Annotated in this window: 36 protein-coding genes, 3 tRNA genes and 2 pseudogenes; 26 read left to right on the forward strand and 15 right to left on the reverse strand. The window is 42.6% G+C overall.

Annotation, left to right across the window (positions count from 1 at the left end; all coding sequences use genetic code 11):
• Positions 1 to 126: 126 nt before the first annotated feature.
• Positions 127 to 537, forward strand: a pseudogene (gene miaE / locus ACROAE_RS18910) (tRNA isopentenyl-2-thiomethyl-A-37 hydroxylase MiaE); the annotation flags it as partial.
• Between the two features lie 32 nt (positions 538 to 569).
• On the opposite strand, the gene ACROAE_RS18915 reads toward miaE, so the two are convergent.
• Both ACROAE_RS18915 and ACROAE_RS18920 read right to left on the reverse strand, forming a co-directional pair.
• Positions 570 to 1,292 carry a UDP-2,3-diacylglucosamine diphosphatase gene (locus ACROAE_RS18915; RefSeq protein ID WP_432405191.1) on the reverse strand — a complete coding sequence of 241 codons (723 nt, stop codon included), beginning with the start codon at positions 1,290 to 1,292 and terminating at the stop codon, positions 570 to 572.
• A 2-nt stretch (positions 1,293 to 1,294) separates the two neighbouring features.
• Positions 1,295 to 1,789, reverse strand: coding sequence for a peptidylprolyl isomerase (locus ACROAE_RS18920; RefSeq protein WP_432405194.1), 495 nt, complete (start codon positions 1,787 to 1,789; stop codon positions 1,295 to 1,297).
• Between the two features lie 143 nt (positions 1,790 to 1,932).
• On the opposite strand from ACROAE_RS18920, the gene cysS reads away from it, so the two are divergent.
• The gene (cysS, locus tag ACROAE_RS18925; RefSeq protein ID WP_432405197.1) at positions 1,933 to 3,312 is read left to right on the forward strand and encodes a cysteine--tRNA ligase; all 1,380 of its coding nucleotides are present in this window, start codon (positions 1,933 to 1,935) and stop codon (positions 3,310 to 3,312) included.
• A gap of 88 nt (positions 3,313 to 3,400) precedes the next feature.
• Here cysS and folD read toward each other — a convergent pair whose 3' ends face one another.
• Positions 3,401 to 4,255 carry a bifunctional methylenetetrahydrofolate dehydrogenase/methenyltetrahydrofolate cyclohydrolase FolD gene (gene folD, locus ACROAE_RS18930; protein WP_432405200.1) on the reverse strand — a complete coding sequence of 285 codons (855 nt, stop codon included), beginning with the start codon at positions 4,253 to 4,255 and terminating at the stop codon, positions 3,401 to 3,403.
• 276 nt (positions 4,256 to 4,531) lie between these two features.
• Here folD and ACROAE_RS18935 point away from each other — a divergent pair.
• The 10 genes from ACROAE_RS18935 (at position 4,532) to ACROAE_RS18980 (ending at position 14,967) form a co-directional block, all read left to right on the forward strand.
• Positions 4,532 to 4,608, forward strand: a tRNA-Pro gene (locus ACROAE_RS18935).
• Positions 4,609 to 4,702: 94 nt separating this feature from the next.
• Positions 4,703 to 4,779 (forward strand) — tRNA-Arg (locus ACROAE_RS18940).
• Positions 4,780 to 4,787: 8 nt separating this feature from the next.
• Positions 4,788 to 4,863, forward strand: a tRNA-His gene (locus ACROAE_RS18945).
• Positions 4,864 to 5,250: 387 nt separating this feature from the next.
• Positions 5,251 to 6,555 carry a trigger factor gene (tig, locus tag ACROAE_RS18950; RefSeq protein WP_432405204.1) on the forward strand — a complete coding sequence of 435 codons (1,305 nt, stop codon included), beginning with the start codon at positions 5,251 to 5,253 and terminating at the stop codon, positions 6,553 to 6,555.
• Positions 6,556 to 6,647: 92 nt separating this feature from the next.
• A complete protein-coding gene (clpP, locus tag ACROAE_RS18955; RefSeq protein WP_432405208.1) occupies positions 6,648 to 7,259 on the forward strand; it encodes an ATP-dependent Clp endopeptidase proteolytic subunit ClpP in 612 nt (203 codons plus the stop codon).
• Positions 7,260 to 7,391: 132 nt separating this feature from the next.
• Entirely contained in the window at positions 7,392 to 8,672 is a 1,281-nt protein-coding gene (clpX, locus tag ACROAE_RS18960) for an ATP-dependent protease ATP-binding subunit ClpX (RefSeq protein ID WP_432405211.1), read from the forward strand.
• A 131-nt stretch (positions 8,673 to 8,803) separates the two neighbouring features.
• Positions 8,804 to 11,155 (forward strand): endopeptidase La, encoded by a 2,352-nt coding sequence (gene lon / locus ACROAE_RS18965; RefSeq protein ID WP_432405214.1) that lies wholly within the window; start codon positions 8,804 to 8,806, stop codon positions 11,153 to 11,155.
• Between the two features lie 263 nt (positions 11,156 to 11,418).
• Positions 11,419 to 11,691 (forward strand): nucleoid-associated protein HU-beta, encoded by a 273-nt coding sequence (gene hupB, locus ACROAE_RS18970; RefSeq protein WP_160053351.1) that lies wholly within the window; start codon positions 11,419 to 11,421, stop codon positions 11,689 to 11,691.
• Positions 11,692 to 11,911: 220 nt separating this feature from the next.
• Positions 11,912 to 13,789 carry a SurA N-terminal domain-containing protein gene (locus ACROAE_RS18975; RefSeq protein WP_432405219.1) on the forward strand — a complete coding sequence of 626 codons (1,878 nt, stop codon included), beginning with the start codon at positions 11,912 to 11,914 and terminating at the stop codon, positions 13,787 to 13,789.
• A gap of 284 nt (positions 13,790 to 14,073) precedes the next feature.
• The gene (locus tag ACROAE_RS18980; RefSeq protein WP_432405223.1) at positions 14,074 to 14,967 is read left to right on the forward strand and encodes an AraC family transcriptional regulator; all 894 of its coding nucleotides are present in this window, start codon (positions 14,074 to 14,076) and stop codon (positions 14,965 to 14,967) included.
• A gap of 348 nt (positions 14,968 to 15,315) precedes the next feature.
• Here ACROAE_RS18980 and fabV read toward each other — a convergent pair whose 3' ends face one another.
• The 7 genes from fabV to pspF all read right to left on the reverse strand — a co-directional run bounded on the left by fabV (position 15,316) and on the right by pspF (position 23,089).
• The gene (gene fabV, locus ACROAE_RS18985; protein ID WP_432405226.1) at positions 15,316 to 16,518 is read right to left on the reverse strand and encodes an enoyl-ACP reductase FabV; all 1,203 of its coding nucleotides are present in this window, start codon (positions 16,516 to 16,518) and stop codon (positions 15,316 to 15,318) included.
• Positions 16,519 to 16,623: 105 nt separating this feature from the next.
• Positions 16,624 to 17,409 carry a peptide ABC transporter ATP-binding protein gene (locus tag ACROAE_RS18990; RefSeq protein WP_432405231.1) on the reverse strand — a complete coding sequence of 262 codons (786 nt, stop codon included), beginning with the start codon at positions 17,407 to 17,409 and terminating at the stop codon, positions 16,624 to 16,626.
• Entirely contained in the window at positions 17,390 to 18,397 is a 1,008-nt protein-coding gene (locus ACROAE_RS18995; protein ID WP_432405235.1) for an oligopeptide/dipeptide ABC transporter ATP-binding protein, read from the reverse strand. Before ACROAE_RS18995 ends, ACROAE_RS18990 begins: the two co-directional genes overlap by 20 nt.
• Before the next feature lie 3 nt (positions 18,398 to 18,400).
• On the reverse strand, positions 18,401 to 19,291 hold the full coding sequence (locus ACROAE_RS19000) for an ABC transporter permease subunit (RefSeq protein ID WP_432405238.1): 891 nt from the start codon (positions 19,289 to 19,291) through the stop codon (positions 18,401 to 18,403).
• A complete protein-coding gene (locus ACROAE_RS19005; RefSeq protein WP_432405241.1) occupies positions 19,278 to 20,309 on the reverse strand; it encodes an ABC transporter permease subunit in 1,032 nt (343 codons plus the stop codon). Before ACROAE_RS19005 ends, ACROAE_RS19000 begins: the two co-directional genes overlap by 14 nt.
• A complete protein-coding gene (locus tag ACROAE_RS19010) occupies positions 20,310 to 21,935 on the reverse strand; it encodes an ABC transporter substrate-binding protein (protein ID WP_432405245.1) in 1,626 nt (541 codons plus the stop codon). It abuts the gene before it with no gap.
• Between the two features lie 83 nt (positions 21,936 to 22,018).
• Positions 22,019 to 23,089, reverse strand: coding sequence for a phage shock protein operon transcriptional activator (gene pspF, locus ACROAE_RS19015; RefSeq protein ID WP_432405249.1), 1,071 nt, complete (start codon positions 23,087 to 23,089; stop codon positions 22,019 to 22,021).
• A gap of 193 nt (positions 23,090 to 23,282) precedes the next feature.
• Here pspF and pspA point away from each other — a divergent pair, with 193 nt between their 5' ends.
• From pspA to ACROAE_RS19045, 6 genes are all read left to right on the forward strand, one after another.
• Entirely contained in the window at positions 23,283 to 23,966 is a 684-nt protein-coding gene (gene pspA / locus ACROAE_RS19020) for a phage shock protein PspA (protein WP_432405252.1), read from the forward strand.
• Between the two features lie 20 nt (positions 23,967 to 23,986).
• Entirely contained in the window at positions 23,987 to 24,226 is a 240-nt protein-coding gene (pspB, locus tag ACROAE_RS19025; protein WP_188954824.1) for an envelope stress response membrane protein PspB, read from the forward strand.
• The gene (pspC, locus tag ACROAE_RS19030; protein ID WP_432405256.1) at positions 24,213 to 24,608 is read left to right on the forward strand and encodes an envelope stress response membrane protein PspC; all 396 of its coding nucleotides are present in this window, start codon (positions 24,213 to 24,215) and stop codon (positions 24,606 to 24,608) included. The genes pspB and pspC overlap by 14 nt, the downstream gene beginning before the upstream one ends.
• A 69-nt stretch (positions 24,609 to 24,677) precedes the next feature.
• Complete coding sequence (locus ACROAE_RS19035) at positions 24,678 to 26,120, forward strand: YcjX family protein (protein WP_432405259.1); 1,443 nt, start codon at positions 24,678 to 24,680, stop codon at positions 26,118 to 26,120.
• A 22-nt stretch (positions 26,121 to 26,142) separates the two neighbouring features.
• Positions 26,143 to 27,231: a TIGR01620 family protein gene (locus ACROAE_RS19040; protein ID WP_432405262.1), complete on the forward strand. Its 1,089-nt coding sequence runs from the start codon at positions 26,143 to 26,145 to the stop codon at positions 27,229 to 27,231.
• A 143-nt stretch (positions 27,232 to 27,374) separates the two neighbouring features.
• Complete coding sequence (locus ACROAE_RS19045) at positions 27,375 to 27,719, forward strand: ComEA family DNA-binding protein (protein WP_432405266.1); 345 nt, start codon at positions 27,375 to 27,377, stop codon at positions 27,717 to 27,719.
• Positions 27,720 to 27,879: 160 nt separating this feature from the next.
• Here the strand turns inward: ACROAE_RS19045 and ACROAE_RS19050 are convergent, their stop codons facing one another.
• Positions 27,880 to 28,617 (reverse strand): YciK family oxidoreductase, encoded by a 738-nt coding sequence (locus ACROAE_RS19050; RefSeq protein ID WP_432405269.1) that lies wholly within the window; start codon positions 28,615 to 28,617, stop codon positions 27,880 to 27,882.
• A 259-nt stretch (positions 28,618 to 28,876) separates the two neighbouring features.
• Between ACROAE_RS19050 and ACROAE_RS19055 the strand changes: the two genes are divergently transcribed.
• Together ACROAE_RS19055 and sohB are read left to right on the forward strand one after the other, a co-directional pair.
• The gene (locus ACROAE_RS19055; protein ID WP_432405272.1) at positions 28,877 to 31,366 is read left to right on the forward strand and encodes a VolA/Pla-1 family phospholipase; all 2,490 of its coding nucleotides are present in this window, start codon (positions 28,877 to 28,879) and stop codon (positions 31,364 to 31,366) included.
• A 122-nt stretch (positions 31,367 to 31,488) separates the two neighbouring features.
• Positions 31,489 to 32,499 (forward strand): protease SohB, encoded by a 1,011-nt coding sequence (gene sohB / locus ACROAE_RS19060; RefSeq protein ID WP_432405276.1) that lies wholly within the window; start codon positions 31,489 to 31,491, stop codon positions 32,497 to 32,499.
• Between the two features lie 79 nt (positions 32,500 to 32,578).
• On the opposite strand, the gene ACROAE_RS19065 is transcribed toward sohB, so the two are convergent.
• Both ACROAE_RS19065 and ACROAE_RS19070 read right to left on the reverse strand, forming a co-directional pair.
• Positions 32,579 to 33,649, reverse strand: a complete 1,071-nt coding sequence (locus ACROAE_RS19065; RefSeq protein ID WP_432405279.1) for a DUF3083 family protein — start codon at positions 33,647 to 33,649, stop codon at positions 32,579 to 32,581.
• 157 nt (positions 33,650 to 33,806) lie between these two features.
• The gene (locus tag ACROAE_RS19070) at positions 33,807 to 34,364 is read right to left on the reverse strand and encodes an arylesterase (RefSeq protein ID WP_432405307.1); all 558 of its coding nucleotides are present in this window, start codon (positions 34,362 to 34,364) and stop codon (positions 33,807 to 33,809) included.
• 61 nt (positions 34,365 to 34,425) lie between these two features.
• Here ACROAE_RS19070 and ACROAE_RS19075 point away from each other — a divergent pair, with 61 nt between their 5' ends.
• From ACROAE_RS19075 to ACROAE_RS19085, 3 genes are all read left to right on the forward strand, one after another.
• Positions 34,426 to 35,175 (forward strand): ABC transporter ATP-binding protein, encoded by a 750-nt coding sequence (locus tag ACROAE_RS19075; protein ID WP_432405283.1) that lies wholly within the window; start codon positions 34,426 to 34,428, stop codon positions 35,173 to 35,175.
• The gene (locus tag ACROAE_RS19080; protein ID WP_432405289.1) at positions 35,175 to 37,658 is read left to right on the forward strand and encodes an ABC transporter permease; all 2,484 of its coding nucleotides are present in this window, start codon (positions 35,175 to 35,177) and stop codon (positions 37,656 to 37,658) included. Before ACROAE_RS19075 ends, ACROAE_RS19080 begins: the two co-directional genes overlap by 1 nt.
• A 201-nt stretch (positions 37,659 to 37,859) precedes the next feature.
• Positions 37,860 to 38,747, forward strand: coding sequence for an IS982 family transposase (locus tag ACROAE_RS19085; protein ID WP_432405293.1), 888 nt, complete (start codon positions 37,860 to 37,862; stop codon positions 38,745 to 38,747).
• A gap of 212 nt (positions 38,748 to 38,959) precedes the next feature.
• Here ACROAE_RS19085 and ACROAE_RS19090 read toward each other — a convergent pair whose 3' ends face one another.
• The gene (locus ACROAE_RS19090) at positions 38,960 to 39,214 is read right to left on the reverse strand and encodes a TIGR03643 family protein (protein WP_432405295.1); all 255 of its coding nucleotides are present in this window, start codon (positions 39,212 to 39,214) and stop codon (positions 38,960 to 38,962) included.
• A 120-nt stretch (positions 39,215 to 39,334) separates the two neighbouring features.
• Here ACROAE_RS19090 and ACROAE_RS19095 point away from each other — a divergent pair, with 120 nt between their 5' ends.
• From ACROAE_RS19095 to ACROAE_RS19105, 3 genes are all read left to right on the forward strand, one after another.
• Positions 39,335 to 40,054 carry a pseudouridine synthase gene (locus ACROAE_RS19095; RefSeq protein WP_432405297.1) on the forward strand — a complete coding sequence of 240 codons (720 nt, stop codon included), beginning with the start codon at positions 39,335 to 39,337 and terminating at the stop codon, positions 40,052 to 40,054.
• 155 nt (positions 40,055 to 40,209) lie between these two features.
• Positions 40,210 to 41,106 carry a LysR family transcriptional regulator gene (locus ACROAE_RS19100; protein WP_432405300.1) on the forward strand — a complete coding sequence of 299 codons (897 nt, stop codon included), beginning with the start codon at positions 40,210 to 40,212 and terminating at the stop codon, positions 41,104 to 41,106.
• 598 nt (positions 41,107 to 41,704) lie between these two features.
• Entirely contained in the window at positions 41,705 to 42,094 is a 390-nt protein-coding gene (locus ACROAE_RS19105) for a hypothetical protein (protein WP_432405304.1), read from the forward strand.
• Between the two features lie 7 nt (positions 42,095 to 42,101).
• Here the strand turns inward: ACROAE_RS19105 and ACROAE_RS19110 are convergent.
• A pseudogene (locus tag ACROAE_RS19110) lies at positions 42,102 to 42,216 on the reverse strand (IS110 family transposase); the annotation flags it as partial.

Consider the following 42,216-nt stretch of genomic DNA (forward strand, 5'->3'; position numbering starts at 1 on the left):
ACCTGCTGATCAGTGATTCGTGTTCCCGGCACAGTGAACTCCTCCGTTCTGCTGTACCGAACCTTATCAGATCAACCGGCCAAGATAATTGTCGCTAGACCGGCCACCGTAATTGTCGCTTAATACAAAGAAGAGTTTCATCATTTTGAACAAGTTTTGCAAATTATGACGGCCAGAAATATTGAATACAGCAACATTCGTGCAGGCACATACGCAAAACAGCTTATTAGCCATGTTCGTACTCATGAACCGTTAAAAATTGTCGATAAATTAATTGTTGGCGCTTTTATTGAGGCTAGATCTTGTGAACGCTTTGCTAAGCTGGCACCGCATTTGGATGATGAGTTGGCTAGGTTTTATGTGTCGTTATTACGCTCAGAAGCACGACATTTTCAAGACTACTTGGTATTGGCGCAAAACATTGCAGGTAAAGATATTAGTGAGCGGGTTGCCTATTTTAGAGCGCAAGAAGCAGCATTGATTTTATCCGAAGATAGCGAATTTCGCTTTCACAGTGGCGTTCCTGTATCTCACTAAATCCCAGTATCTTATAAACTAGGATCAAAGCGCTAGGCTGAGAAGGGCCTTTGTTGCAACTCGCAGCCTTGTGAGCTAACGGATAACACACTGCCTTGCGTATACCAATCGCCAACAACTACACGTTGTTTATTATCGGCTAAGTGATGAATGTCAGGTCTGTGAGTATGACCGTGTATCATGCGTTGACAGTCAGTAGCCGATAAGAGCGCATCGACAGCTGTTGGTTCAACATCCATTATCTCGTAATGCTTTTGTTGATTACCTTTAATACTTTTTTGACGAATTTTCGCCGCAATATTCAAGCGAGTTTGCTTTGGCAAGATATTGGCATAAATCCACCGAACGAGCGCAATGCTGCGAAAACGTCTAAAGCGTTGATAAGCTTCATCAAGCGTACAAAGACTGTCACCGTGAAGAATAACCGTTCGAGTGCCATACAAGTCAATGCAATGCACTTCAGGCAGAATTTTCATGCCGGCCTGTTGGCAAAATGCACGTCCAACCATAAAGTCACGATTACCATGAATAAAATAGACTGGCATTAGGGTCGAAACTGACTTTATCGCTTTAGCGATATCTTGAGAAAATGGCTCAGCAATATCGTCACCCATCCATACTTCAAACAAATCGCCAATGATATATAGCGCCTCGGCGTCTTTTAAGCCGTGGGTTAAAAAGTCTAAAAATGCGTGAGTAATATCGGAACGATCAGCACTTAAGTGCAAATCGCCCACAAAGACAGTGCGCTTCAAAATTACGCTTTTACGCTGACGTTGTTGATCACAACGGCTTCTAAAGGCACATCTTGATGCATACCACGGTTACCAGTGGCTACCGCTTTGATTTTTTCAACAACATCTAAACCTTCAACCACTTCACCAAATACACAGTAGCCCCAACCTTGAGAGGTTTCTGATTTAAAATCCAGGAAGGTGTTGTCATTGATGTTAACGAAAAATTGAGCCGTAGCAGAGTGCGGATCTGAAGTACGCGCCATTGCGACAGTGCCTTTACGGTTTGATAAACCATTGCTAGCTTCGTTTTTCACCGTTTCATTGCAACGCTTTTGGCCCATATCTTCGGTAAAACCACCACCTTGGATCATAAAACCATCAATAACACGGTGGAATATGGTGTTGTCATAAAAGCCTTCTTCGACATACTTCATGAAGTTAGCTACTGTTAAAGGTGCTTTTTCGGCATCAAGTTGTAGAGTAATGTCGCCGTAATTTGTGTGTAAAGTAACCATTAATATTCACCTAGAAAAAATAATTTGCGCGATTCTAACTTATCTTGGTTGCAGCATAAAGTGCAGTGTTCAAAACCAGTGACATCATGATAGACTCATCAATAACATTTACCGTTATGAATTAGTGTAAAAGAGAACTTTTGATGTTGAAAATTTACAATAGTATCAGTCGTGAAAAACAAGAATTTAAACCAATAAACCCTGGCAAAATTGGCATGTATGTTTGTGGCGTGACAATTTATGATTTGTGTCACATTGGTCACGGGCGTACTTTTGTTTCATTTGACATGATCGTACGCTATTTACGTTACATTGGTTATGAGGTGAATTTTCAGCGCAATATTACCGATGTTGATGACAAAATCATTAAACGTGCCGCTGAGAACAATGAATCTTGCGATGCATTAACAGAACGTTTAACGGTAGAAATGCACCGTGATTTTGATTCGTTAAATATGTTACGTCCAGACTTTGAGCCTCGTGCAACGCTGCACATGCCTGAAATTATCGACATGGTACAATTACTTCTCGACCGTGGTCATGCATATGTTGCCCCAGACGGTGATGTGTTGTTCAGTGTGGCGTCATACAAAGACTATGGCCGCTTATCTGGCCAAAACCTCGATCAATTACAAGCCGGTGCGCGAGTTGAAGTCGATCAAAGCAAGCAAAACCCAATGGATTTTGTATTGTGGAAAATGTCTAAACCTGGCGAGCCTACTTGGGCATCGCCATGGGGTGAAGGTCGTCCAGGCTGGCATATTGAGTGTTCTGCCATGAACAGCAAGCATTTAGGTGTGCATTTTGATATTCATGGTGGAGGCAGTGATTTACAGTTCCCCCATCACGAAAATGAAATCGCTCAGTCTTGCTGTGCTCATGATACGCCATATGTTAACTACTGGATGCATTCTGGTATGGTGATGGTTGATCGCGAGAAAATGTCTAAGTCGTTAGGTAACTTCTTTACTATTCGCGATGTACTTGAACATTATGATCCAGAAACAGTACGTTACTTTTTATTGTCTGGCCATTATCGCAGCCAGTTAAATTATTCAGAAGATAATTTAAAACAAGCCCGTGCAGCGTTAGAGCGTTTATACACAGCGCTTAAAGATTTAGATTTAACTGTTGCAGCAGCGGATGCTGAGCAATATGTCGCTAAATTTAAGCATGCAATGGATGATGACTTTAATACCCCAGAAGCCTATTCAGTGTTGTTTGACATGGTGCGTGAAATCAACCGTCTCAAAACAACAGACATGGCAGCGGCTTCTGCACTAGGCGTGAGCCTTAAGCAGTTAACCGATGTGTTAGGGTTGATTAGCCAAACGCCAGAAGCTTTTTTCAAAGGCGAGGGCACAGATGATGAAGTGGCAGAGATAGAACCCCTAATTGTTGAACGTAACCGCGCTAGAACAGAAAAAGATTGGCCAGCAGCCGATATAGCACGTGATCGTTTAAACGAGCTTGGGGTGATTTTAGAAGACGGCCCAAGTGGCACGACTTGGCGTAAAAAGTAGCTCTGTCATGTATTAAGCAAAAAGCCTGCAAATTGCAGGCTTTTTAATGTCTCACCGTTACTCATGGTCGGTGTAATAACACGATAAGTTAGCTGTGATATTGCTCACAAGCATAAAGCGTGTTTTCTAAAAGACTGGCAATGGTCATTGGCCCAACACCGCCAGGTACCGGGGTGATAAAGGCCGCGTTTTCAACTGCAACATCAAACTCCACATCCCCGACTAATGAGCCATTTTCTAGACGATTAATGCCAACATCAATCACAATGGCACCAGGCTTAATCCATTCACCAGGAATAAACCCGGGTTTACCGACCGCAACCACTAATAAATCCGCCTGACGAACTTTTTGTTCTAAGTTTTTAGTAAAACGGTGACAAGTCGTCGTAGTACAACCGGCTAACAAAAGCTCTAATGTCATTGGACGCCCAACAATGTTCGAAGCGCCAACAACAGTTGCATCTAATCCGTAAGTATCGATCCCTGTCGATTTGATTAACGTCATAATGCCCATGGGTGTGCACGAGCGCAGCACGGGAATACGCTGAGCTAAACGGCCAACGTTATAAGGGTGGAAACCATCAACGTCTTTATCAGGACGAATACGCTCAATCACTTTAGAGTCATCTATATGCTCAGGCAGCGGCAGTTGCACTAAAATGCCGTCTATTTGGGGATTATCGTTACACTGGTCAATTAATGCCAATAACTCCGCTTCTGATGTGCTTGTGTCAAGGTCAAATGATTGCGATTCAAAACCGACTTCTTCACAGGCTCGGCGTTTACTGCCTACGTAAACTTGTGAGGCCGCATCGCTGCCGACTAAAATAACAGCCAGTCCGGGAACTCTTTGGCCAGCGTCTTTGCGTGCGGTGACTTTTTGTTTAAGAGTATTGCGGATAGATTGTGCAATGGCTTTACCGTCAATAAGTTGAGCAGTCATGGCTGTAGAGTTTCCTTTGAATGGCGCGGCTTGAGGCTGATGAATAAATCGGGGTGTATTCTAACAGGCGATTAAAAGAGTGTCATTTGTAAGACAGGGAAATACAGTGAATAAACTATTCGCGCTATGATGCTAATCACTCTTTTTGCTGTTAAATTCAACATATAGACAATTAGCTCAAAAAAATCGTTGACGATAACAAAGTGACTCGTTAAGATGCGCTCCGTTCTAGAGACAACATGGTTACACTGCATGTGTTAAAGAACACAGTAAATTCGGTGATTAGCGCAGCCCGGTAGCGCATCTCGTTTGGGACGAGAGGGTCAGAGGTTCGAATCCTCTATCACCGACCAAATTTCATTATTTGTTTATGTGTTAACTAAGCAAATAATAAAACAAGTGTTAAGCTTGTTTAGCCAGACAGGATACAGCAAATTGCTGTGCCATGCGCCCGTAGCTCAGTTGGATAGAGCACCCGCCTTCTAAGCGGGTGGTCGCAGGTTCGAGCCCTGCCGGGCGTACCATTTCAGTGGTGATTGTAGCTCAGTTGGTAGAGTCCCGGATTGTGATTCCGGTTGTCGTGGGTTCGAGCCCCATCAGTCACCCCATTTTTTCTTTGATTAATCAAAACGACAGCGTAGTAAAATACGTATCCTGCATTTTGATACTTAATTAAAGTCTTCAGCCAAATCACTCCTTGGCAACTCAATAAAATCAATTCGCACATTAAACGTGCAAACACGTCAAAAATGACTAAAAGTCAGTCCTTTTATCGCGTAAATCGACCTTTTCAGGCTCGACTATGCTAAAAACGGTGGCTATAATGTCGCGTCTTGATAAATATCAAAAATAAGCTACCTGAACCAACAGCGTCTTCAGCATCATAATATCGCTGTGCTGGAGGCTTTAGCTAAACACACGGTCAAGAAACGAATATCGAATAGTTGAGTTGTCGACTATTAAAAAGAACGTTAGACATATTTCGAGGTAAAACAATGCAAGTTTCTGTTGAAACAACTCAAGGCCTAGAGCGTCGCCTAACTATTTCTGTACCTGCTGAGCAAATCGAGAAATTGGTTAAAGACAATGTACTTCGCGAAGCAAAGCGTGCACGTCTTCCTGGTTTCCGTCCTGGTAAAGTACCGGTCACTGAAATCAACAAGCGTTATGGTAAAGCCATTCGCCAAGACATCACTGGTGAAGTGATGCAACGTAACTTTATTGAAGCAATCGTAGCTGAAAAATTAAACCCAGCAGGCGCACCAGTATTTACTCCTGGTACTACTGACGGTGATACTTTCCAGTTTGTTGCTACATTTGAAATCTATCCAGAAGTTGCATTAACCGGTTTAGACACGATTGCCGTTGAACAGCCTAAAGCTGAAGTAAACGATGCAGACGTTGACACCATGATTGAAACGCTACGTAAGCAACATGCTACTTATGCTGCTGTTGAGCGTGAAGCTGCTGATAGCGACAAAGTTAAAATGAACTTTGTAGGGTCTATCGACGGTGAAGAATTTGAAGGCGGAAAAGCTGACGATTTCGAACTACAAATCGGTTCAAACCGTATGATCCCTGGTTTTGAAACTGGCGTTGTTGGCCATAAAGCTGGTGACGAATTCGAAATCGAAGTGTCTTTCCCTGAAGATTACCATGCTGAAAACTTAAAAGGTAAAGCGGCTAAATTCGCAATTACCTTAACTGAAGTTCAAGGCGCAAGCTTGCCAGAAGTGAATGACGAATTTGCTTCACTATTTGGTATTGCAGATGGTGGTTTAGAAGCACTTAAAGCTGAAATCCGTAAAAACATGACTCGTGAGCTAGAGCAAGCGCTTAAAGCTAACGTTAAAGAGCAAGTGATTACAGGTTTATTAGCGGCTAACGATATCGTTATCCCTAAAGCATTAGTTGATGGTGAAGTTAACGTATTACGTCAGCAAGCTATGCAACGTTTTGGTGGTCAAACTGAAAATATGCCTGAGCTTCCAGCTGAATTATTCACTGAGCAAGCTGAGCGTCGTGTGAAGATTGGTTTGCTATTAGGCGAAGTCATCAAAACAAACGAGCTTAAAGCTGAAGACGATCGCGTTAATGCATTGATCGAATCTATGGCTTCTGCGTATGAAGATCCATCTGAAGTTGTCACTTACTACAACTCAAACAAAGAACTCATGCAAAACATGCGCAACGTAGCGCTTGAAGAACAAGCTGTTGAAGCCCTACTAAAATCGGCTAAAGTGACGACTAAAGACGTCGCTTTTGAAGAATTTATGAACAAGGCTACAGGCAAAGCGTAAGCTAAGCTTGACTTAACAAGGCGTTCGCCATTTATAATGGCTCGTATGAGGTTCCTCATGCGGGCCATTTTTATTTTTTAGGGAAATGAATAATGCATAAAGCACCAGAATCAGTACTCAATGCGCTTGTACCTATGGTTGTTGAACAAACAGCGAAAGGCGAACGTTCTTACGATATCTACTCTCGTTTATTAAAAGAGCGTGTTATTTTTTTAGTTGGCCAGGTTGAAGAACATATGGCTAACCTCATTGTTGCTCAGTTATTATTCCTTGAGTCAGAAAGCCCAGACAAAGACATCTACCTATATATTAACTCTCCAGGTGGTTCGGTCACTGCGGGTATGGCTATTTATGACACCATGCAATTTATCAAACCTAACGTCAGTACAGTATGTATGGGCCAAGCTGCAAGCATGGGCGCATTTTTACTTGCCGGCGGAGCCAAAGGTAAGCGTCACTGTTTACCTAACTCACGTGTCATGATCCATCAGCCATTAGGCGGTTTCCAAGGTCAGGCGTCAGATATTGCTATCCACGCTCAGGAAATCCTAGGCATTAAGAATAAATTAAACCAAATGCTAGCCGATCACACCGGTCAACCGCTAGAAGTGGTAGAGCGTGATACCGACCGCGATAACTTTATGAGTGCAACTCAAGCGGTTGAATACGGTTTAGTGGATTCGCTTTTAACCACTCGCGGTTAATACAGGCTGATTTTTTGCTGCGACTGGGTTATTCTTCATCTTAGATAACGAATAATCCAGATATGCAGACGGTAAACATATCGACAAGCAGAGCTCAGATGTAACGTCTAGGCTGCAAGCAGAGGTAGAATAATGGGCGATAACAAAAATAACGGTGACAGTGGCAAACTGCTGTACTGCTCTTTTTGCGGAAAAAGCCAACATGAAGTCAGAAAGCTAATTGCTGGCCCATCGGTTTATGTGTGTGACGAATGTGTTGATTTGTGCAATGACATCATCCGTGAAGAAATCAAAGAGATTTCTCCAAAGCGCGATGAAGACAAATTACCGACACCACATGAGTTACGCGAGCATCTTGATGACTATGTCATCGGTCAAGACAAAGCAAAAAAAGTGTTGGCGGTTGCGGTTTATAACCACTACAAGCGGTTACGTAATGGTTCCATTAAAGGCGGTGTTGAGCTCGGTAAAAGTAACATTTTACTTATTGGTCCAACCGGTAGCGGTAAAACCTTATTAGCAGAAACGCTAGCCCGTTCACTCAATGTCCCTTTTGCAATGGCTGATGCCACCACGCTAACCGAAGCCGGTTATGTGGGTGAAGATGTTGAAAACATCATTCAAAAGCTACTGCAAAAATGCGATTACGATGTTGAAAAAGCTGAGCGTGGTATTGTTTATATCGATGAAATCGACAAAATTAGCCGTAAGTCTGACAATCCATCAATCACCCGTGACGTATCGGGCGAAGGTGTTCAGCAAGCATTGCTTAAACTCATTGAAGGTACTGTTGCTTCTGTTCCGCCACAAGGCGGTCGTAAACACCCACAACAAGAGTTTTTGCAGGTAGATACCTCAAAGATTCTGTTTATTTGTGGCGGTGCATTTGCTGGGCTTGAAAAAGTCATCGAGCAACGCGCACATACCGGTACTGGCATTGGTTTTGGTGCTGAAGTGAAAGGCGAAGCTGACAAAGCGACTATTTCACAGATTTTAGGCCAAGTTGAACCAGGCGATTTAATTAAATTTGGTTTAATACCTGAATTTATTGGTCGCTTACCGGTTGTCGCTACGCTAACTGAGTTAGATGAAGCTGCACTAGTGCAGATTTTATCTGAGCCTAAAAATGCATTGACCAAGCAATATGGTGCATTATTTGAAATGGAAAACGTGGAACTTGAATTCCGCGAAGATGCCTTACTCGCCATTGCCAATAAAGCGATGTCTCGTAAAACCGGTGCGCGTGGATTACGTTCAATTGTTGAAGGCATCTTGCTAGACACTATGTACGATATTCCATCAACGGACGGCGTAATTAAAGCCGTGATTGATGAGTCTGTGGTTAAAGGCGAGTCTGCACCTATTTTAATTTACGAAAATACCGACACTCAGGCCGCTTCAGGCGAACAATAATTACCCTGATAGTCAGTAAATTGAAAAATAAGGAGTCCATAGGGCTCCTTTTTTCGTATTAACCATTGAAACTGACAACATCACCCCAATATACTCAATATTAAGTCTATTTCATTAAACGGAATCGAGCCATGACCCAAGAGCGTGAAGCGCATATCGAACTCCCCGTATTGCCACTGCGAGATGTGGTGGTTTACCCGCATATGGTAATTCCGCTATTCGTAGGACGGGAAAAATCCATTCGTTGCCTAGAATCGGCAATGGAACAAGACAAACAAATTTTACTGGTCGCTCAGCGTGATGCTGATCTTGACGAGCCAACCAAAGACGATATTTTTGATATTGGTACTGTAGCCTCGATTTTACAGCTGCTCAAACTGCCTGACGGCACCGTAAAGGTGTTAGTTGAAGGTGGCCAACGCGCTAAAATCACTCGCTACACTCAAGAAGAAGAATTCTTTGTTGCGACTGCTGAGTACCTTGAATCTCAAGCGTTGAGCGACAAAGAAGAAGAAGTACTGGTTCGCAGTGCTATCGGTCAATTTGAAGGCTACATCAAGTTAAATAAAAAAATCCCTCCTGAAGTATTAACTTCATTGTCGGGAATTGATGAAGCCGCGCGTTTAGCCGATACCATGGCGGCGCACATGCCGTTAAAGCTTGAAGACAAGCAATCGGTATTAGAAATGATCAACGTCGGCGAACGTCTTGAATATTTAATGGCGATGATGGAATCGGAAATCGACTTGCTACAAGTTGAAAAACGTATCCGTACTCGTGTTAAAAAACAGATGGAAAAAAGTCAGCGCGAATACTATTTGAATGAGCAAATGAAAGCCATCCAAAAAGAATTAGGCGATATAGACGAAACCCATGACGAATTTGAAGTGCTGGCGCGCAAGATTGAAGAAGCTGGCATGCCAAGTGACGCTAAAGAGAAAGCCTCTGCAGAGTTAAATAAACTCAAAATGATGTCGCCAATGTCAGCCGAAGCCACTGTTGTGCGCAGTTACGTTGACTGGATGACATCAGTGCCATGGAAACAACGCTCTAAAATTAAGCGTGATTTAGCCAAGGCCCAAGAAGTACTCGATGCTGACCATTACGGACTTGAAAAAGTCAAAGAGCGTATTCTTGAATATTTAGCCGTGCAAAGTCGCGTGAAACAACTTAAAGGCCCTATCTTGTGTTTAGTCGGACCTCCAGGTGTGGGTAAAACGTCACTGGGTCAATCTATCGCGAGAGCGACGGGGCGTAAGTACGTGCGCGTTGCATTAGGTGGCGTTCGTGATGAAGCTGAAATTCGTGGTCATCGCCGTACTTATATTGGCTCAATGCCAGGTAAAGTCATTCAAAAAATGGCCAAAGTGGGTGTTAAAAACCCATTGTTCTTACTCGATGAAATCGACAAGATGAGCTCAGATATGCGTGGCGATCCATCGTCAGCATTATTAGAAGTGCTCGATCCTGAACAGAATGCAACGTTCAACGATCATTACCTCGAAGTCGATTATGACTTATCTGATGTGATGTTTGTCGCTACGTCAAACTCAATGGATATACCAGGTCCGTTACTTGACCGTATGGAAGTTATTCGTTTAGCGGGTTATACCGAAGATGAGAAACTTAATATTGCTAAACAACATCTATTGACTAAGCAAATTGAACGTAACGGTCTTAAAGCAAAAGAAATTAAGGTTGATGACAGCGCCATTTTAGGGATTATTCGTTATTACACTCGTGAAGCGGGTGTGCGTTCATTAGAGCGTGAATTATCGAAGATTTGTCGTAAAGTGGTTAAGCACATTTTGCTTGATAAAACCGTCAAAGTTGTTGAAGTTAATCAAGAGAATTTAAAGTCATTCCTAGGTGTACAACGTTTTGATTTTGGTAAAGCTGAATCGAACAACCAAATCGGTCAAGTAACCGGGCTGGCATGGACACAGGTTGGTGGTGACTTATTAACAATTGAAGCCACTTCAGTTGCCGGTAAAGGTAAACTCACTTATACCGGTTCGCTGGGCGATGTCATGAAAGAGTCGATTCAAGCGGCGATGACCGTCGTTCGTGCTCGTGCTGAAAACCTCGGTATTAACGGCGACTTTTATGAAAAACGTGATATTCATGTGCACGTACCTGAAGGTGCTACACCAAAAGACGGTCCTTCAGCGGGTGCGGCAATGTGTACTGCGTTAGTGTCTAGCTTAACGGGTAATCCAGTGCGCAGTGATGTTGCTATGACAGGTGAAATAACCTTGCGTGGTGAAGTGCTACCGATTGGTGGATTGAAAGAAAAATTACTTGCAGCACATCGCGGCGGGATCAAACACGTGTTGATTCCTAAAGAAAATGAGCGCGACTTGGAAGAAATTCCAGCAAATGTGATTGCAGATTTAATCATTCATCCAGTGCGTTGGATTGACGAAGTATTGAAATTGGCGCTTGAGCGACCAGTTGAAGGCTTTGAAGTGGTTAAAAAATAGCTTATCAGTTAAAAAATTGCTGTAGAGCATAAAAAAAATGAAAAAAGGGGCTTAACAAAACGCTGACCTGTGGTAGCCTAGGTCTGTGGAGAGTCAGACGCACCAAGCCCTTGGGGCATCTGACTTTGAGCTGTATCCAATTTTATTTTTTTGGTTTTCATACTAGGTTTGATGTGTTATCAAACTTATTACAATAAAGCCTCCGCAGACCGCTCTAAACACGGATTTGGTTGCGGCGCGACAATAACATTCAAGGGGATGACATGAACAAATCTGAACTAATCGAGAAAATCGCATCTGGTGCTGATATTTCTAAAGCTGCTGCTGGCCGCGCACTAGACTCATTTATCGCTGCGGTAACTGAAGGTCTTAAAGAAGGCGATAAGATTTCTCTAGTTGGTTTTGGTACATTTGAAGTACGTCAACGTGCTGAACGTACTGGCCGTAACCCACAAACGGGTAAAGAAATTAAAATTGCTGCTGCGAACATTCCTGCGTTCAAAGCTGGCAAAGCGTTAAAAGACGCTGTTAACTAAATCGTTAGCAACGTAGCCTTTGTAAGGCATTCGTAATACAAGCACTGCTTAGGCGGTGCTTTTTACGAAAAGCAATATTGTTATGTATAGCATAACGAATATTGGGAGTATTGGGTCATACCCGTGGTAGCGTCTGATAACTCCATATAATTTACATTAAGGCGCATCCACAAGGTGATGCGCCTTTTTATTTTATTAATCGCAACAAGCGAGAATTCAGATGTTAGAAAAAATCCGTGAAGGCTCACAAGGGGTTGTTGCTAAAACAATTCTTGTGCTTGTGATACTTTCTTTTGCTTTTGCCGGTGTCAGTAGCTATTTAGGCTCTAACACAGGTGTACCTGCTGCAATCGTTAATGGTGAAGAAGTTAGCGCCAGTGAACTTGAAAATGCATTCCAAAATGAACGCTCACGCATTGAGCAACAGTTAGGTGAAATGTTTAATGCATTAGCCGCTGATGACAATTACATGAATGGCATTAAGAAAGGTGTACTAGACCGTTTAGTGGCTGATAAATTAATTGATCAAGCTGCTAATAAATTAGGTTTACGTGTATCTGATGAGCAAATCAAAAAAGCCATTATTGAAGAGCCTGCTTTTCAAACTGATGGTAAATTTGATAATGACCGTTACCTTGCGGTACTGCGTCAGTTAGGTTATCAAACGACCAGTTTTAGAACCATGATGCGTGTTGATATGACTCGCCGTCAGTTATTAAATGCATTAGTGGGCAGTGAGTTTGTGCTTGACGGTGAAGCTAAACAGCTTGCACAAGTTCAGGGTCAAACACGCGACATTCGTTATTTAGTGGTTGATTCTACACCTTACTTATCGACAGTTTCAGTGTCTGACGAAGAAGCTCAAACCTATTACGATGCTAACGTCATTCAGTTTATGAGCCCAGAACAAGTCAGCTTAGAGTATGTTGAACTTAACGCGACTGACATGGCTCAAAACAGCCAAACTTCAGACGAAGAAGTGAAAGCGTATTACGACGAGCATCAATCGCAATATCAAACAGCTGAAAAGCGTTTAGCTGCACATATATTTGTTGCTGCTACTGACGATGACAGTGCAGATAAAGCCAAAGCAGACGCGATTGCCGCTAAGCTTAATAACGGCGAAGATTTTGCTGATGTCGCGAAAGCCGATTCAGACGATAAATTAAGTGCAGAGCAAGGCGGTCAATTAGATTGGTTTGAGCAAGGCGTCATGGATCCTGCTTTTGATGAAGCATTATTTGCTTTACAACAAGATCAAGTTTCACCAGTTGTTAAGAGTGAATTTGGTTATCACATCATTAAGTTACTTGATTTACAAGCAAGCCAAGCAACTGCATTTGCTGATGTAAAAGCAAAAATTGTTGCTCAGTTGCAAGAAAAGAAAGCCCTTGATGTGTTTTATGGCTTACAAAGTAAACTTGCTGATACCAGTTATGAAATTCCTGATACGTTAAGCGAAACTGCGCAAGCTGTTGGCGGTAAAGTGCAAACTACCGCATTATTTTCGCGTGACAATGTTCCTGCGCAATTTAATAACCCTGAGTTCATTAAAGCTGCATTCTCTGATCAAGTGTTAGCCAGTGGCATGAACAGTGATGTCATTGAATTGGCACCTAATCATGTGATTGTTATTCGTATGAAACAACACACTATGGCAGGTACTATGCCATTTGCTGATGTTAAATCTGGGATTAGCGATCGCTTAAAGCAAGACAAAGCTAATGAAACCGCCCGTGAAAAAGCGGCCGAATTTATGGCTCAGTTAAAAGCAGGTAACGACACGTTAAGCGGTGCAACATTAACAGCATTGCCAAAGCTAGGTCGTTTTAATCAAGATATTGATCAAGCTATTACCGATAAAGCCTTTAAGATTGCCGCTCCAGCAGCAAACAGTGTCACGATTGATACTGCTGCGTTAGCAACAGGTTATGCGGTTATTGTGGTTGATAAAGTGAATGAAGCTGAAGGGATTAATGACAACTTAATTAATACTCTTAAGCAACGTTTAGCACCACAATACAGTGAAGCAGACTATCGTGCGGTCATCGCTACGCTTAAAGCTGATGCTGAAATTGAGTACCCAGTAGTTGACTAATTAAGTCGCTGCCATGAATACTTAAAAAAGACCTAGGCTACAAACCTAGGTCTTTTTGTTTTTAAAGTGATAACACCATGTCGTTTAGCTGAGGCGCTGGTTGAATTTGAGCATTAACGCATTTGCGAATTAAGTAGTGTGGTAAACATTATTCGATCAAATTAAATAACCTCAACGTTTCGATATTGAGTCATGTTGAGTTGTTGATTATTTAAATAGAAGGTTATTCATTTAGTCGGTTAATCGTCGATAATGGTATAAATTTAAAGACTAAGGAGATGGCAGTGAGCCATAGACTTGATAAAGCATTTGAACAAGCGCTCGCGTATGTCGATAAGCATATGCATGTTCCTGTAAACATCAGTGTTCTCGCTGAAATTTCCGGCATTGCTGAATCTCATTTTAGACATTTATTTCATGCGCTTTATCGTTTATCGATTGAACAATACGTAGATTTACTCAAGAGTTTACAGGCGGCGCACCAATTAGGTTTTGGTGAACAAATACCACTCGCAACGATTGCAACTAGTTTGGGTTATATTGATGAGACTCATTTTGTCCAATCTTTCACTGACAGCATTGGTCAAAGTCCACAATCATTTCAACATGCACCTGATTGGGGTAATTTCTTTTCTAAGCAGCAACCTCTCAAATCATTTCAAGCACCTTCAGAAAACGATTTTCATTACTCAGTCACTGAAATCGCACTCGATCCGCTAGTATTAGCGATCATGAACCACACCGGTCATTTTAGTGATATCCCCGTTACTGTTCAGCGGTTTATACAATGGCGTCAATGTAATGCATTAGGCCATAATGTTGGGCATACGTACTACTTGCTCTATAGCCATCCACAGGACAATCCTTACCACATGGGTATTGGTGTATCTCTCGACAGCGACAATTTCGTACGATTAGCCTCAAGCGGCTTAACAGATCCTGATATACAGACTAAAGTTATCCCAGCAGGTCGCTACGCTATGATGTTAGTGAGTAGCGATACTGCAGGTAACAACATCAACTCGTTATTACATGATGGCGTTAGTTATTTGTATCGCCAATGGCTTAATACCCATAATGTTGAATTACGTGATTCGCCGTTGATGTTCGAGCGCCTTGATGTGGCAGCGGCAGACGGGCAAGTGCAACATGTTAAAATTTATCTGCCGATACAATAGACTTTTAAAGTTGTTCGTTGAGTAAAATCATTGGAATGAGGTTATTGCTATAACTTATGGTTGGATGTTTTTCATTAACTCAGCGCAAATCCACACCATTGATACCTTACGTGCAGCAACCTTTGGGTTAAGCCATCTGGCTTAACCCTTTTTTATGGCTAATTAATTTCTAGACCGTGAATGTAACCCTTTGTTGTACAGGTATTAGATGATTTGACGGTAAGCAAATATATTAAGAAGGATTAGCGACAGTAAGTTTCGTCACTATTTCAAATACAAAAAAGCCGCTATGCAGTGCATTGCGGCTTTTCGTTAAATGGTTTGAACTAACGAGATGCTAATTGAATGTTACAGTTCAATTACCTCAAATGTCACGTTAGGATCAACATCAGCTTCGTAATCGATACCATCAATACCAAAACCGAACAGTTTTAAAAACTCTTCTTTGTATTCATTGTAGTCCGTTAACTCGCTGAGGTTTTCAGTGGTCACTAGTGGCCATAAATCGCGGCAGTGTTGCTGAATATCTTCACGTAATTCCCAATCGTCTAAACGCAAACGGTTTTCGCTGTCTACGACAGGTGCTTGACCATCTTCACGGTATAAACGTTCGGTAAACAAACGGTAAATTTGCTCCATGCAGCCTTCGTGTAGGCCTTCTTGACGCATCTTTTTAAATACCATGGCAATGTACAGTGGCATGACTGGAATGGCTGAGCTGGCTTGAGTGACGACGCTTTTTAGCACAGCGACGTTAGCAGAGCCACCTTTCGGAGCTAATTGGTTATTTAACGCATGTGCTGCGCGGTCTAAATCCATCTTGGCTTGCCCAAGTGCACCATGCCAGTAGATTGGCCAGGTTAGCTCAGTACCGATGTAGCTGTAAGCCACGGTTTTGCAGCCATCAGCTAATACGCCAGCATCGCTAAGCGCATTCATCCATAATTCCCAGTCTTGGCCGCCCATTACGGTAATGGTGTCGGCAATTTCTTGCTCAGTTGCGGGTTCTACAGAAGTGTCGATAATAGTATTTTTATTGGTATCAACCGCCGTAGCAGTATACGTTTGACCAATAGGTTTAAGTGATGAGCGGATCACTTCACCTGTGTCTGGTAGTTTGCGAACCGGTGATGCTAATGAATATACCACCATGTCGATTTGGCCTAAATCTTGTTTGATTAGGTCAATAACTTGTTGTTTGGCTGCATGGCTAAAGGCGTCGCAATTGATGCTTTTGGAATATAAGCCTTCCGCTTTTGCAAATTTGTCGAATGCCGCGGTATTGTACCACCCAGCAGTACCTGGTTTGGTTTCTGAGCTTGGTTTTTCAAAAAATACACCGATAGTTGCTGCATCACTGCCAAATGCTGAGGCAATACGAGATGACAAGCCATAGCCACTTGAAGAGCCCACAACAAGGACTTTTTTAGGGCCATGAGCAATTTTGCCTTTGGCTTTGGTGAGTTCAATTTGCTCTTTTACATTGGCTTCACAGCCAACAGGGTGAGTTGTTGTACAAATAAAGCCACGGATCTTAGGTTTAATAATCATATTTAGGTTTCTTCCTTTAACATTGGCTCTAGGATAAATAGTTCGACGCGTAAATGGCACTGATTTTTGCTAAAAAGCCTGTAAATGTACAGTGGTTGGAGCAGTTTAGCGTCGTTGCATAAATTGACTTTGCTCTTGAATAAGCCGTTGGGTGTATTCATGTTGAGGTGAGTTAAATAACGCTTCGGTGGTGGTTTTCTCTACCATAACGCCATTTTGTAACACCATGACTTTGTCGCTAACATGGCGGACAATATTGAGATTGTGCGACACGAAAATATACGACAAACCCATCTCTTTTTGTAACTTTAACAATAGGTTAATGATTTGCGACCGAACCGATAAATCCAGCGCGGTTAAGGCTTCATCGGCAATAATAATTTTCGGGTTGAGCATTAATGCCCGTGCAACGGCAACGCGCTGCTTTTGGCCTTCTGAAATCATATGCGGGTAAAAATCGGCATGCTCTGGCAGTAATCCTACTTTACGCAGGGTTTCAAACACTAAGGCTTTACGCTCGTTCGAATTCAGCGTGGTATTAAAACGTAAAGGCTCTTTAAGTAAATTACCTATTGATAAACGTGGATTGAGTGATGTGGTGGGATCTTGAAAAATCATCCTGATTAATCGGCATCGTTGTTTTTGGTTGCGTGTTTCTAACGCTTCACCTTCAAAAAAAATCTCACCGCCGCTGCGTCGTTCTGCACCCACTAAAATACGCGCTAGCGTACTCTTTCCTGAACCAACAGAACCCACAATCGCCATGGTTTCACCGCGTTCGAGCTCAAACGATACAGGCGCCAAAGCTTGATAGTATTGTGGTTTAAAACGTTTATAACCTGTGACGTATTGTTTGCACAAGTCGTTCACTTTAAGCAATGGCGTCGTCATCTTCTTGCTCACTTTGGTAAGGGAAATGGCAGGCAAAATAGCGCCCTTTAATGTGCTCAAGGTTTGGCTGTTTTACGCATTTACGCTGAGCTTCAGGGCAGCGTGGACCGAGTCGACATCCTGCAGGCAAGTGCTGCATCGACGGTGACGAACCTTGTAACGTTGGTAAGTCAGCTTTATGACGCATTTTTTGAGTGTGATCAGGTAAGTTTTTTAACAGTGCTCGAGTGTAAGGATGAAAGGGCAATTCTGCCATTGCCGCAGCAGGCCCAGATTCCATCACCTGACCACTGTATAAAATGGTCAGGTTATCACACCAGTTCACCATAATTTCAAGCTCGTGGCTCACCAGTAATATGGAGACATTTTGCAGTTGATTAAGTTGAGACAATAACCTAAAAATTTGTGCCTGAGTATTGAGCTCCATCGAGTTGGTCGGCTCATCAGCAATCAATAATTTAGGGTGATTTGCCACCGCCATTGCAATCATGACTTTTTGGCATTCGCCCTCTGACAACTCCCATGGATAACATTTCATCAGCTGTTTAGGTTTTTTGATGCCGACTTTATGTAACCATTTTTGTGCATTTAGATAGGTGTCGCGGCTACGACGCCAAAAAGGCACATTCTTATTGGGTATCATGGCTTCAATAATTTGACTGCCAATCGTTTTAACTGGATCCAAACTCCCGGATGGATCTTGGAAAATCATTGCGATGTCGCAACCCATTAAATTACGACGTTCTTTGGCGCTCATTTCAAGCAGGTTTTTACCGTCCCACATCATACGGTCGGCGATAATGTGCCAATTGGGGCCCAATACACCTAAAATCGCTTTAGCAAATAAGCTGCGACCAGAACCTGATTCACCCACTAAACCATGGATTTCACCTGGATTGATGGTCAGGCTGACCTTTTCAAGCACTTTAACGCGGCCTTGAGCGGTATCGAGTTCAATGGTGAGATTACGCACGTCGAGTAATGGCATAAATTAGTTTCTTATTGGTGCAAGTGCTGAGCGTAAACCGTCACCCACTAAGTTTACCGATAATACAGTAAACAAAATGGCAACACCGGGAATGGTCACTGTCCATGGCGCGAGTAATAAGTTATCTAATCCCTGTGCCACCATCGCGCCCCATTCAGGACTCGGCGCTTGTGCGCCTAAGTTTAAAAAACCGAGTGCGGCAATATCTAATATGGCTGCAGAAATCGCCATCGTGACCTGAATAATCAATACATCCCACACGTTAGGCATAATCACATACCAAAAGATTTGCAGGGAATTAGCACCGTCTAACCTTGCAGCGGTAACATACTCTTTTTGCAGTTCTTCATGGACGGCGAGATGAATGGCACGCACAAATTGCGGGATCATGGCAATCACCACTCCCCAAAACACATTATTCAACCCAGGCCCCATCACTGCGACCACCAAAATAGCCATTAGTAATGACGGGATAGACAATAATGCATCGAGTAAGTGACTGAGTACGCTAGACTTGATACCGCGCATCATTCCCGACAACGAGCCAATAATAAAGCCAAAAAATAATGATACCGCCACAATTAATAACGACATGCCGAAGGTGAGTTGCACGCCATGTAAAATGCGGCTGAAAATATCACGACCTAGATCATCGGTTCCTAAAAAGTGTTCGACTTTACCTGCCGGATCCCAAGACGGTGGCAAGAGCAATACTAGTTGATCTTGAGTTTCTGCGGAGTAGGGCGCAATAATCGGGGCAAAAATGGTCAGCACCAGTAAAAATATTACCGCCCACAAACCGATTACTGCAAAAGGATTGGATGAAAAGCTTTGCCAAACCCGCCACATTGGCGAGTCGATATGGTCTTCATGATAGACTTTAATGCGAGGCATATAATTCCTTTCTACTCATCGGATTGATTGCGGTATGCATTAGGTCAATCAAAATACTTAAGAAAATAATTAACAGCGACACAGACAAAATGCCTGCTTGAATAACAGTATAATCTCGTTGATAAATCCCCGAAACTAACCAACTGCCAACGCCAGGCCATGAAAATATGACTTCGACAACAATACCGTAGCTGGCAAATGAGCCGAGCATTAAGCCAATGCTTTTTAATACCGGGATCAGTGCGTTAGGCATAGCATGGCGGACGAGGATTTTAAAAGTATGTAATCCCCGAGCTTCAGCTGCGCGAATATAGGTTTGATTCATGACATTAATCACCGCTTGTCGAGTGATGCGTACAACCAGGGTAAATGGCAACAGCGCTAAGGTGACGGCAGGTAATATCAAATGCAGAATAGCGTCATGAAAAGCAGGAATACGATAAGCGGACTCGGACATTAACGTGTCCACTAACATAAAGCCTGTCACGGGTTCGATTTCATATAATAAGTTAATTTGCCCTGAAATCGGTAGCCAACCTAGATTAACCCCAAACCACATTGACAATGTTAATCCAAGCCAAAAAACCGGAATGGAATACCCCGTTAATGTAAACGCTAAAATGCTGTGTTGCAGTGCTTTATTTCTACTTAAAGCGGCTATCACTCCTATAGGCACACCAAAAAATACAGCAATAAACCCAGAGAATAATGATAATTCAAAAGAGGCGGGTAACACCGATGCCAACTCGCCTGCCACAGTTTGTTGTGAGTTGCTCGAAATACCTAAATTGCCCGACAATCGTTGCCGAAGATAAGCGGTAAATTGCAATAATACGTTATCGTTTAACTGATAATCGATGTCTATCTGACGTTGTTGCTCTGCTGAGGGATATTGGATCCCTGACAACGAATACGCTTTGCTGGCAGGGAACAAGCCCGTTGCAATAAACAGCACTGCTATCATCAACATCGATGTGGCAACAAACAGGGTGATGCGTCTAAAAAGATAACGCCACATTTATTCGCCTTCCTCTGATGTTTGTATCGCTTTAGCAAATGAGATCCCGCCGTATGGGCGAATTTGCATTGCGGTAATATTGTTCTTTTTCAGGACGACCTTCTTTGCATGAGCCAGCGTCACCATAGGGACTTGATCGCTAATAATGGCTTCGGCTGATTGATAAAATGCTTTGCGTTCTGGTTGCGACGTCACACTTTGTGCTTGAGCGAGTAAATGTTCAAAGTCTTTTTGACACCACCGAGAACGGTTATTGTTTGATGCCAATGCCGCACAACTGAGTAACGGAGTAAAAAAGTTATCTGGGTCACTGTTATCTGCATTCCATCCTATTAATACCGAATCGTAGTTTGAAGCAGAAAGCTTTTGAGTAAACACACTCCAATCATAGCTAATGATATTCAGCTTTACGCCGATCCGGGCGAGATCGGCTTGAATAAGTTCGGCGGTTTTTAATGCACTGGGGTTATAAATACGTGCAACGGGCATTGCCCAAACATTGATTGATAAATTATTAATCCCCGCTTCGTTCAATAACGCAATGGCTTTTTGTGGGTTGTATTCATTTGGTGATAAGTTTTGAGAGTAAGCCCACGATGCGGGAGGCAAAACGCCAGTGGCTTCAACTGCAGTATCGTTATACACCGCATCCAGAATATTACGCTTATCAATGGCATGTGCAAGAGCTCGTCTCACGCGGACATCATCGAGCGGCGGCTTTTGAGTATTAAACGCCCAAAAAGAAACGTTTAAGCCTGGCTTTGCATCAATAATCACATCAGGGTGCTGCGCGACCACGGCGAGTTCACCCGCTTTAGGTAATGCTGATACGCTGCAGTCTCCGGTAATCAATTTTGCAATACGCGCGGTGCTTCTTGGGGTGATATCAAACACTAACTGATCAAGCTCTACCGTTGGGCCCCAATAAACGGGATGCTTTTTATAGCGAATGTATTCATTTTTAACATATTGGTTAAGCTGAAAAGGGCCGGTACCAACGGCATAGTAATCAATGTCTTCTGGTTTCCCTTGAGATAACAATTGATAACCGTATTCGGCTGATAGTATGACTGCAAAATCGGTCGCCAAATTAGAGAGAAACGAGGCATCTTTACGGGTTAAGTGAAAAATTACCTGATGGTCATTGACCTTTTTAATGGACTCAATAAGTTCTGCAAATCCAATGCTTTGAAAAAATGGATAGCCAGTTCTACTGACTAAGTGATAGGGGTGTAAGGGATCTATAATGCGATTAAACGAAAAAAGTACATCGTCAGCATTAAAGTCTCTTGATGGCGTAAAACGACGTGTTTTATGAAAGCTCACATGCTCACGTAATGTAAACTGGTAACTTAAGCCATCTTCAGACATAAGCCACTCAGTAGCCAGGCCTGGAATGATATCGGCTTTAGCTTGGCTGTAATTCACCAGTCGGCTATAAATTTGGTGTGAAGTGGCATCTATAGTGGTGCCAGAAGTCACTAATTGTGGGTTAAAGCTCTCAGGGTTACCTTCGCTGCAATACACCAAACCAGAAGGCAATTGTGCTTGTCCACATGCTGCCAGTAACGAACTGGTAAAACATAAGGAAATCAGCTGATACCAGCGTTTTACTATAACAGGCATGGTGTTATCATTTTTTATCGACTTTGAGTAAGCATTTTAACAGTGTTCATGTCAGTGGAGCAATCGCTGATGCATAAGTTCATTTACGACTTATCAAGTAAGTTGTATTTTTTGAGAATACCCCTTAGCTGGTGGTAGCTTAACCCTAGTAAATCCGCGGTTTTCTTTTGATTATATAGGCCTTCAGCCAGTGCGCGTTGTAATAAAGTCACTTCAGCATTTTCGGTGTATTCTTTGAAGTTTATCGGAAACTCAATGCTACTTTGCATTATTGCCACTTCGCTTTGTTCTGCATCTGCTTGCGGTTTATCTATTACGGATTCGATTGGTTTTGCTTGACGTTCGCGTGTTTTAACTCGACTCAATGGGCGATAAGGGGACGCAAATGGGTCTAAAATAATGTGGTCAATCTCTTGCCCTTCAGAACCTTCTCGGTACACGCTGCGTTCAATCACATTTTTGAGCTCTCGGATATTACCTGGCCAATCGTGCATCATCAGTTGCTCAATGGCGATGGCGCCAAAACCGCCAAAATATTCAAGCCCGAGCTGCCTTGCCATACTAATCGCAAAATGTTCGGCTAGCGTCATAATGTCTTCGGTGCGGCTTCGAAGTGGCGGTAGGGTAATCACATCAAAGGCTAATCTGTCTAACAAGTCGGCTCTAAATTCGCCTGTTTCAGCAAGTGCTGGTAAATCTTCGTTCGCAGCACAGATGAGACGTACATCCGACTGTACGGTTTTACTGCCACCAACACGTTCAAATTCGCCGTACTCAATGACTCGCAAAAGTTTTTCTTGAATAAGCCCAGAGGTATTGGCTAATTCATCTAAAAACAATGTTCCACCATCGGCGCGCTCAAAGCGGCCTTCGTGTTTACCTTTGGCACCTGTAAATGCACCAGACTCATGGCCAAACAGTTCACTTTCGAGTAAGTTTTCACTTAATGATGAGCAATTAAGTTTTATAAAGCTTTGGTCCCATCGGGCAGATAAGTAATGCAAACGCTCTGCAATTAACTCTTTACCGGTACCGCGCTCACCAATAATGAGCACCGGTTTTGATAACGGTGCGACTTTAGACACATGTTCTAATACTTCGAGTAACGCATTAGATTGGCCGATGAGATTATCTTGTTGGTATTGTTTACTCACAGTTGGCTTACTCGCAAAATTGTTAGTGAATTAGACTAATAATTGGTGAAAATCATAATAGATGGCTTAGTTAATAAATGAAAGTAAAAGTTAAATATTTGTATAACTAGCTGATATTGTTATAGTTGAAAAAGTTGGCACGCAATGTGTAATACCTATTGCGACATCCACGTTACTTTTTGAGGAATACATTATGGGAATTTTCTCTCGCTTTGCAGATATCGTTAATTCAAATATCAGTGCAATACTAGATAAAGCCGAAGATCCAGAAAAAATGGTTCGCCTTATCATTCAAGAAATGGAAGACACGTTAGTAGAAGTACGTTCAACCTCTGCCAAAGTATTGGCTGAGAGAAAAGAACTGTTACGTCGCATTAGTCGTGTGCAAGAGCAAGTTCAAGATTGGCAGAACAAAGCTGAGTTAGCATTATCTAAAGATCGTGAAGACTTAGCAAAAGCCGCCTTAATTGAAAAGCAAAAAACCACGGGTTTATTGCAAACGCTTGAAATGGAGTTGCAAGTTGTTGAAGAACATATCACACGTTTAAAAGACGAAGTGGCACAACTGCAAGAAAAGTTGAATGATGCCCGTGCTCGCCAAAAGACCATCATTATGCGTAAGCAAACTGCCACTTCACGCTTAGAAGTGAAAAAGCAGCTTGATTCAAGCAAAATTGATGATGCAATGATGAAGTTTGAGCAATACGAGCGTCGTGTTGAAGGCCTCGAAGCTCAAGTTGAATCATATGACTTAGGTAAAAAAGATTCACTTGCCGATGAGTTTGCCGCATTAGAAGCTGAAGATGCTGTTAACGATGAGTTAGCTGCACTGAAAGCAAAAATAAACGCAAAATCACAACCTAAATCAAAAGCATAATAATTTTTCAGAGGTGAGTTATGGATATGGATCTTCTTGTAGCACCAATTATCATTTTCCTGGTTGTTGTTGCCCCCATTTGGTTGATTCTTCACTACCGCAGTAAGCGACAAGTGAGCCAAGGACTCACTGAGGAAGAATTCGGTCAGCTTAATGATCTTATTGCGAAAGCTGAAAAAATGAGCCATCGCATAGAAACCTTAGAAGCAATTTTAGATACTGATTCACCAGAGTGGAGGGCGAAACATGGGCACATCTAACGGTCGAACGTTATATCGCAATCCTAAAAGTGGTAAAATAGCGGGAGTGTGTTCAGGCATCGCGGATTACTTTAACTTTGAAACCTGGTTAGTGCGCGTGTTAGCAGTATCGATATTTCTGCTTGGCGGTACCGGTGTGGTGTTTGTGATTTATATTGCACTGTGGATGATATTAGATGTTAAACCACAGACATTAGAATATGACGAACAACACAAGAACATTGAAGTTAAAAAGAAGGTATGGCAAGCCGGTGAGCCTGCAAAACGTGCCTTATTTGATGTCAGCCGTCAGTTTAATGGACTGGAAACTCGATTGCAGCGACTAGAGAAACACGTTACGTCAGATAGCTTTGACTTAAAGCGGGAAATCAATAGTCTTTAATTACTCTAAATGGGCGGTTTACCGCCCTTGTTTTGTTATTACTCGTGATGTAAGGATCTGTTAGCCATTATGAGATTATTAGATCGTTCCTTGTTTAAAGTGACTCAAGCGGCTCAATCTATTGTGAACCGTAGTACAGATCGCCATGTTAGGCTTGCTGTTACGGGTTTATCTGGTGCCGGTAAAACGGCATTTATTAGTGGACTGGTCAATCAGCTGTTACATGCCGGTAAAGGCAATAAACATAACCCATTACCTTTGTGGCAAGTTGCCAGAGAAGATCGCTTAATTGGCGTACAGCGTGCTATGCAGCCAGACCTAGACATCGCCAGCTTTGATTATCAAGGCTCAATGAATGCATTAAACTCATCCCCGCCGCATTGGCCTGCATCAACGCGAACTATTACTGAATTACGCCTAGCAATAAAGTATCAACCTCAACAAGGCATATTGGCTAAATTAACTGACAGCGCCACATTATATGTCGATATAGTCGATTACCCAGGTGAATGGTTACTTGATTTGCCGATGCTCAAACATGACTTTACTCATTGGTGTTTATCGCAACAGCAAAATGTCACCAGTTTGAGTTGCTCTCCTTACTATGACGAATTTACTCAGGCTGTGAGCAAGTTAGATTTAGCTGAAGTCGCTGATGAACAACAACTTAAATATGTCGCCGATGTTTACCAAAACCTGCTCGTTGACTTAGTCCGTGAACAAGGTTTTTACCATGCCCAACCCGGACGGATGCTGTTACCCGGCGAATATGAGAACACGCCATTATTAGCCTTTTTCCCTTTATTGGGCCTTAGCCCGTTGAATCATTCTGAACTGGCTTCAAGCCCTAACGACTCAAATTATCATGTATTAAAACGCCGTTATGAGCAGTATGTTTCACAAGTGGTTAAGCCTTTTTATCGCGATTACTTTTCACGTTTTGACCGCCAAGTGGTGCTGGTGGATTGCTTAAATGCATTAAACAAGGGGCAAGCACAGTTTACTGATATGGGCCGAGCGTTAAACAGTATTATGGAAAGCTTTCAGTTTGGCCAATCAAGCTTAATTAAGCGTCTGTTTTCACCCCGTATTGATAAAGTATTATTTGCTGCAAGCCAGGTAGACCGGGTGACGCGAGACCAACAAAGTCATGTGCTTAGTTTGCTCAACGCCATGCTGCAACAAAGCCAGCACTACGCCAATTTTGAAGGCAGCGAAGTTGAGACCATGGCCATCAGTGCGATTAAAGCAACGCAACATGGCATGGTCAATACAGGTAACGGCCAGCAAGAAGTGGTCAAAGGCACAGGTCTGGACGGCAAGCAAATAACGGTTTATCCCGGCGATGTGCCAATAACCTTGCCAGATGCCACATTTTGGCAGCAACAAGGGTTTAACTTTAACGCCTTTTTACCTCCTAATATTAGCCATTTAAATGAAGCTCATCCAACGTTTGAACATATTCGTCTAGATCATCTTTTAGAGTTTCTATTAGGCGACAAATTAACCTAGTTGCATGAGTGTGAGTATCTTTATGAATCAGACAAATAACGCTTCGGGACTTAAAAAATCGCAAGTCTTTACTGACGCTGAACTTATTAACGACGCAGAGGCAAGCAACACCGCTGAGCCTATTAAACCAACGCAATCATTCAATGACGTTGATTTTGTGTGCGAACAAGCTCTAGATGAACTGCCTGAGTCAATCTCTGACAGTATTGCCCCCAGCAAGCCTAAACGCTGGTCTAGGTTAGCCGTGTTATCGTTAATCAGTGTGGCTTTATTAGCCGTTGTGCAAACGGCCTTAGGGTTGATGGAATCATTTAATCAAAGCCCCTGGTTGTTTGGTTTTTATGCCTCCGTCTTGGCCATTGTGAGTCTATGGGCTGGGGTCGGGGTTGTTAAAGAATGGCGTAAATTGGTTAACCTTAAAAAAGTGGCCGATCACCAGGCTATTGCAGAGCGATTATCGCAAAGTATGCAAATGGGAGAAGCCAATAAATTTATTGCACCTATTTTAGCAAAATATCCTAATACTGAGGCAAAGCAGCATTACATTAAGGCCAGTAATAAAGAGCATAATGATGCTGAGATTGTCATGCTGTTTGATCAAATAGTACTTAGTGAACGTGATTTGTTAGCGAAAAAAAGAGTCAATCGATTTGCCGCTGAGTCGGCATTATTACTCGCTGCAAGTCCGTTGGCCGCGTTAGATATGGCCATCATTTTGTGGCGAAATCAAAAGATGATTAATGAAGTGGCTGCTATTTATGGCATTGAATTAGGCTATTGGAGTCGGATTAAGCTTATCCGTAGCATCATTATCAATGTAATTTACGCGGGCAGCACTGAAGTGATTACCGATCTCGGCACACAATTATTATCTGTTGAAATGACCGGTAAATTATCCACTCGGATAGCGCAGGGACTGGGCGGTGGCTTGCTCACAGCAAGGCTAGGCTACCAGGCTATGAGTTTATGTCGTCCTATTGCTTTTAAAGCTAAAAACAAGCCCAAGCTAACTCAAGTTCACCAGCATTTATTGGGTGAATTAAGCCAATTTACCTCGTCGATAATGACCAAGACAAAAACTAAAACGACAGAAAAAGTTAATAATCAGTGATAGCGAATTGTGTTTTTTATGTACAACGCATCATTGTTGACTACAGTTAGTGTCGATTTAGAAACAGCATAGCGTTCTGAATCTTCGCGCTGGCTTATGGAGTAGGGAACATGCCAGCAATTTAAGGAAACAAGGAGACTCTAATGAAGTCATCATTGACATTAACTGCGGTATTTATGTGCTTATGTTGTTTTTTCAGCACCTCATCTTTTGCCGCCGACGCAGCCAAAACCAACGTTGCCGCTGAAACATCCAAAAAAGTAACCACAACCGTTGACAAAAACACGGCTAAATTAGCCAGTGTTAATGTAAATAAAGCCAGTGTCACCGAGCTACAATCGCTTAAGGGCATAGGTCAAGCTAAGGCGCAAGCTATTGTCGATTATCGAGCTAAAAATGGTAAGTTTAAAGATTTACAGCAATTGACTATGGTAAAAGGTGTCGGCGAGAAATTAGTCGGTCAAAATGCCAAGAATATCAGCTTTTAAGCTAGCCAGTTGAAGTTAGTTTAGTTGAACTAGTTCAATTTAGGTGTGGTAAAATTAATAATAAAAATGGAAGCCTTGGCTTCCGTTTTTTTTCAATAAATGTAGCTGTAATATTTGAGTACAGCTCATTCAGTTGAGACGATTAAATGCTACAGACTCATTATTGCGCGTTTAAGGCCTGGCCATTAGTACCAATAGATTCATCACCCATCAAAAATAAGTAAGTCGGCATAATTTGCAGCGCTGTTTTTAATGTTTGTGGATCTTCTGCTGGGTATGCTTTAGCGCGCATTTCCGTGCGAGTCGCACCTGGGTTAATGGTATTCACACGTACATGTGTTTCATCACATTCATCAGCTAACACTTGCATCATGCCTTCGGTCGCAAATTTAGAGAAAGCATATGGTCCCCAGTAAGCACGACCTTTACGGCCAACACTGCTAGAAGTAAAGATAATGGACGCATTTGGTGCTTTACGCATTATCGGTAATAACGCTTTGGTCATAATAGCCTGAGCCGTTACATTGACTTTCATTATGGTCTCTAACGAAGCAAGATCAATGTGTTCAAACGGGCCTAATGCACCGAGTTGTGAGGCATTGTGTAATAACCCATCTAAGTGACCAAATTGCTCTGCTATGGTTTCTGCCATGTCGATGTAGTTCTGCTCTGTTGCCCCTTTTAAATCAAGTGGCACAATAGCAGGGGTCGGATAACCTGCATTAATGATTTCGTCGTACACTTTTTCAAGTTTTTTAACGGTTTTACCCAGTAAAATAACGGTCGCGCCGTGCTTAGCAAATTCAATCGCGGCTGCCTGGCCAATTCCGTCTCCAGCACCAGTAACCAAGATAGTTTTATTATTAAGTAAATCTTTTGCAGCTTGATATTCCAACATGATTAATTAATTCCTCTAAGCGCAATCGCCCGTCAAATCTAGAACCGAATAAAAAATAAACGACCGTTTGAAACAAATGATTGATAATTGTATGCGAATAGGTCATTTGCATGTAACAAACTTGTAGCTAACTCTATAATTTTGCGTTAACTTGAGAATAGTTAAGGACTAACATAAGTCCTTTTGGTCGCATGATTGGACTATTGTGACCAATTCTTGGGGAAAACAAAATTATTAAAACAAGATTTGGGGAAAAAAGATGAAAAGACTCATTTTGGGTGTTGCAATAACATCTGCTCTCGGTTTGACGGCATGTGGCGGTGATAGTTTTAACGAAGCAAAAGAAAAAGCTGAACCATTAGTGCCTCTGTCGTACGTTCAGTTTGATCCAGCTAATGGCAAACTGCCGCTACCTAACGATTTACTGTTTAGTGGTACTACAGATGGTACCTTGTCTATCCCGGGTGAAACCGGTGTCGATTACACCAATCCTTCAATCGCACTTGGTGCATTAGATGGATGGTCAACTAGCTCACCAATTTCAATAACTATGGAGCTAGCAAACGATCTACAGGGTAATGCACTCACCATTGATGCTGCATCGGTATTTCAGCCAGGTGCTGTTCGCGTTTTTGAAGCCACAGTAGGAGGTTCGCTTTCTACCGATCCTGAATGTACTTCACAAGCATCAGTATCAGCTTGTAAAGTGGGTGAAGAATTAACCTTTGGTGTTGATTTTGTTACCAAAGCGTCTGGTAGCAGTGTGGTGATTGTGCCACTTAAGCCTTTAAAACCCATTCAATCCTATTTATATGTTGCAACAGACTTAATTCAGGATTCGTTAGGTCGCAGTATTGCGCCTTCTACAACATATAACTTACTTAAGTTAGACATTGAAACAAAGCCGCTAGAAACTGCTGCTCAATTACAATTACAAGGCTTAGTTAATAGCTATGAAAAAGGCGTTGCTGCTGAGCACGGTGTTGATTCTGAAAACATTATTTTCTCAGGATTATTCACTACGCAGTCGATAGCCAATGTTTATGAGACGGCTAAGTTGTTAATGGTGTCTAGCGATCCATATAAACCTGCTTTTACTCAAACGCCAACGCCAGCGGGTTACACTGCTGCTCAGGCGTTAGGATTAACTTCAGCCAGTGGTGTTGCATACGTATTAGCTGATATGGCTGATGTGTATAAAGCTGAAATTAAAGTGCCATTTTATGGTAACTGTTCTTCTGCTAGTTGTGTTATTCCGGTTGTCGATGGTGCGCCAACTGCGCCAAATGGTCGCTGGTTTGCTCAGGGTGACAGCCCTGTGTCAGTGTTATTGGCATTACAAGCTGGCACGTTAAGCCAAACCAACTTTTTTACTCAAGCATCTGAGCAAGGTGTTGATGCACAAGCTGCGTTAGCGAATCCTGCATTACTTGCCGGTAAACAGTGGAAATTGGATGACGGCACTGCAGCGGATAAAACCAAGCACTTAACGCGTCTTAATCCTATCCCTGCAATTAAAGGGTATGAAACGATTCCGGTGCAAATTACCTTGCCAAATGCAGCCAAACTTGCAGCATTTACAACCGCTCAAGGTGGCACATTTGTTCCACCAACAAGTGGCTGGCCAACAACGATTACCATGCACGGTTTAGGTGGCGGTAAAGAAATGAACCTAGCCTATGCCGGTACTTATGCTGCGGCCGGTATCGCGACGATTTCAATCGATATGCCACTGCACGGTGAGCGCTCATTTGAGATTGGCAATGGTGGCGCTTATGAAATATCAGCAACGGCACCTGCATTTGGTAACTTAATTGGTAAGCCTGATGCATTTACTAATGGTAATCCACTCGTGTTTGTTAACATTGCCAGTACCTTAACTGTGCGTGATAACTTCCGCCAGGCAACGCTAGATCATTTAGCATTGCGTTTATTATTAGAGGGTATGGCAGGACAATTAGCGGCTGCTAACCAACCACAAGTGTTTGATGTCTCTAAAATCAGTACTCAAGGTTTAAGCTTGGGCGGTATTGTCGGTACAACCTTCTCGACTTACGCCAGTACTGGTTTGAGAGACCCGTCTACAGGTGCGTCATTAGGTAACCCTTATGCCATTAATGCAGCGTCACTAGTGGCTCCAGCGGGTGGTTTAGCAGGTTCATTTGCTGGCTCTGCTGCATTTGGTCCACAATTGTTTGCTAACGTCACAGCGTCTAGCACGTTTGCTGCGCTATTAACGGCTGCTAACACTGCAGGTTATGAAGAAGGTACTGCTGAGTACGAAGCATTAGTACAGGCTGTTTATGCTGGGTTTATTCCATCATTTGCACTGGCTGTACAAACTGCCATTGATTCAGCGGATCCATTAAACCATGCTGGTATGTTAGCTGCGACAGAGATCCCGGTTCATTTAATCGAAATCGCGGGCGATGATGCTAATAACTTACCTGATCAAACCTTACCAAACAGTGTGGCTAATTTCCCACTATCAGGTACAGAGCCATTAATTGCCGCTATCGGTTTAGATTGTGTCGATGCAACTATGCCAGGTTCAGGTGCTGTGCGTTTCTCTAAAGGTCACCACAGTTCAATTGTTAGCCCTAGTGAAGTACCAGGTGTTACCGATGGTATGGCTGCTGCGGCAACGGCTGAAATGCAAGCTCAGGTTGCTGGCTTTGCTAAGAGTGCAGGCGCTGGACAAGCCACTATTGTGGTATCAAACAGTGATGTGATTAAAAGCTGTAACTAATCGTTACTAATTAGTCGCCGTTTTGACTTAAAACCCAGCAAATTGCTGGGTTTTTTATTCTCTATTTATCGGTAAATGCTGATAAAATGTCGGTAGACTGTTTTTCCTTTGTGGAGTGAAATTTGGAATTTTTATATGAATACGGCTTATTTTTAGCTAAAGCTGTGACGATTGTGATAGCAATAATGGCTGTAGTGGTATTGGTGTTAGCCAGTAGCATGAAAAACAAAGCTGAAAAAGGTGAATTACGCCTGACCGATATTTCAGATGAGCTATTGCAACTTAAGCATCAGTTGAAAGAAGAGTTGTTGTCTAAAAAGCAATTTAAAGCTTATGAAAAACAGGTTAAGGCTGATGAAAAAGCCGCTGATAAAGCAGATGTCACCAAGGGCAAAGTCTTTGTTATCGATTTTAAAGGCAGTATCGATGCGGGTGAGGTTGCCTCACTGCGTGAAGAAGTCACCGCTATTTTAACCATTGCCGATAAAGATGATGAAGTCCTGGTGAATGTAGAAAGTGGCGGCGGCATGGTACATGGCTATGGCCTTGCTTCAAGCCAATTAGACCGTTTACGTCAAGCCAATATCCCATTATCGATTTGTATCGATAAAGTGGCTGCGAGCGGTGGCTATATGATGGCTTGTGTGGCCAACAAAGTGTATGCGGCTCCCTTTGCGATTGTCGGTTCTATTGGCGTTGTGGCGCAAGTGCCGAACTTTAACCGTTTGCTTAAAAAGCATGATATTGATTACGAGCAACATACCGCGGGCGACTTTAAGCGTACCTTAACCATCTTTGGTGAAAATACCGATGAAGGCCGCGCCAAGTTTCAACAAGAGCTTGAAGAAACCCACGTGTTATTTAAAGAGTTTGTTGGCCGCTACCGTCCAGAAATGGACATTGCTAAGGTGGCCACAGGCGAGCATTGGTATGGTCAACAAGCGATTGATTTAGGGTTAATTGATGAGATTTCGACTAGCGATGATGTCATTTTAAACTTAGTGAAAACACACCAAGTGATTAAAATTCGATATCAGATGAAGAAAAAACTGGCCGATAAAATTGCCCATGGTGCTTCGTTGTCGGTTAACGCCGTGATGAACAAATTGGTTGAACGTAATCAATCAGTATAAGTGTAAAGAATGATAAAAAAAACGACAGCCTTGGCTGTCGTTTTTGTTTTAGATAAGCATAACAATCAATATGACATCATTACTGAGCTTTATAACTGATGTGCTGGTGGAAGCGTAAAATCACATCGACATGTTCTTTATCAATATCAAAATCTTGAGTAAACATGCGTAATGCATCTTCTACTTGATTCATAAAGCGGCCATAGCCTTCATCGGTTTCGTCACTCTTACCAGCAACAATCACAAAGCGGAAAACATCGACGAGCTTATTGCTGTCCCAGTGGCCAATCGGTTCTGGAGATTGGGCGTGAGGGTCAAAACCAATCATTTGAAACTCATCAGTACTGGTGAGCTGCTCGTACTTACTGTTACGCACTAGCGGCAACTTGCCATTAGCCACCATTGCGACGCGCTTTAGCTGCTTACTTTGGGTTGCCTGGATAAATTTGTCATAAACCGTTTGATAAACAGCACCAAAATCGACCGTGTCATTAGCCAACAATTGCTTTTTGATTCGGCGATCGACAGGAATGTTAATGGTGACGTAGTTCAATGTACTGACGTTTTCAGGTAATTCACAGTGACGACGTTGATAACGACTGTCTACCGCACGTAACTTATAGCCATATGTTTCTTTTAGGCCCTTTGCTTTAGCAAAAAAGTCATAAGAGATATGCTGGTGGTCGCGAATTTTAATCGGTACATCTTTTACGGGTAACAGCGGCTTGAGTTCGGCAATAAATTGCTGGATTTTGGTGTGAAAACTGGCAGCGTTGCTGCGTAAGTCATCACCTGTCGCTAAAAAGACAATACGTAATTTACGCGCTCTAAAGCCTGGTGTGCTGTGAAGGCGATTCGCTTCATGATGCGCAGGATTATAAAAGAAACGCAGTTGTTCATTTGAACTTAAACAATATGCTTCGCTGTGAAAGCGCACCATAGGTAATTTATCTGTGGTAACCACATGCACATTATACAGCTCTTGTTTTTCAGCGAGTTGGTATACTAGTTTACTGAATTCATCGTAACAAGTTTCTAAACTACTGTAGGCATTAAGGTATTCATCGGTTAAAGGAAAGCCGATAGTGATGTACTGGTTTTTACGGGTCGCACTAGGTAAATATACTTTTTTTTGACGACTGACGGACATGTTATTTCCTTAAATTGTCTAATTGTCTAAAGTTTATCGTTATTTAATTGCTTGCTGAGCATCCATTCTAAACATTGATACTGAAAATAAAATGACTTTCGTTCACTTTATGCAAAACATTTTAACATTTGCTGTGAAACTTATAAAATTTAAATAGTTACTTATCTATTGCTGTTGTGATCCAAGGCAGCATCCATTGCGTAATTCTATCTTGTGCCAATTCATTTGGGTGAATGCCATCACGTTGCATCAAGCTTTTATCTGCCGCGATATCTTGCATAAAAAATGGCACTAGGCTGAGCGAGTATTCATCTGCTAATTCATGATACACATCAGTGAACATTTTTGTGTAGCGAGGTCCGTAATTTGGTGGCACCATGATTTCGGTCAGCAACACTTTGGCGCCGTGCTCCTGTGATTGCGTGATGATTTTTGTAAGATTTGATTTCAACTGATTTGGTGGGAATCCACGCAGACCATCGTTACCGCCGAGCTCAATAACAACAATGTCTGGTTGGCTAGAGTCCAGTAAACTCGCGAGCCTGCGTAAGCCTCCTGCAGTTGTTTCGCCACTGACAGAACCATTAACAATCTCATGTTGAGGCAGTTCGTTTCGCAGTAATTGTACCCAACCTTGATTTTCTGGCATGCCATAGCCTGCACTTAAACTATCACCTAGTATCAAAACCGTGGCAGCATAGGTAGGCGCGCACATTAACATTAGCGTAAATGCAGTAGCTAACATGCGTTTAAGCGACAAAAAGAAGAAGGATTGTATGTCTAATAATATCGTTCGAAATACCAATGCCATAACTGTAACTAACCTTAATAAAACTGTAGTGACCCAAGAGGGAGAGTTGACTATCCTCAACGGCATTAATATAGAAGTCAAGCAAGGTGACAGCATTGCTATTCTTGGACCATCGGGTTCGGGTAAATCAACCTTACTTGGATTATTAGCCGCTTTAGACACACCAACCTCAGGTGAGATAGTGCTTGATGGTGTCGCATTGTCAGGGCTAAACGAAGAGCAAAAAGCCGCACTGCGTAAGCAAAAAGTCAGCTTTATTTTTCAATCCTTTATGTTGGTCGACACTTTAACCGCGTTAGAAAACGTGATGTTACCTGCAGAGCTTGCAGGCGTTACCGATGCCAAGCAAAAAGCCCAGGCGATGCTTGAACGTGTTGGCTTGTCGCATCGCTTAAATCATTTACCGAAACAATTGTCTGGCGGTGAGCAGCAACGAGTAGCGATTGCCAGAGCATTTATTTGTGAACCTAAAGTGCTGTTTGCCGATGAGCCAACCGGTAATTTAGACAGTGTCAACGGCGATAAAATTGCCGACATGTTATTTGCCCTTAACCAAGAAAGTGACACAACCTTGGTACTCGTTACTCATGATTTACACCTTGCTCAGCGCTGTGCAAGACAGCTTGTTATGGAAAATGGTCATTTGTCTGAACCTGCAGCAAATACTCGTGATGCAATGAAAGAAGAAGTTGAGCAGGCCGAGGAGGTAAGCTAATGGAGTGGCGTATTGCTTGGCGGTTATTTAAACGCGAGCTTGCTCAAGGTCAGCTAGTGCTGATTGTATTGGCCATAACCTTAGCTGTGCTGTCGGTCACTGGGCTTGCTCGGGTTAGCGAGCGTTTACAAGTGGCCATTAATGGTGAAGCCGCAAATTTTATTGCTGCCGATCGCATTATCGATTCACCCGTTGAGTTAGACCCTAAAGTGTTAACGATTGCAGACGACATTGGCCTTGCCCATGTCACCAATATGCAATTTAACTCGATGGTCTATTCGGGTGATAAATTTCAATTAGTGACCGTCAAAGCGGTGGGCGATGGTTACCCGTTAAAAGGAGACATTGAACTCAGCACCGGCATAACGCGCGCGTTACCGCAGACTGGCCAGGCCTGGTATGAAAATCGTTTAGGCGGCTTGCTTGGATACCCTAAAAGCATTGAGTTAGGTAACAGTGAGTTATCACTAACCGAAGAAATCAGTCGCTTACCCGATGCCGGTTTTAATCCATTTGCCTCATCACCTGTGTTGCTTATTCATCTAAATGATGTCGCTGCTACGGGGATTATTCAGCCGGGCAGCCGTGTGACCTACCTGTACCAGTTTACCGGTGATTCGCAGCAATTGGTTGATTTTGAACTACAAGCTAAACCACTACTCAATAACAGCCAGCGTTGGGTTGATGTGCAATCCGGTGATTCTCCGATTGCCTCAGCGGTACAGCGTGCTGAACGCTTTTTATTGCTAGCCAGTTTATTGGGTATTGCATTGGCGTGTGCGGCTATCGGTATTGCGGCGCAGCGTTATTGTCAACGGCATTATGATGTGGTGGCGATGCTGAAAACCTTTGGCGCGTCGGGTAAACAAATCCGTGTGTTATTTGGGTTACATTTATCTTTAGTGACATTACTCGGTATTGCGCTTGGTTTAATCGGTGGCTTGTTACTCGACCTTGGTATCACGGCGTTTTTACCGCCAGAAATCGCCGCGTATTCGCCGCCTTACTTGCGCCCTGTATTATTAGGTGTCAGTACCGGTTTAATCAGTGCGTTTATGTTTTCTGCTTATCCGTTAATGCGTTTATTGGCTATTCCGCCACTGCGGGTGCTGCAACGTCAACTTGAGGGTTTACAGCTCGGCATGTGGTTGCATTTGCTTCTCAGCTTAGCGGCGATGGCGCTTTTAGGCTATTTGTATTCAAGAAGCCTCGCGCTGACGATGACTGTCGTGTTAGCTGTCATGTTACTTGGCGTGTTACTGAGCCTATTAGGGTTTGTGATGATCCGCCTCGGCCACGGCATAGGCATGAAAACCACCAACCCATTGCAACTAGCTTTGGCTGGGCTGCGTCGTCGTGCTCGTCAAAATGCGGTGCAATTGGTCGGCTTTAGCAGTGCTTTGGTGTTGCTGTTAACTATTTTGGCCTTAAGACAAGATTTGCTTAACGAGTGGCAAAAGCAGTTACCAGAAAATGCGCCTAATTACTTTTTGGTGAACATTGCCCCTGAAGACAGCAAACCGCTCGATGACTTTTTAACCCTCAATCATATAAAAGCCACCGATATTTACCCGGTTGTGCGTGGACGCTTAACCCACATTAATGATGAAGAGTTGATCTCGGGTAAACAAGCTGATGATGGTGTTGAAGGTCGAGTGGGGATCTCTCGTGAGTTAAACTTAACTTATCGCGATACCTTGCCGCCCAATAACAAATTGCTTGAGGGTCAGTTTAATCAAACCGACGATGAGGTATCTGTTGAATCTGGTGTGGCTGAGCGTTTGGAGCTTAAACTGGGTGATAAACTGACTTATCGAATCGATAACCAGGATTTATCAGTCACGGTTGCCAGTATTAGACAGGTGCAGTGGGAAACCTTGCAGCCAAACTTTTACATGATTTTTACGCCAAAAGCACTTGAGCCTTTTGCTTATACCTCTATGGCCAGTTTTCATCTTAATGATCAACTATTGGCCGCCGATGGCAGCACGTTAACGGCAGACCAGGTGGTGTTGCAATTAATTAGGCAATTCCCGACGGTGTCGATTATTGATGTTGGCGCTATGGTAGGGCAGCTAAGGCAAATTATTGAACAAGTGTCTTTGTCTTTGTCGTTAGTATTAGCATTGGTGTTGTTAGCCAGTGCACTAGTGCTGATTGCCCAAACCGAGGCCGGTATGGCCACTCGTCAACGTGAGTTAGCGGTATTACGAACCTTTGGCGCATCGGGTTGGTTATTGCGGGCATCAACCGGCTTTGAGTTTGCCCTACTGGGTGCCATTGCTGGCTTGTTAGCGGTCATCGTGGCTGAGTTTGCCTTGTATATGCTAAAAACGCAGGTGTTTGAGTTGGTTGTGTATATGCATTGGCCATGGTGGGGTATCGCACCTGTGGCTGGCGCCGCCATTGTTTCAACACTCGGCGTGTGGCGTTGCAGGCTGCTATTGAACAAGTCGTGCAGTGACATGCTAAAAGAAGGTTAGTTCATAGCGAGAAGTCATGACCGATATATGAATAAAGAGGGAGATGCATTGGCATCTCCCTTTTTTTGTTTGTGTTGGCTTAAGCCATTTTTTATCCCAAGCTCAGGCTATTTAACCTCAACTCGGGATAAAATTTGAACTTATCGCCCTCGTTGTGATCAGATCTTTCGACCAAGAAGGAACCAATCACACAGAGGGCTTATGGATAATTTAGTGGATGTATTTTGCGATGTCGATGATTTTTGCGCTGTGTTTATTCCACAATGGAAAAAACAGTGTTTAACTGATGGTACACGTAAACGCGAACGTTCGAGCAGAATGAGTATGAGTGAAATAATGACTATTATCATACTCTTCCATACATCTCATCATCGTGATTTTAAAAATTACTACACTGGATATCTTGCTCGATTCTTCAAGTCTGATTTCCCCAACTTACTCAGCTATACCCGCTTTCTGGAGCTTATGCCGACAACAGTCGTGCCACTATGCAGTTATTTTTCCAGCATTAGAAGCTTACCCACGGGGATAAAATTCGTTGATTCAACCAGTGTAAAAGTTTGCCATAATTTGCGTATCCCACGTCATAAAACGTTATCTGGCCTTGCTCGTCGCGGAAAAGGGACCATGGGATGGTTCTACGGATTTAAACTTCACTTAATCGTTAATCACAAAGGCGGTATTGTCGCCGCCAAAATAACGCCCGCAAATGTGCATGACACTCAGCCGGTTTCAGGGATGGTAGTCAACTCAATGGATAAGCTTTATGCCGACAAAGGTTACATCAGTAAGGCACTCGCGAGCGACTTACTCGAACAAGGTGTTACTATCGTCAACAATGTCCGTAAAAACATGAAAGCTAAAGCATTATCTCTATGGGACAGAGCGATGCTTTCACGTCGATTTATCATTGAAACTATCAATGACCAGCTAAAAAATATTTCACAAATAGAGCATACAAGACATCGAAGCGTGCATGGTTTTATGTTGAATATGATAGGTGGACTGATTGCTTATCAACTGAAAGAAACGAAGCCGCAACTCAATATTACCAGCGCGGAATTTGGCACTATTGTGGTTATGGCTTAAACCGATCTCAGGTTATTTAACCTGAGATCGGGATAATAAACGCCTTTCAAACAGTCCTTTGCCCTGCTAACTGCGTTGAATCGACTTGCAATAGGCTAGCTATTGACGCGGCAATTCGCCTTGTCAGCAGAACAAATGACAAGCTTGAAAGTGACAAGGAGTAACATGTTGATTTTAAGTAGCATAAGTTCATCCCTTATCCCGAACTCAGGCTATTTAGAGCGCGGCTTATATTGTGTAGGGCAGTAACCACGATCGACTCCCTCTGGTCGCAGCTTAAGGTGTTTGGTTTTTCGGCCTGTAACTCGCGTGCGCCATAATTTAAAGCTACCTGGTTTCATGGTACTGCGCATCAATTTAATTACGGCAGATTCGTTTAAGCCATACAGGTGTTCAATGGCTTCAAATGGCGTACGGTCTTCCCAGGCCATTTCGATAATTCTTGAGGTATCTTGCGCTGAAAGCATTGCGTATGATGTCGTTATTGGGTTTGCCAATACATACGTTAAACAGCCTGACTTAGTTTATAGCGTGTTTATAAATAGTTTAACGATGGTTTAAATCATTATCCTGGGTATCACTATCACATGCGTCTTGACCGTTTTGTCAGTAAAAGTACCGAATTAACGCAACAACAAGTGAGCGACTGTATCGCTCAAGCCACTGTGTGGGTGAATGGCGTTGCCGTTACCGATGAGGCCACTCAAGTGCATGAAAATAATCTGGTGCAATTTAATGGGCAAACCTTAGTACCGCGTCCTTTTCGTTATTTGTTATTGAATAAGCCGCAGCAGACTTTGTGTTCAAACGTCGATGGCGTATTTCCATCGGTATTCTCGTTACTGGATATTGAGCGGCCGTCAGAGCTTCATATTGCTGGGCGCTTAGATGCTGATACTACAGGGTTGGTGTTAATAACCGACGATGGCCGTTGGACATTTAATATCACCTCGCCCAAATACGCGTGTTACAAAACTTATCGAGTCGATTTGGCAAAACCGATAAAAGAGGATGTCGCCGAGCGCTTTGCCAATGGGATCGCATTACAGGGCGAAAATGGCCTGACCTTACCTGCAAGGTTAGAGGTTATCTCAGCACAACAGGTGTTGCTTACACTCACTGAAGGAAAGTTTCATCAGGTTAAACGCATGTTTGCCGCCGTGGGCAATAACGTGGTAGCGCTGCATCGGCAACGAATTGGTGCAGTAGAACTCGATGTGCCTGAAGGTCAGTGGCGCTATTTAACCGCAGAGGAGATCAGCTCTTTTTACTCGGAAAATAGCGAAGATGGATCAGTTCTTAGCTAACATCAACATAAAACTCGTTTTTCAACATGCTTATCAATAAAAGAATTATCAATAAAAGAATTATCAATAAAAGAATTATCAAAAATAGACTTATCGATAATCTCAAATTATCAAAGCTGTTATGCTATCGACATCGTTTAGCGTTGGAGTTTGGCATGTTAAATCAGCAATGGTTAACCACCTTTATTAAGTTAGTTGAAGTCGGGCATTTTACCCACACCGCAGAACAACTGTTTATGACCCAACCCGGCGTGAGCCAACACATTAAAAAGTTGGAACAACAAGTGGGTGTGGCATTGTTATATCGGGTTGGAAAACGTTTTGAGCTGACTGAAGCGGGCATTCAATTACATCAACAAGCCTTACTTTGGCAGCAACAGCAGCAACAACTGTTATCACAACTGGCTGTCGATGATGTTTATGTTGGCGAGTGCCGAGTGGCATGTTCTGGCTCGCTGGCATTATTACTTTATCCGCATTTAATTGATTATCAACAGCCGCACCAACAATTACAAATCTCATTGGAGGCGGCACCTAATAAGCGCATCATTGACAATGTGTTAGCCAACCAGGTTGAGCTTGGCATTATCACCCAAGCGGTTCATATGGATGAGCTGCAACTCACGCCACTAGGGCAACAAGCTTTATGTATTGTGATGCCGAAAAAGTATCAAGATAGCGCCATAAACTTTGAACAGTTAATGGCACTTGGCATGGTAGCGCATCCCGATGGCATGCATTATTGGCAACAAATTGTGAATCATTACTTTAATGACAAGCAAGCCATGGCACAGCAGGTGCCAATAAGAAGTTATGTTAACCAGCTAAATCAAATACTCGTGCCAGTAGCAAAAGGCTTAGCCTTTGCCGTGTTGCCACAATTTGCCGTAGACAGTTTTGCCCAGCAAGCCCAAATATGCATTGCCAAGCTCGATAACGTAGATGATCTAAAGCAGGGCGTCAGTGAGCCATTATTTCTAATCAATAAAAAGCACCGCCCATTGGCAAAACGCTACCAACCCATCATCGATATTATTCATAATTTGGTTTGAGTCTGTTTATGATTTAGGTGTTTTTAAGACTATTGGTTAGGAGGGGTCATTATTGTCTCATTTTTGTCTTATTGGGTATTTAAGATACGGCCTACAACCACTAACATCGTGGTGCAATAATCTCTGGCCGTTGTTGCAGCATTACCCAAATGCCTCTCACAAACACAATGCACTTTACCGTTGCCAACAAGCTTTTATTTGTACTCAAGCCACCAGTTGCGCATGTGGAAAAATCAAAAACGTTAAACATACAATCAGCGTGAGTACTTTTATAGGGTGCGTGCTGGTTTTATGTACAGTTATAACGACTTGTCATCGGTTTATGATAAAAAATGATTGAAAATCGTGCGTTAGTTGTAGCAGTTGAGAAATACATAAATCGTAACCCTCTGATATTGTTGTCTTTAATTTTTGCTACCGTGACATCGTATCCTACCTTATGTGCAAGCACGGTTTGATTTTGTCTGTGAGAGGCAATTAATTGCTTTACTTCAATAAGATAGCAAATGTAGGATGATATTAATCAATCACTTAAATGGCTGACTTTAAATTTATTTGGCTGTTGAATAAGCTGTTAGGCATCAACAAGGAGTTAAACATGTACATATTCTTTTATACTTTATTGATAGTTCTGGTCGGATTAGGAAACAAAGCTTTTCAATCCATGTCAGGAGGATATGACATATCAAATTTCTTAAGTGACCTACCATTAATCATATTTACATATTTTGGGCTTATCGCCATTTGGGGAAGAGCAAAAGATAAAAGCTATTTCTCAAAAAAATTCTGGCGTATTTATTTTTGCTCTATCCTATTAAGCATTCTTGCGATTCCATTTTTTGAAACAAATACCCTTAACATGATCAAAGAATTCGGTATTGTACAAGCATTGGTATCATATATTGTAATGTCTTTAATTATGGCTCCATATTATTGGGGATTATACTCCTATTCATTTAGTTCAAACCGTATATGGAAAAATGCCTAACTAACGACTATGGCGTCAATAACTTATTTTTACCTGTATTCTCATCCCACATGACGCCATCTCTTAGCATCGAATTTAAGATAATTACCATCTTTCTGACACATGCAATGATGGCGACTTTT

It is taken from the genome of Shewanella sp. MF05960, assembly GCF_050849305.1.
In the GTDB taxonomy this organism is placed as follows: domain Bacteria; phylum Pseudomonadota; class Gammaproteobacteria; order Enterobacterales; family Shewanellaceae; genus Shewanella.

Excerpts from the sequence above, each read along its gene's own strand:
- ACROAE_RS18920 (WP_432405194.1), bottom strand. The coding sequence starts at position 1,789 with ATGGTTACTTTACACACAAATTACGGCGACATTACTCTACAACTTGAT.
- cysS (WP_432405197.1), top strand. The coding sequence starts at position 1,933 with ATGTTGAAAATTTACAATAGTATCAGTCGTGAAAAACAAGAATTTAAA.
- folD (WP_432405200.1), bottom strand. The coding sequence starts at position 4,255 with ATGACTGCTCAACTTATTGACGGTAAAGCCATTGCACAATCTATCCGC.
- tig (WP_432405204.1), top strand. The coding sequence starts at position 5,251 with ATGCAAGTTTCTGTTGAAACAACTCAAGGCCTAGAGCGTCGCCTAACT.
- clpP (WP_432405208.1), top strand. The coding sequence starts at position 6,648 with ATGCATAAAGCACCAGAATCAGTACTCAATGCGCTTGTACCTATGGTT.
- clpX (WP_432405211.1), top strand. The coding sequence starts at position 7,392 with ATGGGCGATAACAAAAATAACGGTGACAGTGGCAAACTGCTGTACTGC.
- lon (WP_432405214.1), top strand. The coding sequence starts at position 8,804 with ATGACCCAAGAGCGTGAAGCGCATATCGAACTCCCCGTATTGCCACTG.
- hupB (WP_160053351.1), top strand. The coding sequence starts at position 11,419 with ATGAACAAATCTGAACTAATCGAGAAAATCGCATCTGGTGCTGATATT.
- ACROAE_RS18975 (WP_432405219.1), top strand. The coding sequence starts at position 11,912 with ATGTTAGAAAAAATCCGTGAAGGCTCACAAGGGGTTGTTGCTAAAACA.
- fabV (WP_432405226.1), bottom strand. The coding sequence starts at position 16,518 with ATGATTATTAAACCTAAGATCCGTGGCTTTATTTGTACAACAACTCAC.
- ACROAE_RS18990 (WP_432405231.1), bottom strand. The coding sequence starts at position 17,409 with ATGACGACGCCATTGCTTAAAGTGAACGACTTGTGCAAACAATACGTC.
- ACROAE_RS18995 (WP_432405235.1), bottom strand. The coding sequence starts at position 18,397 with ATGCCATTACTCGACGTGCGTAATCTCACCATTGAACTCGATACCGCT.
- ACROAE_RS19000 (WP_432405238.1), bottom strand. The coding sequence starts at position 19,291 with ATGCCTCGCATTAAAGTCTATCATGAAGACCATATCGACTCGCCAATG.
- ACROAE_RS19005 (WP_432405241.1), bottom strand. The coding sequence starts at position 20,309 with ATGTGGCGTTATCTTTTTAGACGCATCACCCTGTTTGTTGCCACATCG.
- ACROAE_RS19010 (WP_432405245.1), bottom strand. The coding sequence starts at position 21,935 with ATGCCTGTTATAGTAAAACGCTGGTATCAGCTGATTTCCTTATGTTTT.
- pspA (WP_432405252.1), top strand. The coding sequence starts at position 23,283 with ATGGGAATTTTCTCTCGCTTTGCAGATATCGTTAATTCAAATATCAGT.
- pspB (WP_188954824.1), top strand. The coding sequence starts at position 23,987 with ATGGATATGGATCTTCTTGTAGCACCAATTATCATTTTCCTGGTTGTT.
- pspC (WP_432405256.1), top strand. The coding sequence starts at position 24,213 with ATGGGCACATCTAACGGTCGAACGTTATATCGCAATCCTAAAAGTGGT.
- ACROAE_RS19035 (WP_432405259.1), top strand. The coding sequence starts at position 24,678 with ATGAGATTATTAGATCGTTCCTTGTTTAAAGTGACTCAAGCGGCTCAA.
- ACROAE_RS19040 (WP_432405262.1), top strand. The coding sequence starts at position 26,143 with ATGAATCAGACAAATAACGCTTCGGGACTTAAAAAATCGCAAGTCTTT.
- ACROAE_RS19045 (WP_432405266.1), top strand. The coding sequence starts at position 27,375 with ATGAAGTCATCATTGACATTAACTGCGGTATTTATGTGCTTATGTTGT.
- ACROAE_RS19050 (WP_432405269.1), bottom strand. The coding sequence starts at position 28,617 with ATGTTGGAATATCAAGCTGCAAAAGATTTACTTAATAATAAAACTATC.
- ACROAE_RS19055 (WP_432405272.1), top strand. The coding sequence starts at position 28,877 with ATGAAAAGACTCATTTTGGGTGTTGCAATAACATCTGCTCTCGGTTTG.
- ACROAE_RS19065 (WP_432405279.1), bottom strand. The coding sequence starts at position 33,649 with ATGTCCGTCAGTCGTCAAAAAAAAGTATATTTACCTAGTGCGACCCGT.
- ACROAE_RS19070 (WP_432405307.1), bottom strand. The coding sequence starts at position 34,364 with ATGTGCGCGCCTACCTATGCTGCCACGGTTTTGATACTAGGTGATAGT.
- ACROAE_RS19075 (WP_432405283.1), top strand. The coding sequence starts at position 34,426 with ATGTCTAATAATATCGTTCGAAATACCAATGCCATAACTGTAACTAAC.
- ACROAE_RS19080 (WP_432405289.1), top strand. The coding sequence starts at position 35,175 with ATGGAGTGGCGTATTGCTTGGCGGTTATTTAAACGCGAGCTTGCTCAA.
- ACROAE_RS19085 (WP_432405293.1), top strand. The coding sequence starts at position 37,860 with ATGGATAATTTAGTGGATGTATTTTGCGATGTCGATGATTTTTGCGCT.
- ACROAE_RS19090 (WP_432405295.1), bottom strand. The coding sequence starts at position 39,214 with ATGCTTTCAGCGCAAGATACCTCAAGAATTATCGAAATGGCCTGGGAA.
- ACROAE_RS19095 (WP_432405297.1), top strand. The coding sequence starts at position 39,335 with ATGCGTCTTGACCGTTTTGTCAGTAAAAGTACCGAATTAACGCAACAA.
- ACROAE_RS19100 (WP_432405300.1), top strand. The coding sequence starts at position 40,210 with ATGTTAAATCAGCAATGGTTAACCACCTTTATTAAGTTAGTTGAAGTC.
- ACROAE_RS19105 (WP_432405304.1), top strand. The coding sequence starts at position 41,705 with ATGTACATATTCTTTTATACTTTATTGATAGTTCTGGTCGGATTAGGA.